This window comes from Halarchaeum sp. P4 (genome assembly GCF_051195175.1).
GTDB lineage: Archaea > Halobacteriota > Halobacteria > Halobacteriales > Halobacteriaceae > Halarchaeum.
The window spans coordinates 212,234-264,147 of sequence record NZ_JBNTKC010000002.1 but is presented as its reverse complement, the minus strand read 5'-3'; the positions used below and the strand labels follow the sequence as shown (position 1 = coordinate 264,147).

Sequence of the window (51,914 nt, the reverse complement as noted above, 5' to 3'; positions counted from 1 at the left end):
CGCGATGACGTCCCACTCGCCGGCGACGACGTGCGCGTCGACGACGGCGTCCATCGCCAGTATCTCCTCCAGGACCGCCTCGGAGGACCCGGCCTCCGTCTTCGCCATGACGAACGCGTAGACCATACTGCGTGGTTCGCTACCACCCGGCAAAAACCCTTGGCCCGCGATGCCACACCACTACTGGTGTGCTACCCCACCTCACAATTTATCACAGGGGCCGGCGAAACCCATACTATGCGAATCGTCATCATCGGCGCTGGACGCGTCGGGTCCCGAACCGCCCGCGTCGTCCAGAACGAGGGGCACGACGTCGTCCTCATCGAGAACGACGCCGACAAGGCCAGCCGCGCACGAAACGAGGGATTCGAAGTCGTCCACGGCGACGGCGCGAGCGAGGACGTCCTCCAGTCCGCGGCCCTCGACGACGCCGAGGCCGTCGGCGCGCTCACCGGCGACCTGAACGTCAACTTCGCCGCCTGCATGGTCGCCAAGGCCCACGGCTGTCGGACCGTCCTCCGAATCGACGAGGACTACCGGGAGAACATCTACCGGAAGTACGCCGACGAAGTCGACGAAATCGTCTACCCAGAGCGTCTCGGCGCCATCGGCGCGAAGAACGCCCTCCTCGGCGGGAACGTCACCGCCATCGCCGACCTCGCTGAGAACCTCCAAGTGGTCCAGTTCACCGTCACCGAGGACGCCCCGATGAAGGGCTACACCGTCGGCGAACTCGAACTCCCCTCGCGGGCGCGCGTCCTCGCCTTCGGGAAGAAGAACGAGCCGCTCGGCCTCCCGCTCCCCGACGACACCCTCGAAGTCGGCGACCGCATCGGCGTCCTCAGCGAGTTCGACGCCCTCGAGGACGTCAGGCAGATTCTCGTCGGCGACGGCGAAGGAGGTGCGCGCTGATGACCGTCGTCGCCTACATCATGGTGAAGGCCAACAGCGGCGAGGCCGATCGGCTCCTCGGCGAAATTCGGGAGGTAGACGGCGTCGTCGACGCGCACATCGTCGCCGGCGACGTCGACTTCGTCGTCAAAGTCGACGTGGAGTCGCCCGGCGACGTGAAGGAAGTCGCCGCGAACGCGATTCAGCGCATCCGCGGCATCGAGGACACCGAGACCTACATCGCGATGGATTAAATCTGGTCCGCGCTCGCGCCCGACTGGCCGCGGCCCGCCGCGCGGTCGCGCAGGTCCTGTACGTCCGGCCGGTAGTCGTAGCCCGGGATGATGCCCTCGAACCACGTCCCCTCGACGTAGTTCACCACCGCGAGCGCGTCCTCGGCGGCGTTCCCCTCGCGCGCGTCGATAGCCGTCTCGACGACGACGTCGCCGTCGTGTCGCTCCACCGTCGGCGACTCCGCCTCCGGGGCGCGTGTGACGTTCGTCGCGTCCTCAATCCGGAGTTCCAGCGTCTCGAACCACCCCTCCTCGACGACGTCCGCGACCTCCTCCTGCTCGGTCACGGCCGCTGACAGCGTCGGTACGCGCACCGTCACGTAGACCGTGCCGTCCTCGACGGTGACCGTCGCGTCCCAGTCGTTCGCCGTCGGCACGTAGACGCCGTCCTCGGCTTCGAACTTCCCGCTCGCCTCGAACTCGCGCTCGATATCGCTCATACTCCTTCGAACGCCGGCGACGGAAATGGGCGTTGCGCTCGGCGTACCGCGACGCTCCGCGTTCCGGTGCCGGTAAGTGCGCGCCCGACGCACCGCCGAATGACTCGGGTGCAGGCGTCCGCCCGGCCCGTAGTATCGGCCGAGGACGCCCGCCGGCGCCATCCCTCACCATGTCCACGCACGCACTCACGTCGGGGCCACTCCGCTCGCGCCTCGAAGTCGCCGTCCTCGTCGCCGTCGGCGGCGTCGCCGGCGCGAACTGTCGCTACCTCGCGGGTCTCCTCGCTCCCGGCCTCGCGGGGACGCTCCTCGCGAACGTCCTCGGCGCGTTCCTGCTCGGCTTCGTCGTCTACGAGACGATATACCGAGGGTCGCTCTCCACCGAGGCCCGCCTCCTCGTCTCCACGGGCTTTCTCTCCTCGTTCACGACCTACAGCACGTTCGCCGTCGACAGCGCGACTGCGACACTCCCGCTGCTCGTCGTGAACGTCGTCGCGACGTACGCGCTCGGCTTCGCCGCCGTCCTCGCCGGTCGGACGCTCGCACGCCGCGTTACGAGGTGGTCGGCGTGAGCGCGGGCGTCGCAACCGCCACGCTCGTCGGCCTCGGGGGCGCGCTCGGCGCGCTCGCCCGCACCGCCGTCGGCGAGTCCGTGGACGCCGCGGCGTTCCCGCTGAGCACCTTCGTCGTGAACGTCGCCGGGAGCTTCCTCCTCGCGCTCCTCACCTTCGCCGGTGTCGAGGGCGACGCCGCGCTCCTCCTCGGTACGGGCGTCTGCGGGGCGTTCACCACGTTCTCCTCGTTCGCCGTCGAGACCGTACAACTCTGGGAGGACGGCGACCCCGTCCGCGCCGCCCTCAACGCTGCCGGGAACCTCGTCGGCGCCGGCGTCGCCATCGGCGTCGCGTGGCTGGTCGTTCGGCTACTCTGAGTCAGTCCTCCTCCTCGGCGCGCACCACGAGTACCGGGACCGACGACTGCCGAACGACGCGCTCCGTCACGCTCCCGAGGAGGAAGCGGTCGATGCCGCTCCGGCCGTGCGTCGCCATCACCACGGCGTCGCAGTCGCCGTCCCGCGTGCGCTCCAGAATCACCTCGTGGGGCGTGCCGTCCTCGATAATCGTCTCGGCGGATACGCCCGCCTCCTCGGCGCGTTCCGCCACTGTCTCGACGGCGCGCTTGCCCTCCTGCTCGAGCTCGCTCCGCAACGCCGTCCACTTCGCCTCCGGGAGCGAGCGGTAGTCGCGCGTGTCGATGACGTAGAGCGCGACCACCGTCGCGTCGTTCAGTTCCGCGAGGCCGATCGCTTCCTCGATTGCGCGCTCGCTCTCCGGACTCCCGTCCGTCGGGACCAGAATTCGGTCGTACATGTGCCGGCCTTCGACGGCCTCCCACAATAACGTGGTCGCCGAACCCGGGGAATGCGACGGGACACAGGAAGAACTGTCGGCGTTTCAACTCACTCCACAGAAGTGCGAGAGATGGGATTCGAACCCATGAACCCCTACGGGAGCGGGTCTTAAGCCCGCCGCTTTTGGCCGCTCAGCCACTCTCGCAGCGGGTTATTGTCCACTCGGCCGCAAACCGTTTTCGGTGTCTACCAGTCGACCGAGAGGGTGCCGTCGCCGTGCGGGTCGGGCGCGACCTCCTCGTTCGTACGGCGGTCGACGACGTGGATGACGCCCGGGCCCTTCTTCGCGGGGCAGGCCTCGGCGGCGGCGACGTTGTCCGCGAGGGCGTCCTCGCCGAAGAAGTAGGTCTTGGGCTTGCCCATCCCGGAGGTGAGGTCCATCTCCCAGTTGTCGGAGACGGCGGCGCACTTCCCGGCGCCGAAGCACTTGTTCGCCTCGAAGATGATCTTGTACGGCGCCTCCTCGACCGGTGGCGCGTTCGCCTCGCCGATGGTGGAGGGGTCGACGGGGTCGTCGTCGTCCGAGTCGCTCATACTCGTTCGTCGGGGCTCCGGGCGCTTCAGGCGTTCGGTCCGTCTAGACGCCGAGGCCGGAGTAGTCGAGATCGCGGGTGTCGCCGTGGAGCTTCACGGACTCCAGCGTGACGTCCTTCATCGGCTGGTCGTTGCGGTCGGTCGGGACGCTCCCGATGTCCTCGACGACGTCCATTCCGTCGATGACCTGCCCGAAGACCGCGTGCTGGTCGTCGAGGTGGGGCTGAGCGTCGAGCGTGATGAAGAACTGCGAGCCGTTCGTGTTCGGCCCGGAGTTCGCCATCGAGACGGTGCCGGCGTCGTCGTGCCGGAGGTCCTCGTGGAACTCGTCGTCGAACGTGTAGCCGGGGCCGCCACGGCCCGTGCCGGTGCGGTCGCCGGTCTGAATCATGAAGTCCGCGATGACGCGGTGGAACGGGACGTCTTCGTAGTAGGGCTCGTTCTCGACGACGTCGCCGGTCTCCGGGTCCTCCCACGTGATCTTGCCGTTGGAGAGGCCCGCGAAGTTCGCGACGGTCGTCGGCACCTTCTCCGGGTAGAGCTCGATTTCGATGTCGCCCTCGCTCGTGTGCAGCGTGGCGGTCAGGTCGCTCATACCCGGTAATGGACGCAAGAACGGAAAACGGCACCGGTGCCTCACGGCCGAGAGCGCTCGTTCGGTCGCGCCTTGACGGCGTTACGCTTCGAACGCCTGCAGGTCGGCGAGCGTCTCCGCGGCCGCGCCCGTCTCGATGGCGTCGCGCGCGACCGCCAGCCCCTCCTCGAGGTCGGCGACGTCCTCGGCGGCGTAGAGGCGCAGCGCGGCGTTGAGGGCGACGGCGTCCGCGAAGGCGTCGTCGCGCTCGCCGGCGAGCACCTCCTCCGTGAGTCGGGCGGAGTCCCCGGCGACGTCCTCGACCTGCAGGTCCTCGTTCTCGATGTCCATGCCGTACTCCGCGGTCTCGATGGTGAAGTCGTCGAGCTCCGCGCCCTCCTCCCACTCCGCGACCGTCGTGGAGCCGGGCCGGACGTCGTCGTAGCCCTCCATCCCCTGGAACATCAGGACGCGCGAGACGTCCGCTTCCTCGCTCGCGCGGACGGTGTCCACGACCTTCTTCGCGAACGCGAGGTGGTAGAAGCTCCCGAGGTGGACGTCGGCGTCGGCGGGGTTCGCGAGCGTCTCCACGGTGTTCACGAACGTCCGCACGCCCATCTCGTCGCGGCGGTCGAGGAGGTCGTGGACGCCCGCGTTGAAGTTCGGCTGGTAGTAGAAGCCGAAGCCGACGGCGTCCGTCATGCGCGCTGACGCCGCGGGCGTGAGGTCCGTCTCGACGCCGAGCTCGTCGAGGACGTGCTTGTACGCGACGCCGTTCGCGGAGGGGACGCGGTCGCCCGAATGGACGACGACCGGCGTGCCCGCGCTCGCGGCGACGACGCCCGCCGCCACACCCAGGAGCGCCGATCGACTCTTCCCGTCGTAGTTCGCGCCACAGTCGACGGGGTCGCAGTCGGGCGCGGCGCGCGTCACGGAGTCGCGGTCCATCACGTCGAGGAACGCACCGAGCTCGTCGGGATTGTTCTTCTTCCATCGGTTCGCCAGCCAGAACGCACCCAGCGTCGTGGGGTCGGGTTCGCCGGCGAGGATGCGCTCGAAGGCCTCCGTCGCCTGCGCGGGCGTCATGTCCTCAGCGGACTTCGGTCCGGAGCCGACGACTTCGCTCATCAACCGCTTCAGCGGCCACTCACCGTCGGTATCGCTCATGGTCGTGCGTTCGCGTGCGTGCGCCGTAAACTCTCCCATACGCGGCGCGCACCGAACCGATACACGGTAGTGCGACGCTCGCCAAGACACGGGCATGTCCGCGCTCGAGGAGGACTGGCGCGACGGCCTCGACGACGTCGACGCACGTCTCGTCGACGGCTACCAGAGCGGCTTTCCGCTTGTCGAACGGCCCTTCCGCGCCGTCGCCGACGACCTCGGGACGACCGAACGCGACGCGCACGAGCGGGTCTCGCGTCTCCGCGACGCCGGGATTTTCCGTCGATTCGGCGCCGTCCTCAACCCGCCCGTCATCGGCTCCTCGACGCTCGCCGCCCTCCGCGTGCCCGAGTCGCGCTTCGAGGAGGTGGCGGACGTCGTCAACTCCTACCGGCAGGTGAACCACAACTACCGGCGCGACAACCCGTGGAACATGTGGTTCGTCGTCACCGCCGGCACCCGGGAGACCCGCGACCGCATCCTCGCCGACATCGAGGCGCGCACCGGCCTCGCGGTGCTCGACCTGCCGATGCTCACTGACTACTACATCGACCTCGAGTTCCCCGTCGTCAACACCGACCGCTTCGCCCGCGAGAGCGCGATGGAGACGGACGTCTCCGCGACCCGCGTCGCCGAGGACGCCCGCCGCGACCTGACGTCGCTCGAAGCTGACGTCCTCCTCGCCGTCCAGGACGGTCTCCCGCTCACCCGCACGCCCTACCGAGACGTCGCGGACGCCGTTGGTGCCGACGTCACCGACGTGCTCGCGACGCTCCGTGACCTCCTCGACTCGAACTGCATCAAGCGAATCGGCTGCGTCGTCAACCACCTCGTCACCGGGTTCGACGCGAACTGCATGGTCGTCTGGGACGTCCCCGACGACGAACTCGACGCGCGCGGCGTCGCGGCCGGCGAACTCCCCTACGTCACGCTCTGCTACCACCGGCCGCGACGGCCAGAGCAGGACTGGCCGTACAACCTCTTCACGATGGTCCACGGGCGCGACCCTGAGGCCGTCGACGCCAAAGTCGACGAACTCGCCGCCGAGACGCTCCCCTTCGAGCACGACCGACTCCCGTCCACCGAGACGCTCAAGCAGACCGGCGCGCGCTACGACGACCTGCTCACCCGGTGACTCACCCTGTGAGCTCGACGTGGCGGAGCCACCCGTACCAGACGAGGAACACCGCCGTCAGGTAGCCCCCGACGTACAGGGCGTCCGCGACGAGCGGGAAGCCGGCGCGATTCACGTAGTAGTGGGCCATCCCCGGGCCGAGGATGCCGACGACGAGCAGTACGGCGAGTGTGCGCCGCGAGAACGGTTCGCTCATTGGTGGTCTTTCGGGGTCGTTGGTGGTGTGTCGTTCGGTTCGTGAGCGACACGCGCCCCCTCGATTATTCCACACGCACCCGTGGGCGTGATAAAACAGGACAAACGGTGAGCCGAAACTGCATTAGGTGTCGGACAACTGTATCTGAGTGCCCACGGCTGGAGGCATGACCACCGGGTCTCCCCGACGGGAGACAACCCGGGTGGTCGAAAATCCGGCCACGAAGCCAACTCCGGGGGGAGTTGACTGATCGTCGGAACACTGGCTGCAGCCGGTGAACCGGAGGTCCTATCTCCGGTTCGACGTCACTATGGCGTCAGCGCAGTAAAGTACGTCCATCAACAGCGCGACCCGAGTAGCAACAGCGCCGTCGCGCCACGTCGTGCTCGCCGGCCCCTGTCCCGATGTTGGCAGCGGTGCGTCGTTTCACGGACCTCCAGCATGACCGCGACACGGGTGGTGTCCCTCGCCCGACACCTGCCTCGGGGTCGAAATAGTGCGTGTGACAGCCGGAACTGCATTCCGTGTCGAGTACCCGGATACGAGCGCCCTCGGTCGGGGGCGTGGCTACTGGGTCTCCCCGCCGGGAGACAACCCCGTAACCGAGAATCCGACCACGAAGCCAACGCTGGGGGAGTTGACAGGCCATCGGAATCACGGCCGACCGGACGAACCGGGGAACGGTCTCCGGTTTGACGGCTTCTGACCGAGCGGCTGTGTGACGGGAGCGACGGCTCCACGCCGAAAGTCACACCGCGACATCGTCTCCCTCGTACTCCGCGACCGTTCGAGAGTGAGAGCAGCAGGGGAAAACCGGGGTGAATCCGGGGATGCGTCGGTCGCAGGATACGGGCTGTCACTCATGGTCACGAGCGAACCCGGCGCGCTACGGCGCCGGTCACACTCGTCGACTGCGGTCCATCGAACCGGAGACCACCCCGGTTACTGGTGCGACCGATGGTTCCGATGACGTGGTAATTTTCGATTGGCGTTGCTGGAGGCCAGATTTCCGACCACCAGAGTTCCCATGCGAGGCATTCCGCTGACCGACGCCTTCAGCCGAAGGCAGCTAATTCTCAGCCCCCGGAACGTGATGACCTTTGTCCCGAACATAGTACCGTCACGTACCCGCCGATATCGTGTGTTGGGGGCCGCCCGCTCGCCTCTCAGGAATCGACGTCGGTCCTCCTCCTCGCGACCGACTCGTAACTGTAGGAACGATACGCGAGGAGAATATCGACGACGGCGGCGATGTCGTCAGGAAAGGGAGTGGGCCAGTGCGGATTTGAACCGCAAACCTCCACCTTATCAGAGTGGCGCTCTACCTAGTTGAGCTACTAGCCCGCCTGCACTCATTCGTTGCCGGGTGGTACGGTTAAGAGTTTCTTTTCGACCGAACTGCGACATTCGTTCTCACGTCCCGGAGCGCGTATCGTCGGAGTCGTCCTCGTCGAAGTGGACGTCGTAGGCGTCTTCGCCGAGGTCGACGGTGTCGCCGTCGCTGCTGCCCGACCCGCCGGGCCCGGGGCCGCCGCTGCCGGTCATAGACCCCATGCCACGGTCGCCCCCGTCGTCGCTCGGGAAGCCGAACGTGTAGACGTTCCCGGTGGCGAAGCCACCGGTCCACTCGTCCATCCGCGGGACGACGTAGTACTTCTTGACGACGCGGCGGATGACGTGGCGGGTCGGCGGGAAGACGAGCAGGAACCCGACGGCGTCGGTGACGAACCCGGGCGTGAGGAGGAACGCGCCGGCGGCGATAAGGAGGCCGCCGTCGACGAGTTCGTCCGTCGGCGGGTCGCCGCGGGCGAGCGAGCGCTGGATGCGTCGCAGGGTATGTCGCCCTTCGGCGCGCACCGCGAGCATCCCGAGGAGCCCGGTGAGCACGACGAGCGCGACGATGAGCCGCCAGTCGAGGAACGCGCTGGAGGCGACGAGCAACAGCGCGTCGAAGAGCGGGATGAGCAGGAGTCCCGCGATGAGGCGCTTGGCCATCTCGACTCGAACTAGGCCGGCGGCGGGTTATGGGCTTTTCGAGGCGTCGCGCGCCGCCACGCCGGCGTCACGTCGTGCGTTCGCGTGCCGCCGCCTCCGAAGCGCTTTCCCACCCGCCGCGACGAGACGGTGTATGGACGAATCCGCGGAACGGACGAAGGTCGAGTGGCGGCCGTGGGGCCGCGAGGCGTTCGCGGAAGCGGCGGACGCGGGGAAGCCGGTCCTGCTCTCGCTGGTCGCGTCGTGGTCGGCGCGCTGCCGGGAGATGGACGAGGCGGCGTTCTCCGAGCCGCGCAACGCGGCGAACGTCAACGAGGAGTTCGTGCCGGTGCGGGCGGACGCGGACCGCCACCCTCGCGTGCGCGAGCGTTACAACATGGGCGGCTTCCCGTCGACGGTGTTCCTGACGCCGGACGGCGAGCTCATCGCGGGCGCGACGTACCTCGAGACGGCGAGTTTCCGAGGCGTCCTCGACCGCGTGCGCGAGACGTGGGAGGAGAAGGGCACCGACGCCGGGCGCGTCCCGCGCGCGCTCCGCGGGCAGGAGCCGCCGGCGGGCGCGGTCACACACGAGATCGAGCAGCTCGTCGCCGGCCAGCTCGGCGAACAGTACGACGAGCGCTTCGGCGGGTGGGCGACGAACGAGAAGTTCCCGCTTCCCCGAACCGTCGAGTTCGCGCTGAAGCGCGAGCGCCAGCAGGCCCTCCGCACCCTCGAAGCAATCGACCGCAACCTCGCGGACGACTACGACGGGGGCTTCTACCGCTTCGCGCACGCCCGGGACTGGAGTGACCCGCAGCGCGAGAAACTGCTGGAGACGAACGCGGGCCTCCTGCGCGCGTTCGCGAACGCCTACCTCTACACGGGCCGGGACACCTACGGCGGCCCGGCGTCGAACGCCGTCGACTTCCTGACGTCGACGCTCTGGACGGGCGAGGCGTTCGGCGGGAGCCAACACCCCGGCGAGTACTTCCAGCGCCCGCCCTCCGAGCGCGACGAGGCGGACGAACCCGGCATCGACGAGACGGCGTACGCGGAGAAGAACGCGCGCGCCGCGGACGCCCTCCTCGTCCACGCGGCCTACACGGACGACGAGACGGCGATGCGGTACGCCGAGCGCACGCTCGACTACCTCGCCGAGACGCTCGTCGGCGAGGACGGCGCGGTGGCGCGCTACGACGACCCGGACGCGCCCGCAGGCCTCCTGACCGACCACGCGGCGGTCGCGCGCGCGTTCGCCCGGGGCGCGCAAATCGCCGACCCCGAGTACGTCGAGACGGCCATCGAGACGGCCGAGTACGCAATCGAGACCCTGCAGGAGGACGCGTTCCTCGACGGCCCCGTGGAGGACGTCGGCCTGCTCGAGAAACCCCTCCACCCCATCGACGACAACGCGACGATGGCGCACGCGCTCGTCGACCTCGCGGAACTCACCGAGGAGGACGCCTACCGGGAGGCGGCGCGGAACGCGGTCGGTGCGTTCGCGGGCGCGGCCGACCGGATGGGCGTGCAGGTCGCGGACTACGCCGCGGCCGCCTCGCGCGTCGTCGAGCGCCCGCTGACGATTCGCGTCGGCGACGACGTCGGCTCCGACCTCCACCGCGCGGCGCTCCGCGTTGCCGACCACGAGAAGGTCGTCGTCCCGCGGGCCGCGGGCGTCGAGGACGGCGCGGCGTTCGTCCTCGTGAACGGCGACCTGCACGGGCCCGCTGAGGACCCCGAGGTGCTCGCGTCCCTCGTCGCCGAGCACGCTTGAGACGGCCCGGCCGAGCCCAGGCACCCGCCTCTTCTAAACTCACGGTGGGTTTATCCGCGTACACGGGCAACACCACGTATGGCGGACCTCACGGACCTCGGCCTCTCGGACTACGAGTCGCGGGCCTACCGCTCGCTCCTCGACATCGGCCCTGCAACCGCGAAGGAGTTGTCGGAGACGAGCGGCGTGCCGATGGGCCGCATCTACGACGTGCTGGGCAGCATCGAGTCCCAGCATCTCGTGCGCTCGCAGGCGGCGAGTCGCCCGAAGAAGTACGTCGCCGTTGACCCGGAGACGGCGCTCGACCGCCTGCTGGACCAGCGAAAGCGCGAACTCCGCGAGGAAGCCGAGCAGTACGAGCAGGTCGTCGACACGCTCGTCCGGGACCTGGACGGGCCGCCGGAGCCCGCGGAGGGGTTCTGGACGGCCGAGGTCGGCGCCGAGGACACCCTCGACCTCCTCCTCGAACGCGTGGACGCCGCCGAGGACTCGCTCCACGTCGTCTCCGGATCGCTCTCGGGGACGTTCGATGTCCGGGCGGCCTCGACGCGCATCGCCGACCACCTCACCGACGCGCTCGAGCGCGGCGTCAACGTGACGGTGTTGCTCTCGCCGGACCTCGTCGCGTCACTCCCCGACGACGTCGTGGACGACCGGGTCGTCACGGAACTCGACGAGTACGATGGGTTCGAGTTGCGCGTCGGCGACGCCGTCTACGGCGACGTCACGCTCATTGACGACGCCGAAGTCTGCGTCGGCCTCCCGAACCCCATCGCGCCCGACGAGACGTTCGCGCTCGTCGACCTCACCGACCCGTCGTTCGCCGCGCAAATCCGGACCGAGTTCGAGCGCGGGTGGGCGGAGGCCGAGCGACTCCACGCCTAGTCTCGTACTTCCTCGCGCAGTTGGCCGAGTTCCGCGACGCGCTCGGCGTGGGCGTTGTGCTGGTGGATGGACTCGTCGTTCGACTGGCGCATCGTCACGACGGTGTCCGCCGGCAGGTCGTCGTAGGCTTCGACGACCTGCTCAGCCATCGAGCGCACGCAGTCCTCGACGAAGCGGGCGTTCGCGTGCGCCTCGTAGGTCATGTGGTCCTCGTCCGGCCGCTTCGCGAGGTTGTAGATGCGCGCGCTCATCGACTCCTTCGCGATGTCCGCGAGGTCCATCAGGTTCACACTGGGCGTCCCCTCGGTCTCGACGGTGAGCGTCGCGTGTCCGCGCTGGGAGTGGCCGGCTTGGGGCACCTCCTGAAGGAACGCCTTCACGGCGTCGGGGTCGACGCCGAGGTCGTCGAGTTTCTCCGCGGCGCGCGCGGACATCATCTGCTGGCTGCACGGACAGACCGTCATCCCGGTGACGCGCGCGCCGACTTCCTCGCGCGTCGCCTCGCCCTCGCGCGCCGTCGCGGACGCCACGATGTCGATGGTGCCCTGCGTCGGGCGCTCGGATTCGGGCGTCTCCTCGCGCGTCATGTAGGTGGCCTCCATCGAGACGATGGCCTGTGAGGTGTAGTCGTGTTTCGCGAGCAGGCGGTCGGCGGCCTCCCCGCAGACGTCCTCGACCTGATAGGCGGGCTCGTCGACGGCGGACTGGAGCGTCTCGTCGATGACCTCCATGTTCCGACTCATGTCGATGCCCTTGCGCTCGCGGGGCAGGTCGACGTACACCTCGAACTCCGCGGTCAACACGAGCGGTCGCTTCTCCTCGCGCTCCAGGGTGACGAGTTTCTCGACGCCCGTGACCCCGACGTGACTCAACCCGACCGAGACGTCCGGCGCTGAAGCCTGCACGTCCGGTAGCTGTCGGTCCTTCGCCATTGGACGCCCTTCGGAGAGCGGCCGGTTAGCGTTTGTCCTCTTATTCGAGCTTGTTCAGCGCCTGGAAGAAGTCGCTCTCCGGGCCGGCGACCCGCGCGGGCTCCTCCGCGCGGGTCAGCGTGATGATCTCGGGGATTTCGACGTGATAGCGGCTCGCGCCGTCCGAGGAGACGACGACTTCGTCCGCGCCGTCGACGCGCACCGTGATTTCGGCGTCCAGCGGCACCATCAGCGGCGGCATCGTGTCCGTCGCACACATGTCGTTCAGGACGAACCCCTGCACGCCAGGTTGGACGAGCGGGCCGCGCTCGCTCATGTTGTACGCCGTCGAGCCCGTCGGCGTCGCGACGAGGACGCCGTCCGCGTGCCCGGCCGTGTAGAGCGAGCCGTTCACGCGGACCTCCATCTCGATGCCCTGTCCGTGACCGCGCTCGGGGCCCTGCACGACGACCTCGTTCAGCGCCGGCGTCAGCGACCACTCCTGGCCGCCCTCCGCCTGCACGCGCGGGACTTCGCGGGCGCGGACCGCGCCCGTCTCGCGGAACCGTTCGAGTTCCTCGCGGACCGCCGCCACCGCGTCGTCCGGCGCGACGGCGTTCAGGAAGCCGACTTCGCCGAGGTTCACGCCGAGAATCGGCGTCGACTCCGCGCCACGGGCCGCGAAGAGGAACGTCCCGTCGCCGCCGATGCTCACCACGAGGTCGCACTGGTCGAACTCCTCGACCGGCGTCCCCGGTTCGTCGATGGCGTCCGCTGTCTCCGTGTCGTACCACACTTCGACGCCCTCCTCGGCGAGCATCTCCCCGACGTCCGCCCCGAGGTAGGCCGCACGGGCGTTCCCTCGCTGAGCGACGATACCGACGCGCATGTCCCGGACGACGACGCCCTCCCCCAAAAAGGCACACATCGTCGGGGGAACCTTCTTGCCGTCGGGAACTGTCAGTATCCACTATGACGCAGGGTCGTGTGACGACCGGGGGGTCGCACCGTGGCCGGTGACGACAGTGGCGACGACGAGTGGTTCGAGGACGCTTTCGACGGCGCGCCGGACGGCGACGAGGAATCTGACGCCGGTGATTTCGGCTTCGGCGGCGGGGAACCGGACCCCAGCGAGTTCGGCTTCGGCGACGTCGGGGGCGGTGGCAGCGCCGACGAGTTCGAAGAGGAGGAGTTCGAGTCCAACATCCCGCGCATCGAGTTCGGCGTCGAAGGCCTCGACAACATGGTGCAAGGGGGTATTCCGGAGCGCAGCCTCCTCGTCACCATCGGCGGCGCCGGCACTGGGAAGACGACGTTCGGCCTCCAGTTCCTCGAACAAGCCGTCCAGAACGGCGAGAAGGGCGTCTTCATCACCTTAGAGGAGTCCTACGAACGCATCGTCCAGAGCGCCGCCGAGAAGGGCTGGCCCTTCGAGGAGTACGTCGAGAACGACCAGCTCGCCATCGTCGACCTCGACCCCGTCGAGATGGCGAACTCCCTCTCGAGCATCCGCAGCGAACTCCCCCACCTCATCGAGGAGTTCGGCGCCGACCGCCTCGTCCTCGACTCCGTCTCCCTCCTGGAGATGATGTACGACGACCAGGCGGTCCGCCGTACCGAAATCTACGACTTCACGAAAGCGCTCAAGAACGCCGGCGTCACCACCCTCCTCACTAGCGAAGCCTCTGAGGGCAACCCCTTCGCCTCCCGGCACGGCATCATCGAGTACCTCACCGACGGCGTCGTCGTCCTCCGCTACGTCCGCCCCGAGGACTTCCGGGAGACCCGCCTCGCCGTCGAGATTCAGAAGATACGCGACGCCAACCACTCCCGCGAAACCAAGCCCTACGAGATTACGAGCAACGGCATCTCGGTCTACCGGCAGGCGAACATCTTCTAGACGACCTCTTGCCGGGAGCGCCCTCCGGGCGCTCTGGCAAAAGCTCTCCTCGTCCTTCCAGTCGCTCGTCGGCAGCGCGCGGAGCGCGCTGTGAATCGCGGCACTTCCGGGGTCTAACGACCCGCTCGTGCCCGGACGCTACTGCCGTGGTTCGTGTCGTTTCGCGTCGCTCGTCTCCTCCTCCACGCGTTCGAGGACGACGGCGTCAGCGAAGCGTCCGCGAGTTCGTCGGCGTTGCCGCTCTCGTCGTACTCCTCGACACCGTGGGTATCGCGTCGCGGACGAGCTTGTCGTACTCACGGGCCATACGTCGGGATTCGCTGTCGGCACCGTACGCGTACTCACTCGGCCGCGAGCCGCCGTCGGAACCAGACGGCGACGGCGAGACAGACGGCGACGTAAGGACCGACGGCGAGGAGCCAGCCCCGTGGTGCCGTCGGGAGGACGAGGAGCGCGACGCCCAGGAGGACAGTGGCGACGCCCACGAGTAGCACGGCGAGGCCGTCGGCGCGGGCGGCGCGTACTTCGACGCTGGCGCGTGCCGTCTCGCGGAGCCAGTAGCCGGCGACGGCACTGAGGACGCCGGAGGCGACCAGCACGACGGGCGCGAGCGCGTCGCCGGTGGCCATACAGTGGCTACTGACTGCCGGTCACGTGGACGATGCGAACGACAGCGTTGCGTGTACGGAAGGCACGTTTACCCTCCCACTCGACGCGCGTCGAGCGACGCGTGCGCGAGCTTAGCGGACGATGGTGACGGGGACGGGCGAGCGCCGGACGACGTTCTCGGCGACGCTCCCGAGGAGGATGCGGGAGACGCCGGAGCGGCCGTGGCTCCCCATGACGATGTGGTCGTAGTCGTTCTCGTCGGCGTAGTTGACGACGGTGCGGGAGGGACGTCCGACTTCGGTGACGGTGTCGAGGGCGACGTCGTACTCGTCCGCGAGGTCCTGCGCCTGCTCGAAGAGGCTCTCGGCTTCCGCTTCGGCCTGCTCGTACCACTCCTCGGAGTAGCCGGGGACGGTGGCCTGGGCAGTGTAGCCGGCCTCGATGGGGTCGATGACGTGGATGACGGTGATGTCGTCGCTCTGGAACTCCTCGAGGGCGTATTCGAGGGCGTCCGTGGACTGCTCCGAGCCGTCGATGGGTACGAGGATTCGCGTCATGTCCGGGGGTTCTGCCGGCTACAGGAAAAACGTGGGGGCCGGGAAGCGGCGAATCCTGCGACTTCGCGTGTCGAGGCGCACGTCCGTGGCCCGCGTTCGTCGTCGCGAAGAGAAATGCGGACTTCCGCGACGACGCCCCGACCGTCTCAGCGCTCGTCTCGGTCGCGGAGGATGCGTTCGCGTATCTCGTTCAGGTCGGGCGCGCCGTACTCGCGTTCGGGTTCGTCCGAGGGATACTGTGGCACGGGCTCCATCTGCCTCACCTCCCACGGACGTCTCACCCTACGGTCGCGACCTCGGAAAACGTTATGCCGGCCTAGTCGCGGCCGTGGCGGGTGAGACAGGTCGGGAGGCCGAGCAACTCGACGGGCTCGGAGTTGTCGGGCGAGTAGACGACCATCTGGCCGGTCTCCATGTAGGGGACTTTCTCGGCGAGGCTCGTGGGGATGTTGACGCTCTTGATTGCGTCCTCGTCGCCGAGGTTGAGCACGACCTTCGTGTTGATTTGCTTGAAGACGCTCTCCGCGACGTCCTGCGGGTCCTGCGTGATGAGGAAGAGGCCGAGGCGTTCCTTTCGACCTTGCTTGGCGGCCTCGGTGAACTTCGAGACGACGTGGCGCGCCTGGACGGTGTCGGCGTCCGCGAGGAAGTTGTGCGCCTCGTCCATCCCGACGACGAGCGGCGTCTCCGCGATGCGGGGGTAGCGCGGGTCGCTCGACAGTTTCTCGTCGACGAGCAACGAGGCGAGCGCGAGCACCACCGTCTCGGTCGCCCGGGAGTTCGAGACGTGGTAGGTGGGGACGACGGAGAGCCGCCCGGGCTTGACGAACTCGCGGACCAACTCGGTGATGGGGCGGGCGTCCTGGTCGAAGACGCCGTCCGGCATGCCCCGAACACGTCGGAAGACGGCCTCGTAGGTGGCTTCGTGCACCCGCCCGGACTCGTCGAGTTCCTCCTTCAGCGCGGGGTCATCAAGGAACGAACAGAACTCCGCGTAGGTGCCCGAGTCGCCGTACTGGTCGAAGAAGCGCTTCAGGAGGAGTTGGAGCGCGCCGTACTGGTTGTCGTTGAGGCCGGCGGAGGCCGCGAGCCACGGCCGACTGCGCACCATGCTGAACGGCACGGTGAACGGCACCTGGTCGGCGCCGTGGTGGGCGGCGGTGTAGGTGGCGCCCCCGACCTTCGGGACGAACGCGACGGTGTCGTCGTGGCCGCCGTGCGCGATACCCTCGCGCTCCCAGCGGCGTTCGTCCTCCCGCGTCGCCTCCGGGTTGTCGTCGTGCATCTGGGCGTACTCGTCCTGCGGGTCGAACTGGACGACGGCGGCCTGCACCTCCCGGTCGCTCCCCGCCTCTACGGGGTAGCTCCGGTCCTCGCTGAGGTACTGCCGGAGGACGTTCTTCGCGGTGTGGGTCTTCCCGGACCCGGTGCCGCCGGCGACGAGCGTGTGGCGGAACGCGAGCGGGTCGCCGGTGGTGTAGTCGTCCTTCACGCGGTAGTCGATGGTGGGCGGGGTCGCGCCGGTGCGCACCTTCTCGCCGCCGACCGCGAGGTGCCCGAGGAACACCCCCGAGTCGGGAATCTTCAGCGCGGTCTTGATTTCCTCGGTGTCGTCGGCCTCGCGGACGACGGTCTCGGGTTTCGGGACGCGGTCGGGCATCCGGCGTTTCAGCTCGCCGTCGTCACGGTAGAGGACGCTGACGGGGTCGAGGTCCGCGATGAAGCGGAAGTCGTCCTCGTCGATGCCGCCGCCCTGCATCGCGCGCCGGGCGTGAATCTCGTTCGCGTCGTCGCCGTGGAAGCGCTGGTCGTACTCGAGGCCGACGATGCGGCAGAACAGCGACTCGCCGTCCGGGTAGGGTGCGACGAGATACCGCCCCAAGCGGACGTTCGAGCGGTTCGCGCTCGTGACGTACGCGCGCAGGCGCGTCTCGTCCTCCCGCTCGCCGATGCGCAGGCCCTCGGAGACGGCGAGGACGCCGAGACCGGCGCCCGACCCGCCCTCGTACTCGACGCGCTCGAACTCCTCGCTCGCCGCGTCGGTGTCCGCCGTCTCGACGTCGGCGTCCGCGTCCGCGGCGACGCCGTCGCCCGCGTCCCCGTCGTCCGCGTCGCCGCCGAACTCGGAGAAGTCGCCGAGGTCGCTGTCGGTCATGTCACTCGGAACACCACGAGCCCCTAAACGTCTTTTCGTCTCTCGGGGTCCGCCGCACGGCTTTTCCCCGCCGACGGCGTACCGGGAGGTATGTTACTCGTTCGGGGCTCTGCGGCGGGCACCACTCTCACTGGTACGGTGTACGAGCGCGGCGAGGACGCCCCCTCCTTCAAGGGCGCGCCCGACGAGCAGGCGCCCTACGTCTGGGTCTGCGACGAGTTCTACGAGGTGGAGAGCGGCGGCCTCGTCCAGAAGGTCGACGGACAGGACGTCAACGTCGCCTTCGAGTCGCCGATGCCGCGGGGCTTCGACACGCGCGAGCAGGCCCTCGCGGCGGCGCGCGAGCACGTCCGCACCCAGTTCGCCCGCATCGGCGTCGACGAGGCCGACGTCGACATCGAGGTCGAGCGCGAGTACTAACCCTCGATTCCCCACCGGTCGACGTCGTAGCCCTCGCGTGGCTCGGTGTCCATCGCGTCGGCCATCGCGTCGACGAGGTGGCGTTTCTCGCGCTTGCTGATGCGTGCGAGTTCGTCCGCGCGAGCGACGGCGTCGGGCGGCCCGCTCGCGGCGGCGACGTCCCGCACCAGTTGGTCGGTGACGCGCGCGCGGACGTCGTCGTCCGCGGCGAACGCGCGCGGGAGTTCGGCCTTGTAGACGGTGTCCGTCCGGGGGTCGTAGAGCACGCAGAAGGCGACCTCGTAGGCCTCGGGGTCGAGCGCGAGGTCGAGGTCGAGGCGACTGCCGAGCGTGGAGAACTCGCGGTCGTAGCCCACTCGCGAGAGGAACCAGTTCGTGTACGCGAGGTCGTCCGTCTGCCGGTCGCCGTCGGCGTCGCGGCGCTCCAAGAGTTGGCCGAAGAGTTCGGCGTCGTCGAGCCACGGCGCGTGGGTCTTCCCGTCGAGCGCGCGGACGATGCCGCGCGAGGAGACGTTCTTCACGAAGCCCCCGACGACGGTGTCCGACTCGACGCCCGCCTCGACGAGGCCGAGGTAGTTCTCGATGACGCGGCGCGTCAGGCCGTCCTCGGCGGGGAGCGTCGCGAGTTCCTCGTTCTGGTCGAGCCAGTTCGTCACGAGTTTCGGGTAGAGCGGGCCGTCGAGCAGGAGGAACTCGTCCACGGCGTCGAAGTGCTCGTGGGCGTGCGCGCTCTCCGCGAGGTAGAGTGAGAGCGCGTGGACGACGGCGCGCTCGTTGCGCTCGACGTACGGGGCGTCGATGGCCTGCCCGCGCCAGTAGCCCTCGTCCTGCGTCTGCCAGTTCTCGGGGTCGAACTCGCGCGTTTCGACGGTCCGGTCGCGACGAAGCATCGTCGCGATGACGGTCCGGTGGCGGTGGGTGTCGGTGTCGCCGGGCGAGACGCCCATCGCGGCCTGCGCGACGTCGAGGACGAGGCCGTTCTTGAACGCGCGCGGGTTGATGGTGCCGGAGTCGAGGCCGTGGACGGCACCGAAGGCGGGGTCGCTCGCGCCCGCCTCGGTGAGGTCCGCGAGGTAGCGGCCCTGCTCGTCGAGGGGTTCGAGGACCGCCCCGTCGTCGTAGAGCGGGTCGAAGTAGGTCTCCCAGACGGCCTCGGCGTCCGCGCGGTGTTCGGCTTCGTCGACGTCGCCACCCACATCGCGGACGAGGTCGGGGATGCCCGCGAAGTGGACGGGGTCGAGGGTCATATCGGGGGAGGGTGCCGGACGCGCTTGAAGCCGACGGTGCGCGCTAGTGCGAGACGAGGTTGAGGCCGACGATACCGACGACGACGAGCGCGAGGAAGCCGACGCGCGCGAGCGTCACCGGTTCGTCGAAGAGGACGACGCCGAGCACGACGGTGCCGACCGCGCCGATGCCCGTCCAGACGGCGTACGCAGTGCCGATGGGGAGGTTCTGGACGGCACGCGCCAACAACACCATGCTGACGACGAGCGCCGCCACGGTGATGGCCGTCGGTACGGGCTTCGAGAACCCGTCCGAGTACTCCAGCCCGACCGCCCAGACGACCTCGAAGAGGCCCGCGACGAACAGCGTCACCCACGACATGCGCGAGGAGACGCGGCGGGGACGCCTATGCCCCTCGATTCCCGGACGTGCGACCCTCCGAATCGTCCGTGAACGACCATCCCGAAGGCTAGTTAGGCGTCGGCTTCGAGGGGTGTGGTATGCGAGCGGCACTCGTCATTCTGGACGGCTGGGGACTCGGCGACCACGACCGGTTGGACGCGGTGAAGGCCGCGGAGACGCCGAACGTCGACCGTTACACGAAAATCGGCGCGTCGGGGACGCTGACGACCCACGGCCGGGACGTCGGCCTCCCGGAGGGCCAGATGGGTAACTCCGAGGTCGGTCACCTCACCATCGGGTCGGGTCGGGTCGTCATGCAGGAGTACACCCGCATCAACGACGCCATCGAGGCGGGCGAGCTCCGCGAGAACGACGCGATTCGCGGCGCCTTCGAGTACGCTGATCGGCACGGCGGGCGCGTCCACTTCATGGGGCTCGTCTCCGACGGCGGCGTCCACTCCGACCACGAGCACCTGCACGCACTCATCGAGGCCGCCGCCGACTACGGCGTCGAGGCGACGACGCACGCCTTTACGGACGGCCGGGACACCTCCCCACATGGCGGTGAGGGCTACCTCCAGACCTTGGAGGAAGTCGTCGAGACCCACGGCACGGGCGACATCGCCACCGTCTCCGGACGGTATTACGCGATGGACCGCGACCAGAACTGGGAGCGAACGAAGCAGACTTACGACGCCATCGTGAACCGCGAGGGCCAGCACCGCGCCGACTCGGCCGTCGAGGCCGTCACGGAGTCCTACGAGCGTGGCGACACCGACGAGTTCGTCGAGCCGACCGTCGTCCGGGGTGGCGACCGCCTCAGCGACGGCGATTCGGTCGTGTTCTTCAACTTCCGCTCGGACCGCGCGCGCCAACTCACCCGGATGCTCGCGGACGTCCGCCCGGACGACTGGGACGTCGAGACCGAGCCGCCCGAGGTTCGGGTCTCGACGATGACCGAGTACGACCAGACGTTCGACCTGCCGGTGGCGTTCCCGCCGAGGGAGCCCCAGAACACGCTCGGCGAGGTCGTCGCGGAGGCCGGGCGGACCCAGTTACGCATCGCGGAGTCCGAGAAGTACGCCCACGTCACCTACTTCCTGAACGGCGGGCGCGAGGTGGAGTTCGACGGCGAGATGCGCAAAATCGTCGAGAGCCCGGACGTCCCGACGTACGACGAGACGCCGGCGATGAGCGCGCCCGAGGTGACGGACATTGCCATCGAGACCATCGAGGCGGAGGACCCGGACTTCCTCGTCTTGAACTACGCGAACGCGGACATGGTCGGACACACCGGCGACTTCGAGGCCGCCGTCGAGGCCGTCGAGGCCGTCGACGAGCAGGTGGGTCGCCTCGTCCCCGCCCTCGAGGAGGCGGGCGCGCACGTCCACATCACCGCCGACCACGGGAACGCCGACGACATGGGCACCCGCGAGGACCCCCACACCGCCCACACGTACAACCCCGTGCCGTTCATCTACCTCTCGCCGGACGGCGACGACGGTGGTGCCGCGGTCCGCGATGAGGGCACTCTGCGCGACATCGCGCCGACGCTCCTCGCACGCGCCGGCCTCGACCAGCCGGAGGAAATGACGGGCGAGGACCTACTCCAGTAGGCGAAACGAGCAGTCAAGCGGCGGCGTGCTGTGCGTCAGCGACCCCATCGAGACGACATCCGCGCCCGCGGCGGCGTACTCGGCGACGTCCGCGACACCGATGCCACCGCTCGCCTCCACGAGCACCGATGCATCGAGGCGCTCACGTGCCTCGCCGACCGTCTCGGGCGCCGCGTTGTCCACGAGGACGATGTCGGCGCCGGCATCGGCGGCGCGCTCGGCCGCATCGACGGACTCGACTTCGACGTCGATGCGCGTCGCGAACGACGCGTTCTCGCGGAAGCGCTCGATGGCGTCTTCGAGCCCGTAGGCGGCAATGTGGTTGTCCTTCACCATCACCATGTGGCTCGCGTCGAGGCGGTGGGTGTCCCCGCCGCCCGCGCGGACCGCGCGCTTCTCGACGCCCCGGAGTCCGGGCGTCGTCTTGCGCGTCGCCGCGATCTCCGTGTTCTCGCTCACCTCGCGCGCGGCGTCGACGGCCTCGCGCGTGCGCGTGGCGATACCCGAGGCGTGCCCGACGAGGTTCGTGGCGACGCGCTCGCCACGCAACACTGCGCGCGTCGGCCCCTCGACGGCGAGAACCTCGTCGCCCGCGTCGACGCGCTCGCCGACCTGAACGCCGCGCTCGACGGGGACACCGAGTACGTCGAAGACCGTCTCGGCGGCCTCGAGCCCGGCCACGACGCCGGACTCCGTCGCGACGAGGCGCGCACGCGAAGTGCCCGGCAGGTCGTTCGTCACGTCGTCGTGGCCGAGGTCCTCGCGGAGCCACCGCTCCGCGTCCGCGCGCGTCACCGGCACGGCACACCCTCCAGCGCGTGACAGCCGGCCGGTTCCGCCTCGCGGGCGGCGCGCGCCAGGAGGAGGCCGACCGTCGCGGCGTTCCGGAGTTCGGCGACCTCGCGTGCGGGCCGCGTCCGGGCGTAGGCGTCCGTCTCGCCCTTCAGCCGTCGGAGCGCCGCGCACGCCCGCTGGAGGCTCTCGCGGTCGCGCCGGAGGCCGACGTGCGCGGCCATCACGCGGTGCAGGCGCTCGAGTTTCCCGTCCACGAAGCCGTCGGGGAGTGCGGGGTCGCGCTCGGGGCGACTCGGCACCTCGGGTTCGCCCGCGACGCTCGACCGACTCGCGGCATCCCTTCCGGCACGACGGCCCCAGACGAGGCCTTCGAGGAGGCTCGTGGAGGCGAGGCGGTTCGCGCCGTGGACGCCCGTGCGGGCGACTTCGCCGACAGCGTAGAGTCTGTCGAGGCTCGTCCGGCCCCGGTCGTCGACGTCGACGCCGCCGCAGAGGAAGTGCTCGGCGGGCGCGACCGGAATCGAATCGGGGTCGAAGCCAGCCTCGACGACGCGCTCGTGGAGGGTCGGAAACTCGGCGCGGAAGTCGAGCGGCGTCGTGTCGAGATACACCTCGCCGGTGCGCTCACGCTCGTCGGCGACGGCGCGCGCGACGACGTCGCGGGGCGCGAGTTCGGCGTCGTCGTGGACGTCCAGCATGAAGCGCTCGCCGTCGGCGTTCCGGAGGACGGCGCCGGCACCGCGGACCGCTTCGCTGACGAGCAGGGGGTTCTCGCCGACCGTCACGGTCGGATGGAACTGGACGTAGGCGAGGTCGGCGACGTCCGCGCCGGCGCGCGCGGCCATCGCGAGGCCGTCGCCCGTCGCGGTGTCGGGGTTGGTCGAGCGCGGGAAGCACGCGCCGACGCCGCCCGTGGCGAGCACGGTGGTGTCGGCGACCGCGGCGTCCTGCGTGCCGTCGCTCCGGTCAAGGAGCGCGCCACGAACGCGCCCCTCGTCGGTCAGCAACTCGAGCGCCGCCGTGTCCTCCAGTATCGTGACGTTCGGGTGGTCGTCGAGGTGCGCGAGGAACGGCGCGAGGAGGTGTTTGCCGGTCTCCGCGCCGACGTGCCGGATGCGCGCCTCGGAGTGGGCGGCCTCGCGGCCGTAGTCGTCGGCGAACGGCACGTCCAGCGTCTCGACGAGCACCTCCTCGACGGCGTCGTCGGCCTCCTCGACGAGGACGTCGACCGCGTGCGGGTCACAGCGCCCGTCGCCCGCGTCCGCGATGTCCGCGGCGAACGCCTCGGGGTCGTCGCGCGCGACGGCGACGCCGCCCTGCGCCCAGTGGGTCGTCGACTCCTCGGGGCGCTCGGCCTTCGTCGCGAGCAGGACGTTCGCGCCGTCGTCGGCGGCGGCGAGCGCCGCGCTACACCCCGCGATGCCGCTCCCGAGGACGAGCACGTCCGTCATAGTTCGAGCATGCGGTCGAGGGCGGTTTCGGCGCTCGCGGCGACGCCGGGGTCGACGCTGACGACGTTGTGCTCGCGACCTGCGGCGAGTTCCTCCAGGATCCACGTGAGGTAGTTCGGATCGACCTGCCGCATCGCGTTGCAGTCCATGCAGGCGTCGCCGCAGAGCGCGACGACGTCCGTCTCGTGCCATCGGTCGAGGTGGTTCACGAGGTGGATTTCGGTGCCGACGACGACTGTCTCGTCCGGGCCGGCCTCCTCGACGGTGCGCCGGATGGTCGCCGTGCTCCCCGTCTCGTCGGCGGCGGCGACGACCTCGGGCCGGCACTCGGGGTGGACGACGACCGTCGCGTCCGGGTGGGCGTCGCGGGCGTCGGCGACGTGCTCGGCCGTGAAGCGCTCGTGGACCTGGCAGTAGCCGTCCCAGAGGACGACGTCCGCGTCGCCGAGGTCACCGCTCGACTCGTCGGCCCACGGGTCGAACTCGACGGTGGCGTCGCCGAGTCCCATCGCGTTCGCGGTGTTCCGCCCGAGGTGTTTGTCCGGGAGGAAGACCACCGTCTCGCCCCGGTCGAGCGCCCACTCGAAGGCGTCGTCGGCGTTCGAGGACGTGCAGACGAGACCGCCGTGCTCCGCGCAGAACGCCTTCAGGTCCGCGTAGGAGTTCATGTAGGTGACGGGAATCGCGTCGCCGTCGACGGCGTCGGTGATGCGCTCCCACGCCGAGTCGACCTGGAGGGCTTCGGCCATCCCCGCCATCGGGCAGGAGGCCTCCATCGACGGCAGGTAGACCGTCTGGTCGGCGTCCGTGAGGAGGTCCGCGCTCTCCGCCATGAACGTCACCCCGCAGAAGACGACGTGTTCGGCGTCGGAGTCGGCGGCGTGCTCGCTCAACTGGTAGGAGTCGCCGATGTAGTCGGCGTGCTCGACGATTTCGCGGCGCTGGTAGTTGTGCCCGAGGACGAGGACGTCGTCGCCGAGCGTCTCGCGCGCCGCCGCGATACGTTGTGTGCGTTCTTCCTCTGAGAGCCCGCGGTAGTCGGACGGGAGCGCTTCGAGGTTCCCATATTTGAACAGACTCAGTTCGCTGTCGACCTCTGTCGTCTCCATCTGGACCATATCTGGTGGCTGTCTTGCTAGTCGCGTACAGAGCTATCTGTGAAAAAGATTTGTCTTCAAGAGCGACTTGCGAGTGACGCCTCTCCTACTGGGTGATGTCTCGGAGAATCAAGGGGTGTCAGTCGTCGCGGCGGTCGCGTCGGCGGCGCTCGACGCGCTCGCGCGTCTCGGCTTCGGCCGTCTCGCGCTCCCGCACGGGGCCCTCCTCGCTCTCGGTCTCGACGAGCACGTAGAGCAGGAGGGCGCCCGCGACGGCGAGGGCGAACGCGAGGGCGACGAGGAGGGCGGGGGCGGCGCTCACACAGCACGTAGGCGGGCCATCCGGAAAGAGATACGGGGCGTTAGCGGGCGTCGTAGACGACGTCGCCGTCTACCACCGTCATCGCCACGTCGACGTCCGCGACGTCGTCCGCCTCCCACGGCGACTTCTCTAGGACGATGAGGTCGGCGTCCGACCCGACGGCGAGCGTCCCGCGTTCGTCCTCCGCGAACCCCGCGTACGCGCCGCCCGCGGTGTACGCGCGCAGCGCCTCCGTCACCGAGAGCGCCTCGCCCGTCGGCGGGTCCACGGCGAGGGCGACGCCGTGGAGCGGGTCGAGCGGCATCGAGTCGCTGGAGAACGCGAGGTGCGCGCCCGCCTCACGGAACGCCCGGAAGCGGTTCGTCTCCCGCCGTCGGTGCTCCCCGAGGCGCTCGGCGTAGAGGCCGCCGTCGTCCGCCCACTGGAGGAAGTTCGGCTGCATCGACGCGACGACGCCGAGGTTGGCGATTCGCGCAATCTGGTCGTCCGTCGCGAGTTCGGCGTGCTCGATGCGGTGGCGGCGCTCGCTCGGGTGGGGCGTCTCCGTCTCGTAGGCGTCCAGCACCGCCTCGATGGCCTCGTCGCCGATGGCGTGCGCGGCCACCTGGAGGCCGGCCTCGTCCGCGCGGCGCACGATGTCGCGTAGCTCGTCGGGTTCGACCACCCACTGGCCCGTGCCCCCGGTGTCGGCGTAGGGCTCGGAGAGCTTCGCGGTGCGCGCGCCGAGGCTGCCGTCCGTGAACGTCTTGACCGCGCCCGTCTCCACCCACTCGCTCCCGTGGTTCGTGCGCGCGCCGAGTTCTTCGAGCGCGTCGAGGTGGTCCGCCCAGTAGTTCAGCCGCACGCGCACTGAGAGGTCGCCGTCGGCCGCCATCTCGCGGTAGACCGCGGGGGCGTGCGAGCGTCGCACCATGTCGTGGACGGCCGTCACGCCGCGCTCGTTCGCGTGGCGCTGGGCGGCCGCGAGGAGTTCACGCGTCCCCGCCTCGTCCGGTTCGACCGCCTCGTAGAGCGCCTTCACGGCGTCCTCGACGATGCGTCCGTCCCCGTGGACGTCGCTGTCGGGCATCGCGTCCTCCAGTCGGTCGAGTGCCACCGTGTTCAGGACGGCCGTGTGCAAGTCGACGCGCACCGCCGCGACCGGGCGCTCCTCGCTCACGGCGTCGAGGTCGTCGCGCGTCGGCGGGTCGTCCGGCCACTGTGATTCGTCGAACCCCCAGCCGAGCACCCAGCCGTCGGTCGTGGCGGCGTGCGCGCGGAGGGCGTCAAGACAGTCTGCCACGTCGTCGGTGTCGCGGAGGTCCGCGTCCACGAGGTAGCGCCCCGTCGTCGTCATGTGGACGTGGGCGTCGACGAACCCCGGCAGGAGGACGCGCCCCTCCAGGTCGATGACGTCCGTCTCGACGCCGACCGAGAACTCGGCCTCGTAGTCGGAGTCGAGGCGCGCGACCTCGCCGTCGCGCACCGCGAGCGCCTCATAGGTCTCGTCCGGTTCCCCAAGCGTGTGGACCTCGCCGTTGACGAAGACGACGTCCGCGTCCGCGCTCATGTCGCAACGCGGGTCCGGCGGCGGCAAGAACGTGTCGGGACCCGCGGCCCGCGCCGGTGCTCTTCTAGGCGCGGACGCGCTCGCCCGTCACCACGGGGAGATGAGGGGCGACGTGTGCCCAGCCGTTGCGCCAGCCGAAGGCGTACGTGAACGCCCAGACCGTCGCGAGCGCGCCGAGGTGTGCGACCGGCCCGCCGAACCCGACCACGGGGAGGCCGACGAGGACGAGCACGCCGAGCGGCGTGGCGCCCGCGACGAGCACCGCGATGCCGCGGAAGAGGCGTCGCGTCGAGGCGTCGATGGCGACGAACCCCGCGGCGAGCGGCGCACCGACGCAGGCGATTGCGAGGAGCGTGCGCGAGTAGCCGAACGGCCGCGCAGGGCCGGGCGTGAGCGTCGCGGCCGGGAGCGCGAGCAGCACGGCGAACCCCAGCGAGAAGAACGCGCGCTCCGCGCGGCCGGCGACGTCCATACACGTCGGGTCGGCGTCGCGACGGAAGGGGCTGCCGGCCACTCGTCGCGACTCCCCCTAGTGCCGTCGGAAGCCGACCCAGTAGGCGAGGAGCGCGCCGACGGCGAGCGACGCAACGTCGTCCCACGGCCCCTGAATCCACCCGACGGTCGCGTCCGCCACCGTCTGGATGGCGACGAGCGCGGCGAACGACACGAGGTAGAAGGTCACGAGCGCCCACGCGAGTCGCCGCGGTTCGACCCGTGCGCGCACCGCGGCGTACGCACCGCCGAGCCCGCAGCCGAACGCGAGCGGCACGCCGTAGACGAGCTGCGTGACCGGGTCGGGCGGCGTGACGAGTCCGACGAGCGCGAACGCCAGCGGCGCGGCGATGAACCAGCCGAGAATCGCGCGGAACGCCGTGGCGAGGTCGAGGCGGCGCATACTCGGAGTTCCGCCGCCGCCGGGAAGTACGCACCGATACGGTGTGTCGGCGGCGAACGGCCCGCGGCCGCGGCGTGCGACGGCGGGTCGAAGGACAACCGTTAGGGCCTCTCCGGCGAACGTCGAGGTATGACCGACCACGACGCCGACGAACTCGCCGACCGGGTGCAGGACGGCGAACTGCGTCTCTACGAACTCGAAGACCACGCGGACGCCGAGACGGCCGCGGCCGCCCGCCGCCGCCTCCTCGAACGCGAGACGGGTGCCGCCCTCGACGTCACCGGCGACTACGCCTTCGACCCGATGGGCGCGGAGTCGAACATCGAGAACCTCGTCGGCGGCACACAGCTCCCGCTCGGCATCGCGGGCCCGCTCGCCGTCGACGGCGACGCCGCGACTGACGAGTACCACCTCCCGATGGCCACGACGGAGGGTGCGCTCGTCGCCTCCGTCAACCGCGGCTGTTCGGCCATCACCGCGGCCGGCGGCGCGAACGCCCGCGTCACGAAGCGCGGGATGACGCGCGCGCCGGTCTTCCGCGTCGCGGACGTCACCGAGGGCGCCGAGGTCGCGCGCTGGGTGGACGAGCACTTCGCGGACCTCAAGGAGGCCGCCGAGTCCACGACGAGCCACGGCAAACTCCAGGAGATCACCCACTACGTCGTCGGCGACAACGTCTACCTCCGCTTCTCCTACGACACCGCGGACGCGATGGGGATGAACATGGCGACCATCGCCACCGGCGAGGCCTGCGAACTCGTCGAGGCGGAGACCCCCGCCGAGCTGGTCGCGCTCTCCGGGAACCTCTGCACGGACAAGAAGCCGGCCGCCATCAACGCCGTCGAGGGTCGCGGGCGCACCGTCACCGCGGACGTCCGCATCCCGCGCGAGGTCGTCGAGGAGCGCTTCGACACCACGCCCGAGAGCATCGAGGAGGCGAACACCCGGAAGAACCTCGTCGGGAGCGCGAAAGCCGGCAGCCTCGGCTTCAATGCGCACGCCGCGAACGTCGTCGCCGCCGTCTTCCTCGCGACCGGGCAGGACGCCGCGCAGGTCGTCGAAGGCTCGAACTGCATCACGACCGTCGAGGCCCGCGAGGAGGAACTCTACGCCTCGGTCAACCTCGCGTCGCTCGAAGTCGGTACCGTCGGCGGCGGGACGAAACTCCCGACGCAGGCCGAAGCCCTCGACGTTCTGGGCGTTCGCGGCGGCGGCGACCCCGCCGGGTCGAACGCCGACGAACTCGCGGAAGTCATCGCGGCGGGCGCGCTCGCCGGCGAACTCTCCCTGCTCGCCGCGCTCGCCTCTCGGCACCTCTCCAGCGCCCATGCGGAACTCGGCCGATAAGTCCACTTTCACTTTCACCGCGCGTCTGGCCGGTGTTTATTTCGGCTCCCTCCCTTCTGAGCGTATGGTCGACGCTCCACCCGACGAGTCCCCGCTCGCCGACGTCCCCGGCGTCACCGCGCTCCGCGTGCTGAAGCTCGTGTTGACGGTGCTCGTCCTCGCCGCGACGCTGCTCGGCGCGCTCACGCGCACCGTCACTCCGTGAGGTCGACCACGAAGAGTGTGTCCGCGACGACGCGCAGCGGGACGCTCGGCGCACGGTCGACCGTACGACGGTATCGTACGCTATCCGACAAACTGTTGGCGGTGCTCCGGCGCTCAGAGCAACCGGTAGACGCCGCGGCTCTCCGAGGCTTCCCCGCGGCGCGCGAGGCGTTCGAGGGCGTCCCGGGCGTACGACTCCGAGATGCCGTGCTCCTCGCAGTAGGCCGCGACGTCGTCCGCGGTGGGCGAGTCGAGTTCGCGCAGCGCCTCCTTCACGCGCTCCTTCCGCGAGACGGACCCCCCCGAGGAAGCCGCGCGCTCGTCCGCGGCCGCCGCCTCGTCCGCGTCGACACCGGCCGCCTCCAGGTACTCCTCGTCGTCCACCACCGACTCCGCGGCCTGTGTCTCCATCTCCGCGTAGGAGTCGAGTTCCGCGAACGCCTCGCCGTAGCCCGAGCGGTTCGCCAGCATCGACGCCCGGACCTCGGCGGCGTGCTCCCGGTCGTCGGTCGTCACGAACTTCTTCCGTTTCTCGTGGGCCTTGCTCGTCCCGCAGCGCGGGCACTTCGTTCGCTCCGGGCGGTCCTCGACCACCCAGAGCATCGAGCAGTCGCTACACCCGACGACGGCGTACATACTGCACGTTCGCCGCTTCGCGGGTATAAACTCGTCCCACCGCCCGCCTCTCGCTCGGGGTACGCGTCCCCTACTCCACGTTGAACCCCATGTCCTCCAGAATACCGGGGACGCGGTCGACGTGGTCGCCCTGAATCTCGATGGTGCCGTCGCTGACCGTGCCGCCGGCACCAAGCTTCTTTTTCAGTTTCGTCGCGACGTCCTGCAGGTCGGTGGCCTCCTCGTCGAACCCCTCGACGATGGTGACCGGCTTGTTGTACGTGCGGCGCTCGACGCGCACGGAGAGCTGTTCTTCGGCGCGCGCGAGGTCCTCCTCGATACCCGGGATGTCCGCGAACGGGTCGTCGTCTGCCATACGTGGCCCTTGTGCGTCCCGAACAAAGAAGCCGGTGGGCAGCGCCGCCGCTCGGGAACGCGAGAAAAAACGGGAGAGTCGGTGGTCGACCGGCAGTACCGAAAGCTCGCTTACGCCAGCTCGTCGATGTCGCCAGATTGCCGGCGATTCTGGCGGCGAGCGGGAACGAAGTTCCCGCGGAGAGGGCCGAGCCGTTAGGCGAGGTCCTCGATGCGCTCGACGATCTCCTCGCCGTACTCGGACGCGGCGAGCTTGACGCCGCCCTCGACCTGCCGCTCGAGGTCGTAGGTGACGCGGTGCTCGGAAATCTGCTGCTCGACGGCGTCGTGGACGAGTTCCGCGGCGTCCTCCCAGCCGAGCTGTTCGAGGAGAATCTTCCCGGAGAGGATCATCGCGGTCGGGTTCGCCTTGTCCTTGCCGGCGTGCTTGGGCGCGGAGCCGTGGACGGGCTCGGCGAGGACGCGGCCGTCGCCGAGGTTGGCGCCGGGCGCGATGCCGAGGCCGCCGATCTGGGCGCCCGCGGCGTCGCTGAGGTAGTCGCCGTTGAGGTTCGGCATCGCGAGCACGTCGTAGTTCGTCGTGCGCGTGAGGAGCTGCTGGAGCATGTTGTCCGCGATGCGGTCCTTGATGACGACCTTGTCCTCGGGAGCCTCGCCGTCGTACTCCTCCCAGAGGGTGTCCTCGTCGATGGTCTCCTCGGGGAACTCCTCCTCCGCGAGCTCGTAGCCCCAGTCGCGGAAGGCCCCCTCGGTGAACTTCATGATGTTGCCCTTGTGGACGAGCGTGACGGAGTCACGGTCGTTCTCGATGGCGTACTCGATAGCCTGACGGACGAGGCGCTTCGTGCCGTACTCGGTGATCGGCTTGACGCCGATGCCGACGGGACCGTCGTGGATGGTGGAGTCGAAGCCCATCTCGTCCTCGACGAACTCGCGGACCTGCTCGACTTCCTCGGTGCCGGCCTCCCACTCGATGCCGGCGTAGACGTCCTCCGTGTTCTCACGGAAGTTGACCATGTCCATCTCCTCGGGCTCGGAGACCGGGGAGGGGACGCCGTCGAGGTAGTAGGTCGGGCGGACGTTCGCGTAGAGGTCGAAGTGCTTGCGGAGCGCGACGTTCAGGCTGCGGAAGCCGGCGCCGACCGGCGTCGTGAGCGGGCCCTTGATGGCGACGCGGTGCTCCTCGATGGCGTTCAGCGTGTCCTCGGGGAGGTTCTCGTCGTACTTCTCCCGGCCGGACTCGCCGGCGTAGACGCGCATCCAGTTGATGTCGCGGCCGGTCGCCTCGGCGGCGGCGTCGAGGACCTGCTGTGCGACGGGCGCGACGTCCTTGCCGATACCGTCCCCGTAGATGATGGGGACGATGGGGTTGTCGGGGACGACGAGTTCGTCAGCGTCCTCGTCGTACGTGACCTTCTCCCCCTCGTCGGGGAGTTCGACTTGCTCGTACTCGTAGCTCATCTCGTTTCGCATCTCCCGGCGGGTGCCTAAAAGGACTGCTGTTTCCGCGCATCTCTACGTCAATCGTCGATATATCTGGTCGTCGTCGTGCGTACTCACGGCGGCCCTACGGCCGGTTTCGCGTGTCGAACCCACACGCCTAACCGCCCGCGCGGCGACGCGACACCCATGCGAGTCATCGTACACGGCGGCGCGGGCGATGCGCCCGACGACCCGGACGCGCGACGGGCGACGCTCGACGACGCCGCCGAAACGGGCGCGGACGAGTCGGACCCCGTGGACGCCGTCGAGGCCGCCGTCCGAGTCCTCGAGTCGGACGAGCGCTTCAACGCCGGCGTCGGGAGCGCCGTCCAGTCCGACGGCATCATCCGGACCGACGCCGGCCTCATGACCAGCGACCGGGCGGCCGGCGCCGCGGCCTCGATGCCCGGCGTCGAGCACGCCGTCACCGTCGCGCGTCACGTCATGGAGGAGACGCCCCACGTTCTCCTGAACGGCGTCCACGCGGTCGACTTCGCCGCGGACGTCGGCGTCGAGACGGAGGTCGACCTCTGGACGGCCGACTCCCGCGAGCGCTGGGAGGGCGTCGACAGCCACCCCGAGGGCACCCCGTCGGCGCATCTCGACTGGATACGCGAACATTTCGGGGGGCACGCGTCGCCGCGCGACGCGGACCGGGCAAGCGGGGAGCGCCGCGGCCAGAGGCCGCGGAACGACGAACGGGGAGGGACGACCCGTGAGCGGAGCGACCCGCGAGACCACGACACAGTCGGGGCGGTGGCCACCGATGGCGGAGACTTCGCCGCCGCCACGTCGACGGGCGGCCGGTGGTTCGCGCTCGCGGGCCGCGTCGGTGACGTCCCCCAAATCGGCTCGGGGTTCTACGCCGCGCCCGCGGGCGCCGCGAGCGCGACGGGCGCGGGCGAGGCCATCGCGAAGACGACGCTCACCCGGCGCGCTGTGCGCTACCTCGAGGATGGCGACGACGCGGAAACCGCTGCCGAGCACGCCGTCGACGACCTTGCCGAGTTGACGGGCGAGGGCGCGGGCGTCATTGTCCTCGACCGCGACGGGAACGTCGGCGAGGCGTACAACACCGAGGCGATGCAGACTGCGTGGTCCCTACGGGACCACGGCGCGGGCGAACGCTGAGCGAAGCGAGGCGTGAGACCTCGTCGTCCCGACAGTAGGAGCGGAGACGGAACGGGCGAGCGCTGCACATCGCGGGACGCGCGACGACCGTACCCGAACCGTAAAAAGACGAGCGCGCGAATCCGGTGGTATGACCGACACCGTGGAACCCGGAAGCGAGGCCTACGAGAAGTACCACGAGGCCGGCGACATCCTCTCCCAAGTACTCGACGAAGCCGCCGAGCGCGTCGAGGTCGGCGCGAAGCACATCGACGTCGCGGAGTACGCCGAGGAACGCATCCGCGAGCTCGGCGGCCGGCCGGCGTTCCCGGTCAACATCAGCGTCGACAACGAGGCGAGCCACGCTTCCCCGCACGCCGACGACGACGTCGAGTTCGGCGAGGAGATGGTCTGTCTCGACGTCGGCGTCCACGTCGATGGCTACATCGCGGACGCCGCCCGGACTGTCGACCTCTCCGGCAACCCCGAGCTGAAGGAAGCCGCCGAGGAGGCGCTGGACGCCGGCCTCGACGTCGTGGAGGCGGGCGCGCACACCGGCGAAATCGGCGCGGAAGTCGCCGACGTCATCGAGGCCTACGGCTACCAGCCCATCGTGAACCTCTCCGGGCACGGCCTCGAGCAGTGGGACGCGCACACCGACCCGAGCGTGCCGAACCGCGGCACCCAGCAGGGCACCGTCCTCGAAGCGGGTGACGTGCTCGCCGTCGAGCCGTTCGCGACGACGGGCTCCGGGAAGGTCACCGAGGGCTCGAAGACCGAAATCTACTCGCTCGTCGAGGACCGCTCGGTGCGCAACCGGCAGGCCCGCCAGGTCCTCGAGACGGTGCGTGAGGAGTACCGCGAACTCCCGTTCGCGAAGCGCTGGCTCGACTCGCCGCGCGCCGACATGGCCGTCCGGCGCCTCGAGATGGAGGGGATCCTCCGCTCCTACCCGGTACTCCACGAGTCGGACGGCGAACTCGTCGGGCAGGCCGAACACACCATCATCGTCACCGAGGACGGCTACGAGGCGACGACGGAGTAGCCGCGTCGCTCACGAGTCGTGGGGGAATGAGGTGGACGTCGGCGTCCAGAAAATAACGAGGGGGAGTTAACGACGGTTGACCGTAACGTCGTAGCGTTTTACGCGTTGTTCATCCGGGTAGACGTCTTCTCACCGCAGACGCGACACTTCGCGACGCGGTAAGGCTCGCGCGAGAACTCGGCGTTCTCGTCCTTGTCGGACTCGGTCTTCAGCTCGACGGAGACAGCGTGGGGCGTCTCCTTGCCGCAGTTTTCGCACGATTCCGCCATACCGTCGGAACGAGGTGTTTTGCTCGCCATCGGAACCACCCTCATGCAACCCCACGGACTGCGAATACAAAAAGCCCGTCCTATCGCCTAACCGTTTAGACCGTTTAACGCCGGCGATAAACAGAGTTAGGTTCCGTAAGCTACCTGTTTCGACCGTGTGATGTACGGGGTATGGATCAGGTGTTCGCCCCGTGGCGCATCGAGTGGGTGAAGCGCGAGGACAAGAACCCGGACATTGAGGAGTGCGTTCTCTGCGAACTCCCCGAGCGCGCGGACGCCCGCGAGAACCTCGTCGTCGCGCGCAGCGACCACGCCTACGTCGTGTTGAACAACGCGCCGTACAACCCCGGCCACCTGATGGTCGTTCCCTTCGAGCACGGTGGGGAGTACGCGGCACTCCCCGACGAGGTCCTCCTCGACCACGCGCGCCTCAAGCAGCGGGCGTTCGACGCCGTCGAGGAGGCTGTGGGGCCGGACGCCTACAACGCCGGGTTGAACCTCGGTGGCGGCGCGGCCGGCGGGAGCATCGACGACCACCTCCACACGCACGTCGTCCCGCGCTTCGAGGGCGACACGAACTTCATGCCGGTCGTCTCGGACACGAAGGTCATCGTCGAAGCCCTGGACGAGACTTACGACCGGTTGCACGCGGCGTTCGCCGGCCAACCGGGTGCGACGGTCCCGGGCGAGAACGCGGCGGTCGAACTCGATTTCGACTGACTCGAAAGCTCCGCAACGCACTTGCCTCGGGGCCGTCTATCGGCCATTCGATGGACCGGAAGACCGCGATGCGGCGCGCGGGTGTGGTCGTCCTCGCCGCGAACCTCGCGCTCGTTCTCGCGAAGGGCGGCGTCTGGTGGTACACCGGGAGCATCGCGGTCGGCTCGGAGGCGGTCAACAGCGCCGCCGACGCGGTCTACAGCCTCGTCGTCCTCGGTGGTCTCTACCTGACGACCCAGCCCGCGGACTTCGAGCACCCGCACGGCCACGAGCGCATCGAGCCGTTCGTCGCGCTGTTCGTCGCGCTCGGCGTCTTCGCCGCGGGTGCGGGCGTCCTCTATAACGCGACGACGGCCGTTCTTACTGGGTCCTATGGGGGGGCGGGCGGCGTCGCGGGCGTCGCGGTGCTCGTCGTCTCGGCGCTCGCGAAGTACGGTCTCTATCAGTACTGTCGGCGCGAGGGCGAACGGCACAACTCGCCGGCGCTGGTGGCGACGGCACTCGACAACCGGAACGACATCCTGACGGCGGGCGCGGCGCTCGTCGGCGTGCTCGGCGCGGCGGTGGGGTTCCCGGTGCTCGACCCGGCCGCGGCGGGCGTCGTCTCGCTCGGCATCCTCTACACGGGCTACGAGATCGTCCGGGACAACGTCAACTACCTCGTGGGCGCGGCCCCGCCCGAGGAGTTGCGCCGCGAGATTTTGCGGCGCGCGCTCAGCCACGAGCGCGTCCGGGGCGCCCACGACGTCGTCGCGCACTACGTCGGCCCGGAGGTGGACGTCAGCCTCCACATCGAGGTTGAGGGTAATTTGACGCTCTTCGAGGCCCACGACATCGAGTCGGCGGTCGTGCAGGACATCCGCTCGATGCCGGAGGTGGACGACGTCTTCGTCCACGTGGACCCGAAGGAGCTCGGCGAGTGGAAGGACGACGACGAGGCGGACGGGCTGCTCGACGAGTAGGAGCCGGCGGAACGCTTTTTGTGTGTTGTGAGTTAACACGGCATGTGGCCGGCGACTGACCTCGAACGAGCGCGGCGCACCCCGTGCCGTCGACGCCACGCTCACTGACCTGCTCCGGACACGACTCGCCGAGTTCGACGACGGGACCGTCGAACTGCTGGCACTGCGCGCCGTCCTCCGCGAACGCGTCGCGGACGGCGCCAACGCTGGCGACGAGTGGTTTCGAGTGAGAACAGTTAGCCGCAGTCCGCCCGGACGGCGACGCCCTCCGTGCGCACCTGTAGCCCGCTCCCCTACCCGGGCTACTGGGGGTCGCCGAACGCGTACATCGTCTGGTGGTCTGTGACCTCGACAGTCGCGAAATCGCCGGGTTCGAGGCCGTGCTCGGAGGCGTTCTGCACGATGATCTGGCGATAGGCCGAGTCGTAACACTTCACGGAGTCGCCGGTGCCCTGTTCGGTGACGAGGACGTCGCGCTCCTGTCCGACCATCTCGTCGTAGGCCTCGGCGACGATGTCGCGCTTCGCCTCGCTCATCTCCTTCGAGCGCTCCTTCTTCAGCGTCCCGCCGAGCCCCTTCATGTCGGCGGCGTCAGTCCCGGGGCGCTTCGAGAAGCGCGTGACGTTGATCTTCTCGGGGCGCGTCTCACGCAGGAGCGCCATCGACATCTCGTGGTCCTCCTCGTCCTCCGTGGGGAAGCCGACGATGAAGTCCGTCGAGAGCGTCCACTCGTCGAGGTAGCGATCGAACGTCTCGACAATTTCGACGTACTGCTCGACGCGGTGCTGGCGGCGCATGTCCTCGAGGACGTCGTCGCTCCCGGACTGGACGGGCGCGTGCAGGAAGTTGTAGAGTTTGTCGTGCTCCGCGAAGACCTCGGCGAGTTCCTCGCGGATGCCGTGGACGCCGCCGGGGTTCGCCATGCCGACGCGGACCCGGAAGTCGCCCTCGATTTCGGTGCAGATGCGCTCCAGGAGTTCGGGGAGCTTGCGCTCGCCGTTGTCCCAGCCGTAGACGCCGGTGTCCTGGCCCGTGATGCGGATTTCCTTCGCGCCGGCGTGGACGAGCGCGCGGGCCTTCTCGACGTTCTCCTCGACGGGCGGCGAGTCGACGCGGCCCGTCGCCTGCTTCGTGATGCAGTACGAACAGTTGCTCATACAGCCCCGGGCGATGGGGAGGATGCCGATGACGCCGTCCAGGACGGGTTCGGCGTCCGGCGTGGTAGTCGGACACTCGCCGTTCGTGACGGCTTCGGGCACCTCGTCCCAGTGGAGGACCTGTGCGTCGACGTCGGCGCTGGCGAACTCCTCGCCCTGCGCGAGCGCCATACAGCCGGTGACGAAGAGGTCGGCCGTCTCGTCGGCGAGTTCTTCCGCCCGGCGGAGCATGTTGCGCTCCGTTTTCTCGACCACGGTGCAGGTGTTGAGGATGGCGACGTCCGCGTCGTCGACGCCGTCCACGCGGTGGTGGCCGGCGTCACGGAGCCGTCGCTCGATTTCGCGGCTCTCGCCGCGGTTCGACGTGCACCCGTAGGTCTCGATGTGGTACCGGGCCATCTCGGCTGCGTCTTCGCCAGCCGGAGCCAAAAGCCCCGCGCTTTGGGCAGGCTACGGCGGGTCCGCGCCGAGGTCCTCGGCGGTATCGACCTCGCCGGTGACGGGCTCGCCGTAGACGAGCGGCTGGAGGAGAATACGGACGGCCTGCACGCAGAGCACGACGGTGAGCGGGCCGAGGAAGAGGCCGTACCAGCCGAAGACCATCGTCCCGACGATGTAACCGAACATCACGAGCCCGACGTGAGTGCCCCGGCCGGCGAGCTCCGGGAGGACGAACGTCATCGGGAGGAAGTCGAGGAAGAGGAAGCAGACCACCAAGAGGAGGAGCGGGAAGACGAACGTCGCGTCCGGCGAGCGGTACGCGCTGTACCAGAGGTAGCCGACGAGCGGGACGTAGACCACCTTCCCGACGACGAGCGGAATAAGGGTGGTGAGGCCGGTGGCGACGGCGAGCGCCGTCGGGAACGGGATGGCGATGGCCGCGGGGGCGAGGAGGTTGTAGGCGTGATAGACGACGAACGCGCCGACGGCAACGACGAACACCATCAGCACCGTCCCGTAGTACATCGTCTCGAGGTCGCGGTCGACGGCACTGACGTACGCGACGGTGGCGGAGTCCGCGCCGGCGAACTCCCGGAACCACCGGCGAAGCGCGTTCCCGTCGCGCAGGAGGTAGAACGCGAACAGCGTCGCGAGCAGGAGGTTCATCAGGGCGTTCGAGACGAGGCCGACGTAGTGGCGGGCCTGCTCGAGCAGGCCGGTGATGGAGGAGCTCGCGGGGTTGCGGAGGTAGTCGAGGAACTCCTCGACGGGCTGCTGGAGGAGCGGGTCGACCTCGATGTACGGCCGCAGGACCTCCTGATAGCTCCGGATGCGCGGCAGGAGTTCGTGGAAGCCCATCAGCGCGAGGTAGCCGGCGACGAGGAAGAACGGGAGCGCGACGAGCAGGAGCGTACAGAGCGCCGCGGCACCCGACGAGAGGCGGCCGTCGAGCCGGCGGTAGACCGGCCGGACGCCGTAGTAGATGAAGAGCCCGAGGACGAACGTCCCGACGAACGAGTAGAGCGCGACGGCGACGACGCCGCCGAGCGAGAGCACGATGCCCCAGAGCAGGACGCGCTCGCGACGCGACGGCAGCCAGTCCTCGACGCTCATCGTGACTGGACGCTCGCAGGGCGGCGAGAAAAGCGCGGCGGCTCACACACCCGAAGGCACTTGTTTCTCGGCGGTGACACGACTGCCATGCCCTCCAGACGACAGTTCCTCGCGACCAGCGGCGCGCTCGCCGCGTCGGCGCTCGCCGGCTGTCAGACGCTCACCGGCTCTCGCTTGACGTCCCGGGACTTCCCCGAGGGCGTCGTCTTCGAGGACGGGTGGCGTTCGCCGAACCACGACGACGCGAACACCCGCACCGTCCTCGACGGTCCGACGATTACCGAACCGACGAAGACGGCGACGCTCCCGCCATCGGACGGCGGCGTGACGGGTGCGGACGGCCGGGTCTTCCTCGTGGACGACGAGACGCTCCATGCGTTCGACGCGTCGAGCGGCGAGTCGCTGTGGTCGGTCGCGGCGGCCGGCCACCACCCGCCGAGCGTGCTCGGCGACACCGTCTACGCGCCACACCCCGAGTCGCCGCTTCTCCGCGGGATTGATGCGGCGAGCGGCGAGGTCGTGGAGACGTACGACCTGCCGGCGCGCGCGGTGACGCCGCCAGCGTGGAGCAACGGACGCGAGTCGTTCACGGTCGCGCTCGCGGACGGCCGCGTCACCGGCGTCGCGCGGGACGTCGGCGACACGTGGACGGTCGACCCGTGGGGGTCCGTCAGGGCGTCGCTCGCGTCGAACATGCATCTCGTCGTCGTCACGACCCGAACCGGCGAGGTGTACGCCTACAGCCAGCGCGGCGGGCCCGCGTGGCGCACGAACCTCGGGGCGCGCGGCCTCGTCGCGCCAGTCGCGGGGGACGAACGGGTCTACGTCGCCGGCTGGGACGGGACCGTCGCCGCGCTCTCCCGGACGGACGGCGAGGTCGTCTGGACGCGCAAACGCGGCGTCACCGACGCGCCGCTCGCCTTCGACGGCAGACACCTCTACCACGGCACCGGCGACCTCGTCGCGCTCGACCCGAAGACGGGCGAAACGGACTGGTCGTACGAGCACCCCACCGGGGCCGCGCCCGCCGTCGTCGGCGACACCGTCTACGTCGGCCGCGACGACGGCGTGCTCGCCGCGCTCGACGCCGCCTCGGGCGAGGAACGGTGGACGCGTGACCTCGGCAGTTACGCCGCAACCGTCGCCGTCATCGACAATGCGCTCCTCGTCGCCGGACATACCGAAGAGACGCGGCGCGTGACGTTCCTCCTTTAGTCCTCGGGGTAGCCCTCGACGATGGCGACGCCGGAGCTCGCGCCGATGCGTTCCGCGCCCGCGTCCAGCATCGCCATCGCCGTCTCGTAGTCGCTGACACCGCCGGACGCCTTCACGGGGAGGTACTCGCTCAGGAGCGCGACGTCATCGACGGTGGCGCCGCCAGAGGCGAACCCGGTGGAGGTCTTGAGGAAGTCGGCGCCGGCTTCGCGGGCGAGTTTGCCGGCGGCGCGCTTCTCGTCGTCCGAGAGGAGCGCGGTCTCGACGATGACCTTCACGGGGAGTGTAGTCGCGGCGACGACGGCCTCGATGTCCGCACGGACGGCCTCGTGCTCGCCGGCTTGCAGGCGGCCGACGTTCACCACCATGTCGAGTTCGTCCGCGCCGTCGTCGGCGGCGACCCGTGCCTCCTCGCGTTTCGCGGCGGTAGCGTGCTGGCCGTGCGGGAAGCCGACGACGGTGGCCAGCGTCACGTCCGGGGCGTACTCGCTCGCCTCGCTGACGTAGCACGGCGGGATACAGGCGTTCATGCCGTACTCGGCGGCCTCGTCGAGGACGCGCTCGACGTCCGAGACGGTCGTCTCGGGGCCGAGGACGGTGTGGTCGATGCGGGCGGCGAACTCCTCGCGGTCCATACCGAGAGGCCGCGTCCGTCCGGCAAAAAGCCAGCGTCCCCCTACGACCGGGCCGCCGTCGCGCCGCTCCCGCGATAGCAACGCTTTCCCCGCCGGCCCCCGCGTGCTACGAGTATGGTACTGCCGTCCGGGTTCGTGGTGCCGCCGCTGCCATACCTCCTCGCCCTGCTCGCGGCGACGCTCCTCGTCGGCGCGGCCCTCGTCCGCGAGCATCCGGCAGTGACGTCGCGGACGGTGCTCGCGCTCGCGCCGTGGATGGCCCTCGGTTCGACGCTCTACGTCTGCCACCAACTCGGCGTCGTCCCCGCGAGCGTCGCGCCGTTCGTCTCCGCGCCCGCCGTCTACCTCTCCACGTTCGTCGTCGCGGCCGCCGTCTGGCTGGCCGCGCGGCGGACGGCCGCGCCCCGCCGCGTCCTCGCCGGCGTCGGCCTCCTCCTCGTCTCTGCACCGGTCGCCGTCGCGGTCAACTACGGGACCTCACACGGGACGCTCACGCCCGCGTGGCCGCTCGCCGGCCTCCTCCTCGCGCTCCTCGTCACCGGCGTCTGCTGGGCGGGCCTCCGGCGCTACCGCGTCGAGGACGCGCGCGTCGTCGAGGGTGCGGGCGCGCTCGTCGTCTTCGGGCACGCGCTCGACGGCATCACGACGGCCGTCGGCGTCGACGTGCTGGGCTTCGGCGAGCAGACGCCGCTCTCCCGGCTCATCATGGAGTTTGCGGGCTCGCTCCCAACCGCGTCGGTCCTCGGCGTCGGGTGGCTGTTCGTCCTCGTGAAACTGGCCGTCGCCGTCGGCGTCGTCCTCCTGCTCGCCGACTACGTCCGGGAGGCACCCGCCGAGGGCTACCTCCTCCTCGCGTTCGTCGCCGCCGTCGGCCTCGGCCCCGGCGCGCACAACCTCCTGCTGTTCACCGTCACGGCCGCCTGAGTGGCGGGCCTTTCAAGTCGCGGGGGTGTCTCCTCGGAGACCATGAGGGCGTTCTGCGCATTCCCGAGCGGGTTGTTCGTCGTCGACGAGGGCGACGTGAGAGAGCGCCTCGGCGACGTCACGCCGTCCTGCGTCGCCGTCCGCGGCGCCACCGTCGTCTGCGGCACGAGCGACGCCGGGCTCTGGCGCTCCGTCGACCGCGGGCAGACGTTCCGCCGCGTCCCGTCCGGCCCCGACTCGGCGCACGTCACCGCGCTCGCCGTCGGCCCCGACGGGACGTGGTGGACGGGCACCGAGCCGAGCGCGCTCTACCGCTCGGGCGACGACGGCCGCTCGTGGCACGAGACGACGCCGCTCACCGACCTCGAATCGAGCGACGAGTGGAGCTTCCCGCCGCGCCCCGACACCCACCACGTCCGCTGGATCGAGCCGCGCCCCGACAACGGCGATTCCCTCGCCGTCGCCATCGAGGCGGGCGCGCTCGTCCGCACCGAGGACGGCGGTGAGACGTGGCGCGAGCGCGTCCCGTCCGGCCCCGTCGACACCCACACCGTCGCGACGCACGCCGACGACCCCGACCGGCTCTACGCCGCCGCCGGCGACGGCTACTACGAGACGACCGACTGGGGCGAGACGTGGAACACGGCCGAATCCGGCCTCGACCGGACCTACTGCTGGAGCGTCGCCGTCACCGCGGCCGACCCGGACACGCGCGTCCTCTCCGCCGCTCCGGGCCCGCGCGCCGCGCACAGCGAGGGGGGTGCCGCGGTCTACCGGCGCGAGGCCGGCACCGACTGGACGCGCGTCCCCGCCTTCGACGGCGGCGAGTTGCGCGCGCCGGTCCTCGCCGCCGACGATGGCCACACCGTCTACGCGCTCTCCAATCACGGCTTGCACCGCTCGGACGACGGCGGCCGGTCGTGGCGTCGCGTCGCCCTCGGCTACGCCCCCGAGGAGCGCCCGACCGGCCTCGCGCTCGGCCGGTGACCGAGTGCGAGACCCGGACGCTTTTCTCTCCCTCACGCGACGTTCAGGTATGGCCAAACAACCCCACCTGCTCATCGAGGAGGGTGACGTCGAAGACATCGCGCTCGTCCCGGGCGACCCGGGCCGCGTCGAACGCATCGCCAGCCACTGCGAGGACGTCGAGGAGGTCGCCTCGAACCGCGAGTACACCGTCGTCAACGCCACCTACGAGGGCGTGCCGCTCACGATTTGTTCGACCGGTATCGGCGGCCCGAGCGCCGCCATCGCGCTCGAGGAACTCGCGAACGTCGGCGTCGAGACGTTCATCCGCGTCGGCACCACGGGCGCGCTCCAGCCCGACATCGAGATCGGCGACATGGTCGTCGCCACCGGCGCCGCCAAGGAGGAGGGCACCTCGAAGCGCTACGAGCCCGAACTCATCCCCGCCGTCCCCGATTACGACGTGCTCTCCGGCCTCGTCGACGCCGCCGAGGCCCGCGGCGAGGACGTTCACGTCGGCCCCATCGTGAGCGACGACGCCTTCTACAACGAGAACGAGGCGTACGTCGCGCGCTGGAGCGAGGCGGGCCTGCTCGCCGTCGAGATGGAGGCCGCGACGCTGTTCGCGCTCGCGCGCCGCAAGGGTCTGCGCGCCGGCGCCATCTGCACCGCCGACGGCAACCTCGTCGAGGGTACCCAGAAGGGTGCCGACTCCGACGAGGAACTCCCCGAGAAGGCGAAGAACAACGTCGAGCGCGCCATCAAAATCGCGCTCGATGCCGTGGTTGACGTCGCCTAAAGCGACGCCGAGCCCGATCGATACCCCGCGTTTTCTGACTGATTTCGACCGGAGGACGAAAGAACGAAAGTCGCGCCCGTCGTGCCACCGCGTATGCTCGACGGCGCGCGGCGGCGACTGCGACGACTCCGCGGGCGGCTGGCGGCGCTCGAACGCCGACGCTCCCGCGACGCGCGCCACTGGCTCGCGGAGACGAGCAACCTCACGCACGCCTCCGTCCTGCTGTTCGTTCCGTTACTCATCGGCTTCGTCACGCTGCTCTCGAACGAACTGCAGGTCGTCTCCTTCCTCCTCTTCCCGCCGCTCGCCTCCGGGACGTACACGCTCTTTGCGGACCCCGAGGGAACGTACTCGGACCCCTGGAAATTCGTCGGCGGGATGAGCCTCGGCGCGTTCTGCGGGTGGATGGCCATCGAGTGCACCGCGCTCCTCACCGCGCCCGCCGTCACGGGGACGGCGACGACGTCCGGCGGTTTCTGGGAGGTTCACGCGTGGGCGGCGGCGCTCGCCATCCTCCTCGCGGGCGTCCTCACGTGGGTTCTCGACCTCGAAATTCCCTCCGCGTTCTCCACCGCGCTCCTCGTCCTCCTCACCGACCCCGGGACGTTCATCATCGTCGCGGGCGTCGCCGTCTCCACGAGCGTCGTCTACGTCGCCACCGTCGCGCTCTCCACGAGCGTCGTCGCCGTCGTCTTCGCCGTCTGGCGACGCGAGTTCTACGAGCAACGCGCGCGCTACCTCTACTCGACGACGCAGGCCGACGACCACGTCCTCGTGCCGATGCGCGGCGAGACCGACGACGCAACCGCGATGTTCGGCGCGCGGGTCGCCGCCGCCCACGACGCCGGGAAAGTCGTCCTCCTCGACGTCGTCGGCGACGACGCCATCGCCGCCGCCGAACAGCGCCTCCTCGAGGAACACGGCGACGTCGACGTGGACGACCCTGCCGCCGTCGAGGACCGCGACGTCGACCTGCCGGACGTCCGCGAGCGGGCGGAGCGGAGCGCCGCCGACGCGGCCGCAGCGGAACTCGAACGCCGCGCCGCCCGCATCGAGACGCGCGTCGGCGTCCCCTGCGAGGTAGTCGTCGCCGTCGAGGACGACATCACCGTCACGTCGCTGCTCGACGCTGCGCGCGACACGAACTGCGACCTCGTCGTGACGCCGCTCGAACGCGACTCCGACGGCACGCCGACGCGCTTCGTCCGCGACCTCTTCCGCAGCGACATCGACGCCATCGCCTTCGACTCGAAGACCGAGCGTACCGACTGGAAGCGCGTCATGGTGCCCGTCCGGGCCGCCGGCCAGCTCGCGCACGCGATGGTCGACTACGGCCAGCGCCTCGCTGGGAACGTCGGCACCGTCAGCGTCTGCACCTGCATCGGCGACGAGCGCTCCCGCCGAACCGCCGAGGCGACGCTCGCAGACCTCACCGAGACGAGCGACGCGCGCTGTGAGACGCGCGTCTCGCGGGCCTCGCTCTCCGAGTTCATCGAGCGCAACGAGTCACACTACGACCTCGTCGTCTTCGGCGCACACGACTACGGCTCCCGGTTCGCCGTCTCGCGGGCCTTCGACTGGGCCCAGGAGGCCGAGACGGACGTCGCCGTCGTCCACACGCGCTGACAGCCGGCTGGCGGGTCGCTACTCCTCGCTCTCCGGCGTCGCGCCCTCGCCGACCGACACCTGATTCGCCGCCTCCTCAGCGGTCTCGTCGCCGAGCGCGGACTGCACGAGCAGGCGGCCGCCGATGACCGCGGGACTGATGACGGTGTCCGCGCCGGCCGAGCGGAGTTTCTCCTCGTTCTCGCGCTCGGTCGCGGCGGCGACGATGCGGATGTCGGGATGGAGTTGGCGCGCCGTCAGAATGGCGAGCGCGTCCTGCCCGTCGTCGTTCGTCGCCGCCACGACGGCGTCCGCGCGGTCGATGCCGGCGTGTTCGAGCGACGCCGCGTCAGAGGGGTCCTCGGTGAGGACGTTCAGGCCGCGCTCGCGGAGCGCCGCCGCTTTGTCCGCGTCCTTCACGAGGACGACGAACGGGCGGTCCGGCCCGAGTTCTTCGAGAATCGATTCGGTGAGTTCGCCGTAGCCGGCGACGATGACGTGATGTTCGAGGGATTCGAGTTGTGACTGGGTCATGCGTCCGAGTGCGGAGGCGAAGCGTGCTTCGATGGCGGGGCCGAGCAGGGCGCTGAGCGCGAGACCGAACCCGGCGACGCCGAGGACGAGGACGGAGAGCGAGAAGAGTATCGCCATTGGCGTCTTGGGGGTTATGTCGCCGTAGCCGACCGTGCTCGCGGTGACGAGTGTGTAGTAGAACGCGTCGAGCAGGGAGTTCACGCCCGGGAACCCCTCCCGGAGCGCGTACGTCCCGACCGTGCCGTAGGCGAGGACACCGACAAGGACGACACCCGCGGCGAGCTGGCTCGTCGAGAGTTCGACCTCCCGGTCGAAGCGCGAGCGCGTCAGCGCGACGACGGGGAAGGAGAGGACGGAGAGGGCGACGAGCGGCACCGAGTAGACGGACGACTGCACGAGGCCCTGGAGGGCCGTGACCGGCAGGAGGACGACCGTCGACCACCACGCCGCGCGGAGGCCGCGGCGCATCCCGAGCGCCGACGCGACCATCAGGAACCCCGTCAGCGTGCCCGTGAACCCCGCGACCTGCTGGACGGACACCGGGACGTAGGGCCCGAACTGGGGGTTGAGGATGTTCACGACGCCGGTCACGACGGAGAGCACCGCGACGAGGGTCGTCGACAGCACCGCGACCCGCGTCGAGAGCACCCGCCGGTTCCTCAAAGCCATACCCGGTGACGCGACGCCCGCGACTATAAACGGTGTGGGGACGCGCTCGCGACTGCGACTGCACCGACCGCTGGCCGCAGGCGCGGACTCGCGCGTTCAGGCGCGAGTCCGCGCCTGCGGCGGTACCGATTTACCCCACCCACCCCACACCCAAGGTATGCCGTTCGGTCTCGCACTCGACTCGTTCCCGATGCAGGTACTGCTCGGGCTCTATCTCGGCGTCCTGACGGGCATCGTGCCGGCGCTCGTCTGCTTCGCGTTCGGCTTCAGCTTCAAGTACGTCACGGGGCTCACGATTCCCGGGCTCGGGGTCGTCGTCCTGGGCGTCGCCATCGCCGGCATCAACGGCGGGCTGATGGCGTTCAACGACCCGACGATTCTCCAGTCCTCGAACAGCGTCGCCGTCATCACCGGACTCGTCGTCGTGTTGATGCTCTGCTTCTACGCACACGCCCAAGGGGACAAACTCGGGGCGAGCCTCCCCAAGCACTTCTCGTTCAAGCGCCTCCGCGAGCGCACGCTCTCGAAGGACGTCGTCGACTTCGTCGGCGGCATCGGGCAGGTCCGCGTCCCCGTCGTCGGTACCGTCGCGGACATGGAGGGCTACCCGCCGCTCCCCGCGGACCTCCGCGAGGAAATCACCGCCGTCGACTGGACGTTCCCCGCCGACCTGCCGCTCCACGAACTCGAACGCCGCTTCGAGGAGCGCCTGCGCTCCGAGTTCGACGTCGCGGACGCCGACGTCCAAATCGACGAGCAGGCGCGCGCCACCGTCACGGTCGCGCCCCCGCTCTCCGGCGTCTCCAAGCGCGTTCCGCAGGGCAAACGCGCTGTCTCCCTGAAAGCCGTCATCCCGACGGGCGTCGCGCGCGGCGACGAAGTCGCGCTTCACACGGCCGCCGGAAGCTGTACCGGCACCGTCGTCGCCGCGAAGTCCGGCGGGAAGAAGGAGGAGAAGAAAGCGGAGACGCCCACTGTCGCGACGGACGGCGGCACTCCCGAGGCGCCCGCGAAGACCACCGCACCCGTGACGACGGGCGGCGAGGGCCGCATCACCGTCGCCACCGACCGTGCGTCCGCCGAAACGCTCCTCGACGCCACCGAGGGAACCGTCGTCGTCACCGCACGCGGTACCCGCCGCGAGTTCGAGTTGCTTTCGCTCCTCCGTCGGACCGGCAATCGGATGCGCCGGGTCACACTCCGTATCGACGGCCCGCTCGACGGCACCACCATCGGCGAGACGAACGTCCGCGAGGTGTACGGCGTCGCCATCCTCGCCGTCCGCCACGACGGCCAGTGGGTCGTCGCGCCACGGGGCGACACCGCGCTCTCCGGGGGCGACGACTGCTTCGTCGTCGGCCCGCGCGACAAACTGAGTGCGTTCGCGGAGGCGGTGGCGTGATGCTCGCGCTCCCCCTGCAGGCGGACGCCGTCGACTACGTCAGCGTCCTCATGGGCGGCGCGCTCCGCATCGCCGGCTTCGGCGTCTTCTCCTTCCTCGTCGCCGCCGTCGTCGGCGCCATCTACCGGTGGTACTTCCGGCAGGCCGCACACGTCGCGCTCGGCGCCTTCGCCGGTGTCTCCGCTGTCGCCCTCTACTTGAACACGAAGACGGCGCTCGCGTCCGTCGTCGCGAACCAGTCCACCATCTTCGACCCAGGCACTGTCGTCTTCAACGTCGTGGTGTTCTCCGTCGCCGTCGCGCTCGGGATTCCCGGCGCGAAAGCCGGCGAGCGCCTCGCCGTCGAGGCGTTCGCCTTCGTCGGCACGCGCGAACTCGAAGGCGAGGTCAGCCAACTCGTCAAGACGGTGGGTCGCGTCGTCGCCGTCGAGATCCCCGAGGACATCGAGGACGTCGAGGGCTACGACCCGGTGTCCGACGAGACGAAGGAGAAAATGCAGAACAAGACCCTGCTCTTCCCGCGCCGGCTCACCGTCGCCGCCCTCGAAGAGCGGGTGGCCGCACGCCTCCGGGACGACTACGACGTCGGCTACGTCGACGTCGACATCGACCCGAACGGCGACGTCACCTACCTCGGCGTCGGCACGCGCCTCGCGGGCATCGGCCCGACGCTCGGCCCCGGGATGGGCGCGACGGCCGTGAAGGCCGACCCGCCGAACAACGCGAGCCCCGGCGACGTCGTGCAGGTCTGGCAGACCGACCCGGAGCGCGAGCGGGTCGCCACCGCCGAACTCCGCGGCGTCGCCGACGACGTCGTGACGCTCGCGCTCGACGCGAACGACGCCGAACGCATCGCCGGCGGCGAATACCGCCTCCTCACGCTCCCGAGCGACCAGAACGCCGAACGACAGTTCGCGTCCGTCCTCCGGGGCGCCGACGAGACGATGGTGACCGTCACCGTCAGCGAGGAGAGCGCGCTCGCCGGCGCGACCGTCGGGGACGTCGACGCCACCGTCGCCGCCGTCCGCCCCGCCGACGGCCCCGTCCAGCCGATTCCGTCGCGCACCCGGACGCTCGCCGTCGGCGACGTCCTCTATCTCGTCGCGCGCCCGGACGTCGTCCGCGACATCGAGGAGCGCGCGACCACCACAGAAACCGACGGTGGTTCGCCCCCGACGACACCCTGATACGGCGCGCACCCGGACACACGAGTATGGACTGGAAGCTCTTCGCGGACCTCGCGGAAGTCGCGGGCGACGACGAGTGCGCCGTGTCGGTCGGCGACGACGCCACCGTCCGCGACGCCCTCGAGGCTCTCGTCGCGGAGTACCCCGCGCTCGGCGAGCGCGTCCTCGACGACTCGGGCGACCCCCACGAACACGTGAACCTCCTGCGAAACGGCCGGCAGGCCGACCTGGACGAGAGTGTCGACGCCGACGACGAACTCGCGCTCTTCCCGCCCGTCAGCGGCGGCTAACCGTCACCCACGTCGCGCGCTGAGGTCGCAGGCCATCACGAAGTCGGGTTCGTCTCCGACGTCGACGCGCGCCGTCGCGACGTCACTCACCGCGCGCGCCGTCTCGGGAATCAGTACGCGCGCCTCCGTCGCGTCCTGCGCGGCGGCGTCCCGCGCGATGGCGGTGAAGACGTCTCGGCACGCCGCATCGGAGTGCCACGCGGCGACGGCGTACTCGGCGCGCGCGACCTCCGCGAGGCCGTCCGTGCGGGCACGAAGCGCGAACCCGCGCGTCCCGACGCCCGGTTCGTGACAGACGAGCAATCGACCTTCGTCGGCGGCCTCGTGGAGGCGCTCGCGCGAGAGCTCGGAGAGCGCCCACGGCTCGTCGTCGTCCAACACGAGGCCGTCGAGGTGCTCGCGGGCGTCCGCGTGCGTCCAGAACGCCCACGCGGCCTCCGGGTCGTCGTGAACGTCGCCGACGGGCGTCGCGTCGGCGTCCGGCTCCGGGTGGACCCAGCGGAACTCGCTCGCCGCCTCGAACCCCACCGCGCGGGTCTGTCCGAGGCCCTGAACGTTCCACGAGAAGACCATGCAGCGTGCGACGGCGGCGCCGGCCTCCGCGGCCCAGTCGAGGCTCGCCTCCATCAGCGCGGTGCCGGTACCCGTCCCGCGCGCCTCGGGGGCGACGCGCAGACCCTGAATCCACGCCTCGTGGTCGCTCAGGAGGACGGCCTGCACGACGCCGACGGCCTCATCGGCCGCGTCGGCGGCGACGAACGTCCGGCGGGTCGGCCCGCCCGCCTCCACCCAGTCCTCGAAGACGTCCGCGAGGTAGTCGCCGTGCTCCCAGGTGTCCGCGGTGAACTCGGCGACGGCGTCGGCGTCCTCGCGGCGCGCCCGGCGAATCTCCATCAGGCTTCGGGGACTGAGCGCTCGGTGAGTTCGCCCGCGAGCGGCGTCCGCATCGTCTCCTCGGGGGACTCGGTGTTCGCGAGCGCCCACATCAGTTTGGCCTTCGCCGTCCCGGGGAGGAGGTCCTCGCCCTCGACGACGCCGGCGTCGAGCAAGTCACGGCCCGTGTCGTAGACGCGGTCGCAGACCCGCCCGCCGAGACACTGCGAGGTCATCACCACTGTCGTCCCGTCGTCCACGAGGTCGCCGAGGACGTCGACGAGGTCGGAGTGGACGTGGCCGAGGCCGGTGCCCGCGACGACGACGCCGTCTTTCCCTTCCAGTAGCTCGAAGAACTCGGGGTCCATCCCGGGCGTGAACGTCACGAGTTCGACGTCCTCCGCGAGGTCCGCGCGAAGGTCGAGGTCCGTCTCGCCGCGTGCGGCGAGGTCCGCGGACTCGTCGAATTCGACGGTCTCGGTGTCGTAGTCGACGTGACCGACCGGCGACCCGTCGACCGTCTCGAAGGCGTCGCGACGCGACGTGTGGCCCTTCCGGACGCGCGTCCCGCGGTGGAGCGCACACCGGTCGTCGGACTGCGTCGCGTGCATGCAGACCATCACTTCGGCGACGTCGGCCTTCGCGGCCTCGACGGCACAGACGGCGTTCATCACGTTGTCCGAGGACGGCCGGTCGGCCGAACGCTGACTGCCCGTGAAGACGACTGGGACGGGCGTGTCGAGCATGAAGGAGAGGACGGAGGCCGAGTACTGCATCGTGTCCGTCCCGTGCATCACGACGACGCCGTCCGCGCCCGCCTCGATCTCCTCGTGGACGGCCTCGGCGAGGTCCCGCCAGATGTCCGGGTCCATGTTCTCCGAGAGGATGTTCGCGACGACGCGGCCCCGGTAGTTCGCACGGCCCGCGAGGTCCGGCACCGCGCGCAGGACGTCCTCGGCGTCGAACTGCGCCGTCACCGCGCCCGTCCGGTAGTCGACCGTTGAGGCGATGGTGCCGCCCGTCGAGATGAGCGAAATCGTCGGGAGGTCGTCGTCGAACTCGACCTCCGAGCCCGATTCCTCGGCGTCCTCGCCGGCGTTCCCGTCGATGGCGTAGACGTCCGACTCCAGCACTTCGACGTCCGCGCCCTCGCGCTCGATGCCGACGTTGTACCCGCTGTCGAGCTTCAGGACGAGGTGCTCCGGCGTCGAGGACGGCAGGAGGACGCCCTCGTTCACCAGTCCGTCGTGCGCAACGCGGACACGGTCCCCTGTGTTCATACCTCGACGAAGCCCGGCGCCGACCTTGAAACCATCCGTTCGGTTGCGCCGCGGTGCGGGACAAGAGTGATGGGGCGAGCGCGCGCCTAGGCACGTATGTCCTCCGACGGCTCCGGGGCGCGCGACCGCGACTGGGACGCCCTCCTCGACGACGCGGGCGACGGTGACGAGTCCAGCGGTGACGAGCGCGCGGACGCCGACGCACGCCGCTCCGGTCGCCTCGCTGGCGCGCGCCGACGTCTCGGTCGGCTCTTCTCGCCGCGCCACTTCCTCCTCCTCCTCGCCGTCGCGCTCGCCGGCCTCTTCGTCGGCGGTTTCGTCCCGCTCGTCGGCGCGATCACGCGCTTCCTCGGCCTGTTCGTCGCGACGTTCCTCGTCGGCGTCCTCGGCGGGCGGCGCGTCTACGCCGAAGTCGCGTCCGCGTCGGCGCTCGCCACCGTCGCCGCGCTCCTCGTGGGCCTCCTCTCCTCGGGGCTCTTCCCGGTCGCCGCCGACTTCCTCGCGCGCCACGGCGTCGCGTTCGCGCTCGGCGCCGCCGCTCTCGGACTCGTCGTCGGTACTGTGGGGTATTACTTCGGGCGGGACCTGCGCGCTGGCGTCACTCGGAGTCTGTGAGCGCCCACTCCCCCGCCTCCTCGTCGCGTTCGAGCACGTCGCGCTCGCGGAGCGCCGCGAGCGCCGCCTCCACGACGTCCTCGGGGGCGTCCACGCGCTGTGCGATGGCTGCCGGGTCGTTCGCGCCGCCCGCGACGGCGGCGACGACTTCCGCGTAGAGCCCCTCCCGGCCGTCGTCGGCGAGTTCCTCCGCGAGGTCCTCGCGAACGTCCGCGAGCCGGCCCTGGACCCAGCGCTGGGCGAGCGAGAGTTCGCGCTCCAGGGCTTCGAGCTCCGCGAGTTCGTCCGCGAGCGCGTTCACGTCCTCGCCGCCGTCGAGGTCCACGCCCTCGATGGAGAGGTAGTGACAGCGCGTCAAATCGAGGTCGGGACTCGCCGGGTAGGCGGACTTCGCGCCGAACCCGTGGCGCGAGACGGTGACTTCGAGGCGGAGGTTGCTCGCGATGTGGAAGTACTTGCGCCGTTTCTCGTCCGTCCGGCTCTCGACGAGCCCGGCCTCCTCCAGTTTCCGGAGGTGGTCGATGACGGCCTTCGGCGAGACCCCGAGGTACTCGCTTATCTCGGTGACGTAGCAGGGCTTGCGGGCGAGCAAGCGCAGGATGCGTCGTCGGTTCTCGTTGCCGAGAATATCAAGGAGTGCCCCGGAATCCATGCCACTACCTCAGAGTTGACGGCGCGCGCTCAAAAGGGTAGCGCAGTCAGACTCTCCGCGCCGTCGCCTCGCGTGCCGTTATTCGCCGCCGTGTCGTTTCCGGGCCCCGCACCGGGCGCGTCCTCGCTGTGCCCGGGCCCGTCGCTCGCGTCCTGCCCGGGGCTCCCCGACGCTGATCCGTTCTCGGTCGCCTCGTCCTGGCCGGGCGGCGTGTCGGCCGCGCCGCCGTGGCCGGGTGTTGACCCTGG

Annotated in this window: 59 protein-coding genes and 2 tRNA genes (2 of these 61 running past the window's edge); 25 read left to right on the top strand and 36 right to left on the bottom strand. The window is 69.9% G+C overall.

Translation table 11 applies throughout. The annotated features are described in order from the left end of the window. On the bottom strand, positions 1 to 126 hold the 5' portion of the coding sequence (locus ACQUS8_RS09505; protein WP_435100108.1) for an Lrp/AsnC ligand binding domain-containing protein. The gene continues 108 nt to the left of window position 1, outside the view; 126 of the gene's 234 nt are visible here — the first part of the coding sequence; its start codon is at positions 124 to 126; its stop codon lies beyond the left edge, outside the window. Positions 127 to 237: 111 nt separating this feature from the next. Between ACQUS8_RS09505 and ACQUS8_RS09500 the strand changes: the two genes are divergently transcribed. After that, complete coding sequence (locus tag ACQUS8_RS09500) at positions 238 to 912, top strand: potassium channel family protein (protein WP_435100105.1); 675 nt, start codon at positions 238 to 240, stop codon at positions 910 to 912. Next, positions 912 to 1,145, top strand: a complete 234-nt coding sequence (locus ACQUS8_RS09495) for an Lrp/AsnC ligand binding domain-containing protein (protein ID WP_435100102.1) — start codon at positions 912 to 914, stop codon at positions 1,143 to 1,145. The genes ACQUS8_RS09500 and ACQUS8_RS09495 overlap by 1 nt, the downstream gene beginning before the upstream one ends. Here the strand turns inward: ACQUS8_RS09495 and ACQUS8_RS09490 are convergent. Next, positions 1,142 to 1,624, bottom strand: a complete 483-nt coding sequence (locus ACQUS8_RS09490) for a DUF5813 family protein (RefSeq protein ID WP_435100099.1) — start codon at positions 1,622 to 1,624, stop codon at positions 1,142 to 1,144. The two genes, ACQUS8_RS09495 and ACQUS8_RS09490, sit on opposite strands and share 4 nt — an antisense overlap. A 170-nt stretch (positions 1,625 to 1,794) precedes the next feature. Here ACQUS8_RS09490 and ACQUS8_RS09485 point away from each other — a divergent pair, with 170 nt between their 5' ends. Further along, positions 1,795 to 2,196, top strand: coding sequence for a fluoride efflux transporter FluC (locus tag ACQUS8_RS09485; RefSeq protein WP_435100096.1), 402 nt, complete (start codon positions 1,795 to 1,797; stop codon positions 2,194 to 2,196). Beyond that, a complete protein-coding gene (crcB, locus tag ACQUS8_RS09480) occupies positions 2,193 to 2,555 on the top strand; it encodes a fluoride efflux transporter CrcB (RefSeq protein WP_435100093.1) in 363 nt (120 codons plus the stop codon). The genes ACQUS8_RS09485 and crcB overlap by 4 nt, the downstream gene beginning before the upstream one ends. 1 nt (position 2,556) lies before the next feature. Here crcB and ACQUS8_RS09475 read toward each other — a convergent pair whose 3' ends face one another. The 5 genes from ACQUS8_RS09475 to ACQUS8_RS09455 form a co-directional block, all read right to left on the bottom strand. Next, positions 2,557 to 2,994 (bottom strand): universal stress protein, encoded by a 438-nt coding sequence (locus tag ACQUS8_RS09475; RefSeq protein ID WP_435100090.1) that lies wholly within the window; start codon positions 2,992 to 2,994, stop codon positions 2,557 to 2,559. Between the two features lie 103 nt (positions 2,995 to 3,097). After that, positions 3,098 to 3,180, bottom strand: a tRNA-Leu gene (locus ACQUS8_RS09470). Between the two features lie 41 nt (positions 3,181 to 3,221). Then, positions 3,222 to 3,569 (bottom strand): ferredoxin, encoded by a 348-nt coding sequence (locus ACQUS8_RS09465; RefSeq protein WP_435100087.1) that lies wholly within the window; start codon positions 3,567 to 3,569, stop codon positions 3,222 to 3,224. A 43-nt stretch (positions 3,570 to 3,612) separates the two neighbouring features. Then, entirely contained in the window at positions 3,613 to 4,164 is a 552-nt protein-coding gene (locus tag ACQUS8_RS09460; protein WP_435100084.1) for a peptidylprolyl isomerase, read from the bottom strand. Positions 4,165 to 4,245: 81 nt separating this feature from the next. Next, a complete protein-coding gene (locus ACQUS8_RS09455; RefSeq protein ID WP_435100081.1) occupies positions 4,246 to 5,310 on the bottom strand; it encodes an anthranilate phosphoribosyltransferase in 1,065 nt (354 codons plus the stop codon). A 94-nt stretch (positions 5,311 to 5,404) separates the two neighbouring features. Here ACQUS8_RS09455 and ahbB point away from each other — a divergent pair, with 94 nt between their 5' ends. Next, positions 5,405 to 6,442 carry a siroheme decarboxylase subunit beta gene (ahbB, locus tag ACQUS8_RS09450; RefSeq protein WP_435100078.1) on the top strand — a complete coding sequence of 346 codons (1,038 nt, stop codon included), beginning with the start codon at positions 5,405 to 5,407 and terminating at the stop codon, positions 6,440 to 6,442. Position 6,443: 1 nt separating this feature from the next. Here the strand turns inward: ahbB and ACQUS8_RS09445 are convergent, their stop codons facing one another. From ACQUS8_RS09445 to ACQUS8_RS09435, 3 genes are all read right to left on the bottom strand, one after another. After that, positions 6,444 to 6,638, bottom strand: coding sequence for a hypothetical protein (locus ACQUS8_RS09445; protein WP_435100075.1), 195 nt, complete (start codon positions 6,636 to 6,638; stop codon positions 6,444 to 6,446). 1,270 nt (positions 6,639 to 7,908) lie between these two features. Beyond that, positions 7,909 to 7,982: transfer RNA gene (locus ACQUS8_RS09440), tRNA-Ile, on the bottom strand. A 69-nt stretch (positions 7,983 to 8,051) separates the two neighbouring features. After that, positions 8,052 to 8,633 (bottom strand): FxsA family protein, encoded by a 582-nt coding sequence (locus ACQUS8_RS09435; RefSeq protein WP_435100072.1) that lies wholly within the window; start codon positions 8,631 to 8,633, stop codon positions 8,052 to 8,054. A 133-nt stretch (positions 8,634 to 8,766) separates the two neighbouring features. Here ACQUS8_RS09435 and ACQUS8_RS09430 point away from each other — a divergent pair, with 133 nt between their 5' ends. Next, positions 8,767 to 10,389: a DUF255 domain-containing protein gene (locus ACQUS8_RS09430; protein ID WP_435100069.1), complete on the top strand. Its 1,623-nt coding sequence runs from the start codon at positions 8,767 to 8,769 to the stop codon at positions 10,387 to 10,389. A 78-nt stretch (positions 10,390 to 10,467) separates the two neighbouring features. Next, positions 10,468 to 11,274, top strand: a complete 807-nt coding sequence (locus tag ACQUS8_RS09425) for a TrmB family transcriptional regulator (RefSeq protein WP_435100066.1) — start codon at positions 10,468 to 10,470, stop codon at positions 11,272 to 11,274. Here the strand turns inward: ACQUS8_RS09425 and mptA are convergent. Beyond that, on the bottom strand, positions 11,271 to 12,206 hold the full coding sequence (gene mptA / locus ACQUS8_RS09420) for a GTP cyclohydrolase MptA (protein WP_435100063.1): 936 nt from the start codon (positions 12,204 to 12,206) through the stop codon (positions 11,271 to 11,273). The two genes, ACQUS8_RS09425 and mptA, sit on opposite strands and share 4 nt — an antisense overlap. A 40-nt stretch (positions 12,207 to 12,246) precedes the next feature. Next, positions 12,247 to 13,074: an NAD(+)/NADH kinase gene (locus tag ACQUS8_RS09415; RefSeq protein WP_435100060.1), complete on the bottom strand. Its 828-nt coding sequence runs from the start codon at positions 13,072 to 13,074 to the stop codon at positions 12,247 to 12,249. 120 nt (positions 13,075 to 13,194) lie between these two features. On the opposite strand from ACQUS8_RS09415, the gene ACQUS8_RS09410 reads away from it, so the two are divergent. Then, a complete protein-coding gene (locus ACQUS8_RS09410) occupies positions 13,195 to 14,085 on the top strand; it encodes a KaiC domain-containing protein (protein ID WP_435100057.1) in 891 nt (296 codons plus the stop codon). A 341-nt stretch (positions 14,086 to 14,426) separates the two neighbouring features. Here the strand turns inward: ACQUS8_RS09410 and ACQUS8_RS09405 are convergent, their stop codons facing one another. The 3 genes from ACQUS8_RS09405 to ACQUS8_RS09395 form a co-directional block, all read right to left on the bottom strand. Continuing rightward, positions 14,427 to 14,714 carry a hypothetical protein gene (locus tag ACQUS8_RS09405; RefSeq protein ID WP_435100054.1) on the bottom strand — a complete coding sequence of 96 codons (288 nt, stop codon included), beginning with the start codon at positions 14,712 to 14,714 and terminating at the stop codon, positions 14,427 to 14,429. A gap of 111 nt (positions 14,715 to 14,825) precedes the next feature. Continuing rightward, positions 14,826 to 15,251, bottom strand: a complete 426-nt coding sequence (locus ACQUS8_RS09400; RefSeq protein WP_435100051.1) for a universal stress protein — start codon at positions 15,249 to 15,251, stop codon at positions 14,826 to 14,828. A 316-nt stretch (positions 15,252 to 15,567) separates the two neighbouring features. Continuing rightward, a complete protein-coding gene (locus tag ACQUS8_RS09395; protein WP_435100048.1) occupies positions 15,568 to 17,406 on the bottom strand; it encodes an ATP-binding protein in 1,839 nt (612 codons plus the stop codon). Between the two features lie 90 nt (positions 17,407 to 17,496). Here ACQUS8_RS09395 and ACQUS8_RS09390 point away from each other — a divergent pair, with 90 nt between their 5' ends. Next, a complete protein-coding gene (locus ACQUS8_RS09390) occupies positions 17,497 to 17,826 on the top strand; it encodes a DUF7113 family protein (RefSeq protein WP_435100045.1) in 330 nt (109 codons plus the stop codon). On the opposite strand, the gene ACQUS8_RS09385 is transcribed toward ACQUS8_RS09390, so the two are convergent. Then, positions 17,823 to 19,073, bottom strand: coding sequence for a DNA double-strand break repair nuclease NurA (locus tag ACQUS8_RS09385; RefSeq protein WP_435100042.1), 1,251 nt, complete (start codon positions 19,071 to 19,073; stop codon positions 17,823 to 17,825). The two genes, ACQUS8_RS09390 and ACQUS8_RS09385, sit on opposite strands and share 4 nt — an antisense overlap. A gap of 43 nt (positions 19,074 to 19,116) precedes the next feature. After that, positions 19,117 to 19,434, bottom strand: coding sequence for a quaternary ammonium compound efflux SMR transporter SugE (sugE, locus tag ACQUS8_RS09380; RefSeq protein ID WP_435100039.1), 318 nt, complete (start codon positions 19,432 to 19,434; stop codon positions 19,117 to 19,119). A 119-nt stretch (positions 19,435 to 19,553) separates the two neighbouring features. Between sugE and gpmI the strand changes: the two genes are divergently transcribed. Further along, entirely contained in the window at positions 19,554 to 21,071 is a 1,518-nt protein-coding gene (gene gpmI, locus ACQUS8_RS09375; RefSeq protein WP_435100036.1) for a 2,3-bisphosphoglycerate-independent phosphoglycerate mutase, read from the top strand. On the opposite strand, the gene nadC is transcribed toward gpmI, so the two are convergent. From nadC to ACQUS8_RS09340, 7 genes are all read right to left on the bottom strand, one after another. Beyond that, entirely contained in the window at positions 21,060 to 21,872 is an 813-nt protein-coding gene (gene nadC, locus ACQUS8_RS09370) for a carboxylating nicotinate-nucleotide diphosphorylase (protein ID WP_435100033.1), read from the bottom strand. The two genes, gpmI and nadC, sit on opposite strands and share 12 nt — an antisense overlap. Further along, positions 21,863 to 23,317 (bottom strand): L-aspartate oxidase, encoded by a 1,455-nt coding sequence (locus ACQUS8_RS09365; RefSeq protein WP_435100030.1) that lies wholly within the window; start codon positions 23,315 to 23,317, stop codon positions 21,863 to 21,865. The genes nadC and ACQUS8_RS09365 overlap by 10 nt, the downstream gene beginning before the upstream one ends. After that, the gene (nadA, locus tag ACQUS8_RS09360) at positions 23,314 to 24,426 is read right to left on the bottom strand and encodes a quinolinate synthase NadA (protein ID WP_435100027.1); all 1,113 of its coding nucleotides are present in this window, start codon (positions 24,424 to 24,426) and stop codon (positions 23,314 to 23,316) included. Before nadA ends, ACQUS8_RS09365 begins: the two co-directional genes overlap by 4 nt. A gap of 127 nt (positions 24,427 to 24,553) precedes the next feature. Further along, positions 24,554 to 24,736 (bottom strand): hypothetical protein, encoded by a 183-nt coding sequence (locus ACQUS8_RS09355; protein WP_435100024.1) that lies wholly within the window; start codon positions 24,734 to 24,736, stop codon positions 24,554 to 24,556. Between the two features lie 40 nt (positions 24,737 to 24,776). Continuing rightward, positions 24,777 to 26,285, bottom strand: a complete 1,509-nt coding sequence (locus ACQUS8_RS09350; RefSeq protein ID WP_435100021.1) for an amidohydrolase — start codon at positions 26,283 to 26,285, stop codon at positions 24,777 to 24,779. A 64-nt stretch (positions 26,286 to 26,349) separates the two neighbouring features. Continuing rightward, positions 26,350 to 26,757 carry a hypothetical protein gene (locus ACQUS8_RS09345; protein WP_435100018.1) on the bottom strand — a complete coding sequence of 136 codons (408 nt, stop codon included), beginning with the start codon at positions 26,755 to 26,757 and terminating at the stop codon, positions 26,350 to 26,352. A 57-nt stretch (positions 26,758 to 26,814) separates the two neighbouring features. After that, positions 26,815 to 27,180: a hypothetical protein gene (locus ACQUS8_RS09340; RefSeq protein ID WP_435100015.1), complete on the bottom strand. Its 366-nt coding sequence runs from the start codon at positions 27,178 to 27,180 to the stop codon at positions 26,815 to 26,817. Positions 27,181 to 27,309: 129 nt separating this feature from the next. Here ACQUS8_RS09340 and hmgA point away from each other — a divergent pair, with 129 nt between their 5' ends. Both hmgA and ACQUS8_RS09330 read left to right on the top strand, forming a co-directional pair. After that, entirely contained in the window at positions 27,310 to 28,527 is a 1,218-nt protein-coding gene (gene hmgA / locus ACQUS8_RS09335) for a hydroxymethylglutaryl-CoA reductase (NADPH) (RefSeq protein ID WP_435100012.1), read from the top strand. 64 nt (positions 28,528 to 28,591) lie between these two features. Continuing rightward, on the top strand, positions 28,592 to 28,732 hold the full coding sequence (locus ACQUS8_RS09330) for a hypothetical protein (RefSeq protein WP_435100009.1): 141 nt from the start codon (positions 28,592 to 28,594) through the stop codon (positions 28,730 to 28,732). Between the two features lie 113 nt (positions 28,733 to 28,845). Here ACQUS8_RS09330 and ACQUS8_RS09325 read toward each other — a convergent pair whose 3' ends face one another. The 3 genes from ACQUS8_RS09325 to icd all read right to left on the bottom strand — a co-directional run bounded on the left by ACQUS8_RS09325 (position 28,846) and on the right by icd (position 31,182). Further along, positions 28,846 to 29,367, bottom strand: coding sequence for a DUF5817 domain-containing protein (locus ACQUS8_RS09325; protein ID WP_435100006.1), 522 nt, complete (start codon positions 29,365 to 29,367; stop codon positions 28,846 to 28,848). Positions 29,368 to 29,437: 70 nt separating this feature from the next. Continuing rightward, a complete protein-coding gene (locus ACQUS8_RS09320; protein ID WP_435100003.1) occupies positions 29,438 to 29,722 on the bottom strand; it encodes a translation initiation factor in 285 nt (94 codons plus the stop codon). A gap of 194 nt (positions 29,723 to 29,916) precedes the next feature. Beyond that, positions 29,917 to 31,182, bottom strand: a complete 1,266-nt coding sequence (gene icd, locus ACQUS8_RS09315) for an isocitrate dehydrogenase (NADP(+)) (protein WP_435100000.1) — start codon at positions 31,180 to 31,182, stop codon at positions 29,917 to 29,919. A gap of 168 nt (positions 31,183 to 31,350) precedes the next feature. Here icd and ACQUS8_RS09310 point away from each other — a divergent pair, with 168 nt between their 5' ends. After that, positions 31,351 to 32,334: an isoaspartyl peptidase/L-asparaginase gene (locus ACQUS8_RS09310; protein WP_435099997.1), complete on the top strand. Its 984-nt coding sequence runs from the start codon at positions 31,351 to 31,353 to the stop codon at positions 32,332 to 32,334. 130 nt (positions 32,335 to 32,464) lie between these two features. After that, positions 32,465 to 33,358, top strand: coding sequence for a type II methionyl aminopeptidase (gene map / locus ACQUS8_RS09305; protein ID WP_435099994.1), 894 nt, complete (start codon positions 32,465 to 32,467; stop codon positions 33,356 to 33,358). 98 nt (positions 33,359 to 33,456) lie between these two features. On the opposite strand, the gene ACQUS8_RS09300 is transcribed toward map, so the two are convergent. Further along, the gene (locus ACQUS8_RS09300; RefSeq protein WP_435099991.1) at positions 33,457 to 33,627 is read right to left on the bottom strand and encodes a hypothetical protein; all 171 of its coding nucleotides are present in this window, start codon (positions 33,625 to 33,627) and stop codon (positions 33,457 to 33,459) included. Between the two features lie 171 nt (positions 33,628 to 33,798). Between ACQUS8_RS09300 and ACQUS8_RS09295 the strand changes: the two genes are divergently transcribed. Then, positions 33,799 to 34,347 carry an HIT domain-containing protein gene (locus tag ACQUS8_RS09295; protein ID WP_435099988.1) on the top strand — a complete coding sequence of 183 codons (549 nt, stop codon included), beginning with the start codon at positions 33,799 to 33,801 and terminating at the stop codon, positions 34,345 to 34,347. A gap of 50 nt (positions 34,348 to 34,397) precedes the next feature. Next, positions 34,398 to 35,309 (top strand): cation diffusion facilitator family transporter, encoded by a 912-nt coding sequence (locus ACQUS8_RS09290; protein WP_435099985.1) that lies wholly within the window; start codon positions 34,398 to 34,400, stop codon positions 35,307 to 35,309. A gap of 302 nt (positions 35,310 to 35,611) precedes the next feature. Here the strand turns inward: ACQUS8_RS09290 and ACQUS8_RS09285 are convergent, their stop codons facing one another. Next, on the bottom strand, positions 35,612 to 36,865 hold the full coding sequence (locus ACQUS8_RS09285) for a tRNA (N(6)-L-threonylcarbamoyladenosine(37)-C(2))-methylthiotransferase (RefSeq protein ID WP_435099982.1): 1,254 nt from the start codon (positions 36,863 to 36,865) through the stop codon (positions 35,612 to 35,614). A gap of 51 nt (positions 36,866 to 36,916) precedes the next feature. Continuing rightward, entirely contained in the window at positions 36,917 to 38,020 is a 1,104-nt protein-coding gene (locus ACQUS8_RS09280; RefSeq protein ID WP_435099979.1) for an AI-2E family transporter, read from the bottom strand. Positions 38,021 to 38,107: 87 nt separating this feature from the next. Here ACQUS8_RS09280 and ACQUS8_RS09275 point away from each other — a divergent pair, with 87 nt between their 5' ends. Next, positions 38,108 to 39,235 (top strand): PQQ-binding-like beta-propeller repeat protein, encoded by a 1,128-nt coding sequence (locus ACQUS8_RS09275; protein WP_435099976.1) that lies wholly within the window; start codon positions 38,108 to 38,110, stop codon positions 39,233 to 39,235. Here the strand turns inward: ACQUS8_RS09275 and deoC are convergent. After that, positions 39,232 to 39,870 carry a deoxyribose-phosphate aldolase gene (gene deoC, locus ACQUS8_RS09270; protein WP_435099973.1) on the bottom strand — a complete coding sequence of 213 codons (639 nt, stop codon included), beginning with the start codon at positions 39,868 to 39,870 and terminating at the stop codon, positions 39,232 to 39,234. The two genes, ACQUS8_RS09275 and deoC, sit on opposite strands and share 4 nt — an antisense overlap. A gap of 114 nt (positions 39,871 to 39,984) precedes the next feature. On the opposite strand from deoC, the gene ACQUS8_RS09265 reads away from it, so the two are divergent. From ACQUS8_RS09265 to ACQUS8_RS09250, 4 genes are all read left to right on the top strand, one after another. Next, positions 39,985 to 40,794, top strand: a complete 810-nt coding sequence (locus ACQUS8_RS09265) for a DUF63 family protein (RefSeq protein WP_435099970.1) — start codon at positions 39,985 to 39,987, stop codon at positions 40,792 to 40,794. A 42-nt stretch (positions 40,795 to 40,836) separates the two neighbouring features. Then, entirely contained in the window at positions 40,837 to 41,781 is a 945-nt protein-coding gene (locus tag ACQUS8_RS09260) for a WD40/YVTN/BNR-like repeat-containing protein (protein WP_435099967.1), read from the top strand. A 49-nt stretch (positions 41,782 to 41,830) separates the two neighbouring features. After that, the gene (locus tag ACQUS8_RS09255; RefSeq protein WP_435099964.1) at positions 41,831 to 42,559 is read left to right on the top strand and encodes a nucleoside phosphorylase; all 729 of its coding nucleotides are present in this window, start codon (positions 41,831 to 41,833) and stop codon (positions 42,557 to 42,559) included. Positions 42,560 to 42,652: 93 nt separating this feature from the next. Next, a complete protein-coding gene (locus tag ACQUS8_RS09250) occupies positions 42,653 to 44,185 on the top strand; it encodes an HPP family protein (RefSeq protein WP_435099961.1) in 1,533 nt (510 codons plus the stop codon). A gap of 18 nt (positions 44,186 to 44,203) precedes the next feature. On the opposite strand, the gene ACQUS8_RS09245 is transcribed toward ACQUS8_RS09250, so the two are convergent. Continuing rightward, entirely contained in the window at positions 44,204 to 45,367 is a 1,164-nt protein-coding gene (locus ACQUS8_RS09245) for an NAD-binding protein (protein WP_435099958.1), read from the bottom strand. A gap of 157 nt (positions 45,368 to 45,524) precedes the next feature. Between ACQUS8_RS09245 and ACQUS8_RS09240 the strand changes: the two genes are divergently transcribed. Genes ACQUS8_RS09240 through ACQUS8_RS09230 form a run of 3 tightly spaced genes read left to right on the top strand, consistent with a single transcriptional unit; the run spans position 45,525 to position 48,246 of the window. Continuing rightward, on the top strand, positions 45,525 to 46,769 hold the full coding sequence (locus tag ACQUS8_RS09240) for a potassium channel family protein (protein WP_435099955.1): 1,245 nt from the start codon (positions 45,525 to 45,527) through the stop codon (positions 46,767 to 46,769). Continuing rightward, complete coding sequence (locus tag ACQUS8_RS09235) at positions 46,769 to 47,956, top strand: TrkA C-terminal domain-containing protein (RefSeq protein ID WP_435099952.1); 1,188 nt, start codon at positions 46,769 to 46,771, stop codon at positions 47,954 to 47,956. The genes ACQUS8_RS09240 and ACQUS8_RS09235 overlap by 1 nt, the downstream gene beginning before the upstream one ends. Positions 47,957 to 47,982: 26 nt before the next feature. Next, complete coding sequence (locus ACQUS8_RS09230) at positions 47,983 to 48,246, top strand: ubiquitin-like small modifier protein 1 (RefSeq protein ID WP_435099949.1); 264 nt, start codon at positions 47,983 to 47,985, stop codon at positions 48,244 to 48,246. A gap of 3 nt (positions 48,247 to 48,249) precedes the next feature. Here the strand turns inward: ACQUS8_RS09230 and ACQUS8_RS09225 are convergent, their stop codons facing one another. Both ACQUS8_RS09225 and gatD read right to left on the bottom strand, forming a co-directional pair. Continuing rightward, complete coding sequence (locus ACQUS8_RS09225; RefSeq protein WP_435099946.1) at positions 48,250 to 49,140, bottom strand: GNAT family N-acetyltransferase; 891 nt, start codon at positions 49,138 to 49,140, stop codon at positions 48,250 to 48,252. Next, the gene (gatD, locus tag ACQUS8_RS09220; RefSeq protein WP_435099943.1) at positions 49,140 to 50,399 is read right to left on the bottom strand and encodes a Glu-tRNA(Gln) amidotransferase subunit GatD; all 1,260 of its coding nucleotides are present in this window, start codon (positions 50,397 to 50,399) and stop codon (positions 49,140 to 49,142) included. The genes ACQUS8_RS09225 and gatD overlap by 1 nt, the downstream gene beginning before the upstream one ends. Positions 50,400 to 50,495: 96 nt before the next feature. Between gatD and ACQUS8_RS09215 the strand changes: the two genes are divergently transcribed. Then, positions 50,496 to 51,014 (top strand): hypothetical protein, encoded by a 519-nt coding sequence (locus ACQUS8_RS09215; protein ID WP_435099940.1) that lies wholly within the window; start codon positions 50,496 to 50,498, stop codon positions 51,012 to 51,014. Here the strand turns inward: ACQUS8_RS09215 and ACQUS8_RS09210 are convergent. After that, complete coding sequence (locus tag ACQUS8_RS09210; protein WP_435099937.1) at positions 50,998 to 51,666, bottom strand: ArsR/SmtB family transcription factor; 669 nt, start codon at positions 51,664 to 51,666, stop codon at positions 50,998 to 51,000. The genes ACQUS8_RS09215 and ACQUS8_RS09210 overlap by 17 nt on opposite strands. 29 nt (positions 51,667 to 51,695) lie before the next feature. After that, positions 51,696 to 51,914, bottom strand: the 3' portion of a protein-coding gene (locus tag ACQUS8_RS09205) for a hypothetical protein (protein ID WP_435099934.1). Its footprint extends 798 nt past the window's final position; 219 of the gene's 1,017 nt are visible here — the last part of the coding sequence; its start codon lies off the right edge, out of view; its stop codon occupies positions 51,696 to 51,698.

Excerpts from the sequence above, each read along its gene's own strand:
- ACQUS8_RS09260 (WP_435099967.1), top strand. The coding sequence starts at position 40,837 with ATGAGGGCGTTCTGCGCATTCCCGAGCGGGTTGTTCGTCGTCGACGAG.
- ACQUS8_RS09320 (WP_435100003.1), bottom strand. The coding sequence starts at position 29,722 with ATGGCAGACGACGACCCGTTCGCGGACATCCCGGGTATCGAGGAGGAC.
- ACQUS8_RS09445 (WP_435100075.1), bottom strand. The coding sequence starts at position 6,638 with ATGAGCGAACCGTTCTCGCGGCGCACACTCGCCGTACTGCTCGTCGTC.
- ACQUS8_RS09435 (WP_435100072.1), bottom strand. The coding sequence starts at position 8,633 with ATGGCCAAGCGCCTCATCGCGGGACTCCTGCTCATCCCGCTCTTCGAC.
- ACQUS8_RS09465 (WP_435100087.1), bottom strand. The coding sequence starts at position 3,569 with ATGAGCGACTCGGACGACGACGACCCCGTCGACCCCTCCACCATCGGC.
- ACQUS8_RS09245 (WP_435099958.1), bottom strand. The coding sequence starts at position 45,367 with ATGGCTTTGAGGAACCGGCGGGTGCTCTCGACGCGGGTCGCGGTGCTG.
- ACQUS8_RS09495 (WP_435100102.1), top strand. The coding sequence starts at position 912 with ATGACCGTCGTCGCCTACATCATGGTGAAGGCCAACAGCGGCGAGGCC.
- gpmI (WP_435100036.1), top strand. The coding sequence starts at position 19,554 with ATGCGAGCGGCACTCGTCATTCTGGACGGCTGGGGACTCGGCGACCAC.
- ACQUS8_RS09365 (WP_435100030.1), bottom strand. The coding sequence starts at position 23,317 with ATGACGGACGTGCTCGTCCTCGGGAGCGGCATCGCGGGGTGTAGCGCG.
- ACQUS8_RS09275 (WP_435099976.1), top strand. The coding sequence starts at position 38,108 with ATGCCCTCCAGACGACAGTTCCTCGCGACCAGCGGCGCGCTCGCCGCG.
- icd (WP_435100000.1), bottom strand. The coding sequence starts at position 31,182 with ATGAGCTACGAGTACGAGCAAGTCGAACTCCCCGACGAGGGGGAGAAG.
- ACQUS8_RS09215 (WP_435099940.1), top strand. The coding sequence starts at position 50,496 with ATGTCCTCCGACGGCTCCGGGGCGCGCGACCGCGACTGGGACGCCCTC.
- ACQUS8_RS09235 (WP_435099952.1), top strand. The coding sequence starts at position 46,769 with ATGCTCGCGCTCCCCCTGCAGGCGGACGCCGTCGACTACGTCAGCGTC.
- ACQUS8_RS09210 (WP_435099937.1), bottom strand. The coding sequence starts at position 51,666 with ATGGATTCCGGGGCACTCCTTGATATTCTCGGCAACGAGAACCGACGA.
- ACQUS8_RS09395 (WP_435100048.1), bottom strand. The coding sequence starts at position 17,406 with ATGACCGACAGCGACCTCGGCGACTTCTCCGAGTTCGGCGGCGACGCG.
- ACQUS8_RS09460 (WP_435100084.1), bottom strand. The coding sequence starts at position 4,164 with ATGAGCGACCTGACCGCCACGCTGCACACGAGCGAGGGCGACATCGAA.
- ACQUS8_RS09310 (WP_435099997.1), top strand. The coding sequence starts at position 31,351 with ATGCGAGTCATCGTACACGGCGGCGCGGGCGATGCGCCCGACGACCCG.
- ACQUS8_RS09300 (WP_435099991.1), bottom strand. The coding sequence starts at position 33,627 with ATGGCGGAATCGTGCGAAAACTGCGGCAAGGAGACGCCCCACGCTGTC.
- ACQUS8_RS09390 (WP_435100045.1), top strand. The coding sequence starts at position 17,497 with ATGTTACTCGTTCGGGGCTCTGCGGCGGGCACCACTCTCACTGGTACG.
- ACQUS8_RS09500 (WP_435100105.1), top strand. The coding sequence starts at position 238 with ATGCGAATCGTCATCATCGGCGCTGGACGCGTCGGGTCCCGAACCGCC.
- ahbB (WP_435100078.1), top strand. The coding sequence starts at position 5,405 with ATGTCCGCGCTCGAGGAGGACTGGCGCGACGGCCTCGACGACGTCGAC.
- ACQUS8_RS09330 (WP_435100009.1), top strand. The coding sequence starts at position 28,592 with ATGGTCGACGCTCCACCCGACGAGTCCCCGCTCGCCGACGTCCCCGGC.
- ACQUS8_RS09290 (WP_435099985.1), top strand. The coding sequence starts at position 34,398 with ATGGACCGGAAGACCGCGATGCGGCGCGCGGGTGTGGTCGTCCTCGCC.
- nadA (WP_435100027.1), bottom strand. The coding sequence starts at position 24,426 with ATGGAGACGACAGAGGTCGACAGCGAACTGAGTCTGTTCAAATATGGG.
- sugE (WP_435100039.1), bottom strand. The coding sequence starts at position 19,434 with ATGTCGTGGGTGACGCTGTTCGTCGCGGGCCTCTTCGAGGTCGTCTGG.
- ACQUS8_RS09230 (WP_435099949.1), top strand. The coding sequence starts at position 47,983 with ATGGACTGGAAGCTCTTCGCGGACCTCGCGGAAGTCGCGGGCGACGAC.
- ACQUS8_RS09475 (WP_435100090.1), bottom strand. The coding sequence starts at position 2,994 with ATGTACGACCGAATTCTGGTCCCGACGGACGGGAGTCCGGAGAGCGAG.
- map (WP_435099994.1), top strand. The coding sequence starts at position 32,465 with ATGACCGACACCGTGGAACCCGGAAGCGAGGCCTACGAGAAGTACCAC.
- ACQUS8_RS09430 (WP_435100069.1), top strand. The coding sequence starts at position 8,767 with ATGGACGAATCCGCGGAACGGACGAAGGTCGAGTGGCGGCCGTGGGGC.
- ACQUS8_RS09285 (WP_435099982.1), bottom strand. The coding sequence starts at position 36,865 with ATGGCCCGGTACCACATCGAGACCTACGGGTGCACGTCGAACCGCGGC.
- mptA (WP_435100063.1), bottom strand. The coding sequence starts at position 12,206 with ATGGCGAAGGACCGACAGCTACCGGACGTGCAGGCTTCAGCGCCGGAC.
- ACQUS8_RS09490 (WP_435100099.1), bottom strand. The coding sequence starts at position 1,624 with ATGAGCGATATCGAGCGCGAGTTCGAGGCGAGCGGGAAGTTCGAAGCC.
- ACQUS8_RS09400 (WP_435100051.1), bottom strand. The coding sequence starts at position 15,251 with ATGACGCGAATCCTCGTACCCATCGACGGCTCGGAGCAGTCCACGGAC.
- ACQUS8_RS09280 (WP_435099979.1), bottom strand. The coding sequence starts at position 38,020 with ATGAGCGTCGAGGACTGGCTGCCGTCGCGTCGCGAGCGCGTCCTGCTC.
- ACQUS8_RS09340 (WP_435100015.1), bottom strand. The coding sequence starts at position 27,180 with ATGCGCCGCCTCGACCTCGCCACGGCGTTCCGCGCGATTCTCGGCTGG.
- ACQUS8_RS09325 (WP_435100006.1), bottom strand. The coding sequence starts at position 29,367 with ATGTACGCCGTCGTCGGGTGTAGCGACTGCTCGATGCTCTGGGTGGTC.
- ACQUS8_RS09255 (WP_435099964.1), top strand. The coding sequence starts at position 41,831 with ATGGCCAAACAACCCCACCTGCTCATCGAGGAGGGTGACGTCGAAGAC.
- ACQUS8_RS09265 (WP_435099970.1), top strand. The coding sequence starts at position 39,985 with ATGGTACTGCCGTCCGGGTTCGTGGTGCCGCCGCTGCCATACCTCCTC.
- deoC (WP_435099973.1), bottom strand. The coding sequence starts at position 39,870 with ATGGACCGCGAGGAGTTCGCCGCCCGCATCGACCACACCGTCCTCGGC.
- ACQUS8_RS09485 (WP_435100096.1), top strand. The coding sequence starts at position 1,795 with ATGTCCACGCACGCACTCACGTCGGGGCCACTCCGCTCGCGCCTCGAA.
- ACQUS8_RS09250 (WP_435099961.1), top strand. The coding sequence starts at position 42,653 with ATGCTCGACGGCGCGCGGCGGCGACTGCGACGACTCCGCGGGCGGCTG.
- gatD (WP_435099943.1), bottom strand. The coding sequence starts at position 50,399 with ATGAACACAGGGGACCGTGTCCGCGTTGCGCACGACGGACTGGTGAAC.
- ACQUS8_RS09225 (WP_435099946.1), bottom strand. The coding sequence starts at position 49,140 with ATGGAGATTCGCCGGGCGCGCCGCGAGGACGCCGACGCCGTCGCCGAG.
- ACQUS8_RS09240 (WP_435099955.1), top strand. The coding sequence starts at position 45,525 with ATGCCGTTCGGTCTCGCACTCGACTCGTTCCCGATGCAGGTACTGCTC.
- ACQUS8_RS09385 (WP_435100042.1), bottom strand. The coding sequence starts at position 19,073 with ATGACCCTCGACCCCGTCCACTTCGCGGGCATCCCCGACCTCGTCCGC.
- ACQUS8_RS09425 (WP_435100066.1), top strand. The coding sequence starts at position 10,468 with ATGGCGGACCTCACGGACCTCGGCCTCTCGGACTACGAGTCGCGGGCC.
- ACQUS8_RS09295 (WP_435099988.1), top strand. The coding sequence starts at position 33,799 with ATGGATCAGGTGTTCGCCCCGTGGCGCATCGAGTGGGTGAAGCGCGAG.
- ACQUS8_RS09345 (WP_435100018.1), bottom strand. The coding sequence starts at position 26,757 with ATGGACGTCGCCGGCCGCGCGGAGCGCGCGTTCTTCTCGCTGGGGTTC.
- ACQUS8_RS09415 (WP_435100060.1), bottom strand. The coding sequence starts at position 13,074 with ATGCGCGTCGGTATCGTCGCTCAGCGAGGGAACGCCCGTGCGGCCTAC.
- ACQUS8_RS09350 (WP_435100021.1), bottom strand. The coding sequence starts at position 26,285 with ATGAGCGCGGACGCGGACGTCGTCTTCGTCAACGGCGAGGTCCACACG.
- hmgA (WP_435100012.1), top strand. The coding sequence starts at position 27,310 with ATGACCGACCACGACGCCGACGAACTCGCCGACCGGGTGCAGGACGGC.
- ACQUS8_RS09405 (WP_435100054.1), bottom strand. The coding sequence starts at position 14,714 with ATGGCCACCGGCGACGCGCTCGCGCCCGTCGTGCTGGTCGCCTCCGGC.
- ACQUS8_RS09455 (WP_435100081.1), bottom strand. The coding sequence starts at position 5,310 with ATGAGCGATACCGACGGTGAGTGGCCGCTGAAGCGGTTGATGAGCGAA.